Genomic DNA, 57,186 nt, shown 5'->3' with positions numbered 1-57,186 from the left:
GCCGGTCGATTCCGAGCTGCTTTTCCCGCCGTGCGTCCATCTCCCGGCAAACGGGTACCACGACCTCCTCGATCGCACGACCAAACTCGAGACAATCTGCTGGGGTATAGTCGAATCGCTCCGCGCGGGCAAAAGCGTAGCCCCGGTAGTCCGAAAGGCCCGCAGCAGCAGCAATCTCGCTCCGAAGGGCAAGAAGGCGATCAAAAATCTCCTCCAGTACTTCCGCGTCTTGCCCTCTGCGCTCGGCCATCTGCTCCCACGCTCTCCGCCTCCTCTCCCGATCCGGCTCCTCGAGCACCCTTCCCACCTGGGCGAGAGTCTGCTCCTTCCCATCGAAGCAGACGGTCATCGCCCCGACGATCTTCTGATATTGCTGAGAAAGCCGCGCCTCCTCCGTCTCCCGGGCAATATTCTCCTCACGAAAAAGGCGGACTTGCATTTCCACGCTTCGCCGCAGAACCCCATAGGACTCGGGAAGCGAGTCGACGCATCGATGCTGGCAAAACGCACGCAGGATTCCGATCTGCCGTGCTTTCCTCCACGGATCGACAACGGTCAGAATTTCCAAGTAGGCTTTTTCGCGCTCCGGATCGTCCGTCTGGCAGGTCATCGCGATGTAGCGCCTGGCCCGCACCTCGTCCATCACTGCCTGGACCTCATCGTAATGACCGAGCCAAGTCGCCAAAGCCGCTCCCGATCCGGCATCCCGAAGCTCCCGCTCGAGCCTCCCAAAATACTCCTCGAGTTCCGGAAGCGAGCAGAGGTCGACCACCGCAGGAAGAAAGGTTCGAGCCGCAAAGGCACCGACAGGGGCAAGCGTCTTCATTTGGAGGTTTAAGCCTGCATGTCTCACAAGCATTCTCCTGCGGCTTGCGAAATGGACCTGTCTGCTTCGTTGGGTCTTGGTTTTCCCTCCTTGCAGTATATCGTCATACAGCTCCGGGGGAAAACCTGCGCCCCGCCTTGCATCCAGGCCCATCGGCCCTCGCCTCGGGTACGAACTTTGTGAGACATGCAGGCTAACCCTTGCCATCGGAAGCAGAGGAGAGCAAGCTCCAATGAGGCTAGGTGAGAGACCCAACCGACTCCCAAAACCGAGTAAAGGCCTGCTCCCAATTCCAAGCTCGCCGAACCGCTTCCGCAGCTCTCTCCCGTTCCGCGAGAGATGGCGGGGAAACCAACAAGAGAGAAATCGCAGCGGCCCATTCTTCCCGAGAGCTGGCACGGCACGCATGACCGATCCCGAATTGGCGCAAGAGTTCCGGCGGCCCTCCCACGTCGGACACGACCACGGGCAGACCGGATGCCATGGCTTCCAGCACTGCGTTGCCGAACGTATCGGTCGTGCTCGGAAAGACAAAAATATCTGCCGAAGCATAGGCCTCGCTCAGTTCCCTGCCGGTCAGAACGCCGGCAAAGAGAGCGTCGGGCAGGAGCCGGGTCAACTCCCGGCGATAGGGGCCCTCCCCAACGAAGGCTAGAGTGAATTTCAATCCTCGGCTGCGCAAGGTTTCGGAGACCGCGGGTAAAAACCCCAGTTCCTTCTCCTTGGAAATCCGACCAACGTAGAGGAGTACGGATCCCGTCGCTCCCCTACGCTTCCAGAAATCGGCTTGCCGAAACGAGGGGTGGAAGGCCTGTACGTCAATGCCTCGCGGGAGGATCGCCAACTTTTCCTTGGGAAGTCCGCGCTTTCTCCAGGAATGAAGATAGGCGGACGAATTCACATAGGTCTTCGCCATTTGGCCGTAAAACCAGTCCATGTAACTCCACACCAGACCTTCCATCCGGGGATCTTGGCTGAGAAAGCGAGCGTACTGAGGGAAGTCTGTGTGGTAGATCCCCACCGTCCGCAGGCCAAGGATCTTCCCGATCGCCAACGCGCACAGCCCCATCGGACCCGGTGTACTGATGATCAGTTCGGTAAATCGCTCCTTGTGCACAAATTCCAAAAGGTCGAAAAAGGGAGGGAACGCGAGCTTCTGAAGCTCGTATTCGGGGATCGCGAACTCTCCGACCGGGGGAAAGTTCCGGAATGGGATTCCGTCAACTTTCGGATTGGCGCGCGAAGTCACGACGGTCAAGTCGGCCCCGGCTTGGGTAGCCGCCCAGGCCATCGCCTGAATCGTTCTTGTCACTCCGTTGACCTCGTCGAGCGTATCGGTGAACCATGCCCGCTTGCACGAGGCGATTTCCGCAGGCGGGGCGGAGAGATACCGGCGACAGAGGTCCCGTAGAAAGCGCCGATCAATCCATTGACGCTCAAAGGCGAGAAGATGGGGAGCCGCTGCCGCCATCACGGGCAGCAGCCCGGCGAGGGATTGGAATGCCTCGAGAATGCTTCCTCGTCCGAGCTGAGCGACGGCGCCGCCGACGAGACGATAAGCCAACTGATTCACCAGATAAGAGGCAACGCGAAACGATGCGTCCGCTGGCGTCGCAGCCCGCCCGATGATGCGATCGATCTCCCTACGAACCTCATCATTGGTGAAGAACACGGCAAAGGCCCGCACCAGCGTGCCTTCGCCCGGCTTGAGCAGTTCGAAAACCTGCCCGCTGCGCACCGCTTCGGCCAGATGGCCAATTCGTTCCCCAAAGGAAAACGCCGTCGGATTTTTCCCGGAGACGAAACGCTCTGCGATCTTTTGCACGAGCGCCGCCGCCAACGGCGCCGATTGCCGAAGCCGTTCCTGGGCATATTGGAACCCTAGATTGTAAAAGGCGATGGAGACGCGCGCCGGGTCTCCCGGCTCTCCACCGCCCGTTCTGCCGTTCCCGGCAAACAGCGCGCCAAAATAACCCTCTAGGGTCCCATCGTCGTCGACTTCCGTCCATAAGGTGCCGAGGGCAAGCCCGCCGTGATCATTCGATCCCCCCACGAAACTTTTTCGATGGCAATCCTCGTCTAGAGGGGCAATCCCTTGTCGTTCCGACATCTCGACGATTCGCTCGGGTGTGAGGGAAAGCAGACAGAGACGGGCGATCTCCTGCGGCAATCCGGGCCGGCTGCCATCCGCCGTCTCAAAAGCACGAAAAAGCAAAATCAGCTTCTCGAAGTGATCCGGCAAAAGCTTCCCGTTGAGGTTTTCCAAAGGGTGAGCTACCGCATGAGGGATCTTGTTTGCATGGAGAAAGGAGGCCAACTCTTCGATATTGGGGGCGAGCTGCTGGATGCGGGCGTGGTCAGGCTCGTCAATGTTCCAAACCAGCAGGTGAATCTCGCATCCGTCGGAAAAGAATGTCGTGACCTCCTCGCTCAGAAAGACGTCGGGATGTCGTTCCCTCATCTCCAAGCAACCGTCGATCCGATCATGATCCGTGATCGTCTTCCACGTCATGCCCGCGGCAGCAAGCCTCCGATAGAGCACCTCCGGATCGGTGTAGCTCTGCCGGCAGCCCACCCTCCGCAAGATCCATTCCGACGGCCGGTCGGAATAACGAGAATGAAGATGGAGATCAACTCGAGACATAACGAAGATAGGTCAACGGCCGACACTGCCGATCCAGAGCCTGCTTGATGACCCATTCAATCTGGGTACGAATCGGACGATAGGTAAAATCCGACGGGTGCAAGCTCACCCGGACCACGCTCCGGGAGGCACGCAGGGAAAGCAGGCGATTCCAGGCGAGTGAGGTGGCCCTGCGCCAACCCGCCCGGGTGCTCCAGCAGTACGTCCGTGCGTCAGTCCAGCGCTCTTCCGGACGCAAGCTCAAGATCCCGTTGATCCGCGTCGTGTACCGGAACCCTTCCCTAGCCAGAAGCTGCGGCAGGCAGGGATCCAACAGCCAGCCCGGGGCCACAAATCCTTCGGTCGCCCATCCCTGTCCCGCAAAAAGCTCGCGGGCTGACCGGAGGCGCTCCCTTGCGATATCCTGCGGCAAGTCGAAAAACTCGGCTTCTCGCCGGGTGTAGATCTCTGTCCAGAATCGGTTCCTCCACCCCTTTGCCCTTTGGTCGCGAGAGTGGAAGTAGCCGTGAACGACCGTTTCGTCCCCTTCCTTCCTTTGGAGGTCGATCCAACGACAGAACTCCAAATTCTCGTCAAAGGCCGGTCCCTGGTGATAGGCGGGAATGATGAGCAGGCTCGCCTCCTTCACTCCCCATTGGCGCAACTCCTCCCGCTGGCGGGCGACAAGAGCAAGAGACCCCGGATGGAGATCGTGGAGGGAGACGATCAGAGATGGCCACTCCTTCTCTTTCATTCCCGTGAGGGCCGATGGAGAGCGTAGAGCCGAGGACTTTCCCGAAGGTCCTTGATCACCGTGCAGAGATAAACCGATCCCGGGAAGCGGCCGGCATACTTGGTCACCTTTACTCGATCGACGACTCGAAACCCGTAGTGCTCAAACATCTTTTCCCCCCGGCGATGGTCGAAGACAACCACTTGGCCGTACACGGCTTTCTCTCCTTTTTGAACGAGATAGTCCAAGAAAGAATCGACCAGATGTCGGGTGCGTGAAACGCTCCGCCACGGGGCCAGCATATTAAAATGGAAATGGGGGATCCCCGGAAAACTGCGGGGCGCTTCCCTTCGGCCCCTCCAAAGCAGCCAGCGGAGATACCGACGGCTGGTGGGACCATAGGACGGATAGCGCACCAGCATCCGCAGGGACAACTGCACATTGTGAAGCGCGTGGTACCAAAACTTGGCAGATGACTTCCGGCAGCCCATGAGGTATCCGACGATGGTCCCCCCCGCCTCGCAAACCAAGGTCGATTCGGGCTCTTTGTCCGTATAGTAGGATGTCAGGTAGTCGGTAAAGAGCTCGCGATCTTCGAAGATCGCATCAATGGGAGAACCCAAGAATCCGGTCTCCGCGCAGACCTTGCGAACCCCCTCCCGATCGCTCGCCCGATAAAAACGGATCGTAACGGATTCCGTGGCCGTGCCTTTTCCCTCCGCGTCCGCGCTCATCTCCCCTCCTTCGTTCCGGAACGCCGGCTATCCCGCCTTCCCTCTTCCCAGCGAGAGAACCACACTCTCATCGGTCGGGTTTGTCCCTCGGATCGCCGAACGGTAGTAGCGCCAAATCTCGACGAATACGTGGGGCCAATGGTAGATCTCCCTAGTCCGCTTCGAAGCGCAAAGGCCGATGTACCGCAGGTCTGCGTCGGCAGAGTTCTCGATCGCCCTCGCCAGTTCTTCGGCAGAGTTTCGCTTCGCCCACAAGTCGAGACCTGCATGGATATGATCGTCCATGTTGGTCCCCCGTATGCCGATGACAGGACAACCACAAGCTTGGCTTTCGACGGCAACCAGCCCGAACGTTTCGACCACTCCGGGATGAACAAAAAGATCCGCCGCTCGGTAGCATCTTCGCAATTCGATCTTCTTTTCGATATACGGCCGCCAGATCACCGCATCGGTGTCCGCCTGGAGCTGCAGCACATGTTTCCTCAGTGGCCCTTCTCCGACCACCAGGAGCCGGTAGTCTCGGCGGCACGAGGCGCGAAGAGATCGGAAAGTATCCAGTAGGATCGAAATATTTTTTTCTCGAGCGAGCCGTCCTACGTAGAGCAGCAAGAAAGCCTGATCGGGGATCGCGAGCTCTTCCCGCCATGCCCGATCGACGGGACCGGGGCAAAACGTTTCCGCATCGACTCCAAGCCGAATCGGGATCGTGTTGGTCAGTCCCCAGGCATTCAAAAGCTTCTGCAACGTAGGCGATGGCACAAACGTATAGCGGAAACGAGAATAAAGATTAACGATATATCGCCGGGCCGAGGCGAGGACGATCTTCTCAATGATGCGGCCGCCGAAGCGGCAGACGGTCCGCAAATAGGCATCGGGAAAGTGCGAGTGATAGAAGCTAACGGCGGGAACTCCTAACTCGCCGGCGGCTCGCAGGGTCGCCCACGCCAAATGGTAGGGATCTCCGGATTCGATCACATCGGGCCGAATCTCCCGGAGAACGGAGCGCACCAAGGAAACGTTGCAAAGGATGCGATAGCGGGAAGTCCGGTCGACTTTCGGGGAGGCAATCGTAAAGACATGCGTCCTTCCCTCGCTCTGGTGCAACGTCCGCTCTCCGGGAACGATCAGATAATGCTCATCCTCCGTGTGCGCGCGAACATACTCCTGCTTTTCGCCGAGATAGCGCTTCACCCCGCCACTCCGCGGCGAATAAAATTGCGTTACGTCACAGATCTTCATAGACGCGCCATTCCTTCCCTTAGCGTGCTGAGCGCTAACTAGCTATTCATTAGCTTTTGCTTCGATTGCTGCGCTGGAACGCTGGATTTTTTCCAAAATGGCCCGCCCCTCAGCCTTCCAAACGTATCGCTTGGGCGAAAGGTCGTGGTCCTGCAAATAGGCCTCTATTGAAGCGACCAATTCCTTGGTGCTTGTAAAGCTGCCGTCCCGGATGCAGTCCACCGTCAAATCCCGGAAAAAGCGTTCCACCAGATTCATCCACGAATTGGACGTTGGCGTGAAGTGAAGGTGGATTCTGTGGGTTCCCCGCATGCGCTCCTGACGCTTGTTGCGCGCGTGGATCCACTCCATGACGAGCGGTTGCTTGTGCGTGGCATAGTTATCGACGACCAGGTGGAGCGACAAAGAGGAAGGGATTTCCCTATCGAGTTTCTTTAGGAAGGCGAGCCACTCTTTATGAGTGTGTTGAGGAGCCGTCTGGCGGAATATCTTTCCGTCCAAATANCTCAAGGCCGCGAAAAGCGTGATCGTTCCGTGCCGGACATAGTCATGGGTGCCGGTGCGAACCCTTCGAGGCCCAAGAGGCAAAGCGATTTGTGTGCGCTCCAGGGCCTGGCATTGGCTTTTCTCATCACAGCAGAGGACCAGCGCCCGTTTTGGCGGATTAAGATAAAGACCGATCACATCCCAAAACTTCTCTTCAAATCGGGGATCATTCGATACCTTGAAGGTGCGGTTGAGGTGGGGTTTTAAGTCATTGGCCCTCCAAAGTCTCTGCACCGTGTTGGCCGAGACCCCTTTGGCCTTCGCCATCTTACGCGAGGACCATTGGGTAAATCCTTTGGGAGGCCGCGTGACCTCCGTAATAATCTCCTCCTTGATCCGATCGCTGATGCTTGGCTTGCGTCCGGATCTCCTGGCTTCGCGCAAGCCTTCAATTCCCTGCTCCCGGAAGCGCCTCTCCCATTGAACAACTACCGGGCGGTTGACCCCTTCGGTGCGCGCCGTCTGCTCTTGGGTGAGCCCATTGATGCGGTGGAGAATGATTCTCGCTCGCCGCGCCTCACGTTGCGGTGTCATGGGACGATTGATCATGCTTTGGAGTTCGTGTTTCTGCTTGTCGCTCGCTGGAAGAATGCGGATAGGTCTGCCCATTTATCCAAATTATCAGAACAAGATCCTTGTGTCTAGCTATTTCTCGCTCAGCACATTAGCAGAACAAGACAAGTCCATCCACTGCGTCGCCGCTCATTGAATACTTTTTTCTAGCCGAAACAAGGAAAGGATGGAGAAGGTTTTCTACCATGGCCTGCCTGTCTCACAAGCGTTCTCCTGCGGCTTGCGAAATGGGCCCGGCTGCTTCGTTGGGACTTGGGTTTTTGGCCCTCCTCGCAGTATGTCGTCGTACAACTCCGGGGGAAAGCCGGCTCCCCGCCTTGCATCCAGGCCCAGTCGCCGCGGCTCGGGTACGAAATTTGTGAGAAATGCAGGCCAGCGGTGGCGGCTCAGGAAGAAGTGGATCACATTTGCCTTGAGGGCGAGGGCCGCGGATGGAGTTCCTCTCCTAGCCACCATTTCTCACAAGCGTTCTCCTGCGGCTTGCGAAATGGCGGCTAGGCAATAAGGGGTGGACAAGCAACCGCATTCTCTTCCCGCCATCTTCCGGGACCTCCCCGTTGGCGCTCGGGCGAAGTACTGCCGCTGCCCATCGTTCCCGCTCCCCATTCTCGTCTTTGCCGCTCTTGCCTGGATCGGGCTCGCTTCCGCCCTTCCCACCCAGGCACAGTCCTCCCTCCCGCTCCTCTCCGCACCTCCCGCCGCGTCCCAGGCGGCTGAGCTGCAGAAAGCCCTGGAGGAAGGGGGGATCGCCGTGCAGTCCGCCCCCCCCGGTCTTCGGCTGAGTGGTTACCTCGACAGCTCCTACCTCGACAATTTCCTTCCCCCCAATGCCCGAATCCCGACGCGAATGGCCGATGACGGGATCGCCGGAGGAGGATTCAACCTCAATGCCGTGAGGCTGCTTTTGGAAAAACCGCTCGATGACCAGAATCGCTGGGAAACTGGCTTTCGGGCGGATCTTTTCGTCGGACAGGATGCCGCCTCCATGGGCGGACCCGACAACCTGGCCGGACTGGGAGTCCCGACGGAGGCCGGAAACGCGCGGAACAGCGCAAGCTTCCTGCTGGCCGAAGCCTATGTCACCTTTCGCATCCCCGTCGGCAACGCGATCGACGTAAAGGTAGGCAAGTTCGTTCCCCCGTTGGGATTCGAGGTCATGGAACGGCCCGCCAACCTCAACTTCACTTACGGGAATCTCTACACCAACTTGATCCCGGAGATGGTAACGGGCATCGAAACGGTCTATCGACCACTCGATTGGGTGGAAACCACCCTCGGGATTCTCGACGGCTCCTTCAACGCGGCGCGGGCAGGCTTCCCCTTTTTTGGACAGAGCAACAATACCCTTGGAAATGGGGCCGCCTATCTCTTCCTCGCCTCCGCCGGAATCGACGCGTCGGCGCGAAACGCCCGCCTGATGGCCAGCGCCCTCTACGGACCCAACGGGGCAAATCCTCCCGGCTTTGGACTCTTCCCGGCTACTCCGGGAACCGGAGTCTTTGTCGAGAGCCCGCTCAACCGGGCTGCCCCCTTTTTCTTAGGAGATGTCTGGGGCGAGTGGATTCCCAAGGCGACACGCGACCGGCTGCTTCTTGCCTGGGAGACGACGGGCGGATTCTACGAAGGCATCGGCACCCTGGGAAGCGGAGCAGAGCAATCGGCGAGTTGGCTCGGGGCAAGCCTCTGGGCAAAGTATCAGGCCAACAGCCTCACGAGCCTTGCCCTCCGCACCGACTGGATTCACGGAAGCGCCAACGAGATCCTTGCCGGCCATGTAGGGCCTGCAGACATCTGGAGTGTCACGGCAACGCTCGGTTTCGACCTCTGGGAGAATCTGATGCTGCGAACCGAGTTTCGTATGGACTGGGGCGCTGCCGTCTACGGGACTCCCTTTTCCCCCATGGGAGCCCTTCTTTTCCCGATCTCGAGCGGCCCCGCGTTCCTGTGGGCGGTGGAAACCGTCTACTCCTTTTGAAGGCTTCACCCGATATCCTCCTCCCATCGATTGGCGATCGAGCCAGCGCGCGATCGTCCGGCCCGGGATCACAAGGCCAACTCCCTCCACCGAGAGGCCGGCCACCTTCGCAAAGCAGAGTCCGACCAGCTTTCCCTCCAGATCCACGACCGGCGCTCCGCTATCCCCTTGGTTCACTGCGGCATCCACCTGCAGTAGGGAAAGTCCTGCCCCTTCTTGAACCTCCACCCTCCTCGGATAGGAACTCAGGATGCCTCGCGACACCGTGTTCCGATAGCCCATGCCGGACCCCAGCACCAGCACGGTCGTCCCCAGCTGCCCTTCGGAAAGATTCCCATACCGAAAGACGCCGGGCAGCGCCCCGGTCTCCACGCGAAGCAGGGCGAGATCCGCACCCGGATCCGAACAGACCCAGCGAGCAAGCCTCACCCTCCCGTCAAAGAAAGTGACGAGCAGCTCCCTTCGGGCCACCCTCTTCCCAAGAACGTGCGCGCAGGTGACCACGTCACCCTGCTCGGAAACGACTAGGCCGGTTCCCATTCCTTCGATTTTCCGCGTCGGCCCAAAGAAGCCGTAGCCCCTTTTTTCGACCGATACGGAGACCACAGCTGGCAGCGTGCGACGAATGACCTCGACCGTCGCCCGATCACACGCGGCGAGGGCTTCCGCGGAAGCTGGCCAGCCGATCACGGCCAGCGCACCCAGCAAAACGAAAACGCAGAAGAACGCGGACTCTTGCCGCCATCGCCTTTCTCGCCGACGAAACAGCAAGATGGCAACCATGAAGTCACTCTGACGGATGCCGAACGAGATGACAATGCAGCACTCCTCACCAGAGATCCCGACTCGTCTGCATTGGCCCCTAACCTGCACGTCTCACAAAGTTCGTGCCCGAGGCGCGGCGCATGGGCCGGGATGCAAGGCGGGGCGCAGATTTTCCCCGGAGCGGTAGGACGACATCCTGCGAGGAGGGTCAAAAACCCAAGTCCCAACGAAGCAGAGAGGTCCATTTCGCAAGCCGCAGGCGAACGTTTGGGAGACAGGCAGGCTAGCTTTCTCCAGCCGGCAAAGCGCCTCGCGACCGAAAATCATGCTGCGACTTGACAACGATCTGACACCCTCCCCAACCTGACGTCTCGTGCGAATTGCCCAAATTGCTCCGCCGGTAGAGCGGGTTCCTCCAGAAGGCTACGGAGGAACGGAACGAGTCGTTTCCTTTTTGACGGAGGCATTAATCGACCTCGGCCATGAAGTCACTCTCTTCGCGAGCGGGGATTCGGTCACTCGCGCACGGCTTCGATCCGTCTGTCCCCAAAGCCTTCGTAAGATTCCCGCTTGCCGAGATTATCTTCCCTACTTCCTGCTCGAGGTCGATGCCGCGCTCCGGTCGGAAGCCGAGTTCGATCTTCTCCATTTCCACACCGAGCTTCTTCACTTCCCGTTTTTCCGCAGCCGACCCAACCGTTCGGTCACTACCCTCCACCTACGGCTCGACACCCCGGAACTCGCGGTCTTTTTCCACGGCTTTCCGGAAATGCCGGTGGTGGCCATTTCCGAAGCGCAGCGTCAGTATATTCCTCATGCGAATTGGGCCGGAACCGTGCCTCACGGCCTGCCCGAGAATCTGTACTCTCTGGGTAATGGAAGCGGAGGATATCTCCTCTTCCTGGGCCGAATCTCTGTGGAGAAGCGACCCGACTTGGCGATCGAGATCGCCCGGCGAGCGGGACTGGAGCTTCTCATCGCCGCAAAAATGGACCCTCGCCATGACGCCGACTATATCCACGCGCTTCGTCCCCTTCTCTCTCTCCCCCATGTCCACTACCTCGGGGAGGCCAACGAATACCAAAAGCAATCCTTGATCGGAGACGCGGTGGCGATGCTTCTCCCGATCCAATGGCCGGAACCCTTCGGACTCTCCGCGATCGAGGCCCTGGCCTGCGGGACGCCGGTGATTGGTTTCCCCTACGGCGCGATCCCGGAAATCCTCGAACCTGGAACCACCGGCTTCCTCGCTCAGAACGTGGAGGAAGCGGCCCAAGCGGTGCCGCTTGCGGCGCAACTCTCCCGAAAGCAGATTCGCCTCGCCTTCGAAAAGCGGTTTACCGCGGAACGAATGGCTCGAGACTATTTGGCCATCTATGATAGTCTTTTGGGACGAGGCATGGCCGGCTAAAGCCCCGAATCTCCTCCGCTCCTTTTCCCGCCGAAGGCGAAGTCGAAAAGCGCCACCGCGTCCGCCCACTTATTGGGGCTATCGAGAAGGATCAGGGCCACCTTGCGTTCTCCTCGCTGGCACAAGGCGGCATAGGTATGCCGCGCCTCCTGCGTCCATCCGGTCTTGGCGGGGCCCATTCCCGGATAGGGACCCAGCAGTCGATTCGTATTCATCAAATACTGTATGGGCTTCCCTTCGGCGGAGCGGAGCGAATAGCTCTCGCTGGCGCAGATGCGGCGTAAGGGTTCCACAGCAAGCACGGCTTCGAAAATGCGCAAGAGGTCGCTGGCGCAGCTCAGATGCCCGGGCTCCGTCTGCCCGCTCGGATTGACGAAGTGAGTCTTCTCGCAACCCAGCCCTTTTGCTCGCGCATTCATCTCGGCAACGAACGCAACGACCGAACCGGATGTCTGACGGGCAAGCGCAAGCGCGGCCTCGTTGCTCGAGCTGATGAGAAGAGCTCGGACGAGATCAGTCACCAGGAGTCGATCTCCCGGCAGCAGGCGGACGGTCGATACCTCGCCGGAGCTCGGGAGATCCTCGTGAGATACGACAACCTCTCCCGCAAGCCGGGTCTTTTCGTAGACGAGCAGGGCCGTCATCAACTTGGTCGTGCTCGCCGGAGGATGGGGTGCATCCATTTGCCGCCGGAAAAGCGCGCTCTTGGAGCCCTCGTCCCAAAGGAGCACCGAGCCGGCTTGCACCCGCGAATCGAGCGCATTTTCCGCTTGGATCGACGCCGCGCAGCCAAGGAAGAGGACGCAGGGCACAACGAAGAGCCAACCGTGCGCCAACCTCTGATCCTTCACGAATCGCATAGGTTGCCAACCATCAATCCCTGAGTTTCCCCGACGTCTGAGAAGCTGCCCACGGTGGGATTCGAACCCACACGGGAGTCTCCCCCCACGGGATTTTAAGTCCCGTGTGTCTGCCGTTCCACCACGTGGGCCTTCGCCAACAGTTCTTGCCACCACTTTATCCGCCGCAGGCAACTCTGGGCGAGCCGCCATTTCTCATAACCTTTCTCCTGCGGCTTGCAAAATAGACTCAGACTCGTCTGCTTTGTTGGGCTTGGTTTTCCATCCTTGCAGTATGTCCTCATACAGCTCCGGTGGAAAACCGGCGCCGCAGCTCACATCCAAGCCTATTTGCGGCGCCTCGACACGACATTTGTCAGAAATGGCGGCGATCCCATTACGGCAAAAGATCTACCGCCCGCCAGGAAAAGCCGCAACGATGGAGAATGCAGTTGTCCTCGGGAGTGCTGGGGGAAAAGCGGCCGGTCACTGTCCAGCGGGACCGACGATGACCCACCAGTAGCGAAATTCGCTAAAACGGAGCGTCCCCGCTTGACGACCGACCCAAGCGGGCACATAGGGCTCCTCTTCGCGTCCCACCAAGAGAATGCCGTCGCCACCGTTTTTCGCCGCGATCCGCGCCGCATGCTTCCGCTGCCGGTTCGTCTCCAGAACGCCGATGCGCTGAAAGGGTCGGCTGGGAGCGGAACTCCAGACCGCAACCTTCCTCTTCGCTCCATCCACAGTGACGGTAATATAGTCATCGGGCGAGAGTTGTCCCGCTTTCCGACTGGTGGAAGAGAGGACCTTCTTCAGCGGATAATAATTAGTTTTGGCCCAAGCGGATGAGCTGATGGCGCCCGCGACGAGAATGGCAAAAAAAAAGCTGAACCCACGCAATCTTCTTGATCCTTGCATGGGAATTTCCGCATAGGGCATTCTCTGTTTGACGTCAACTTTGTTTTTCTCCGTTGGTTCTCCAAAAAGACAGAGATCGATTCTTTCGTTCGACAGGAGGCCGATCCCATGGGATGGATCATCGCTTTGCTCTCCCTCTCCGGCGTAGCTCTGGCCGAACTGGCAGGGAAAGAGCTGGGAGCCATGGCCGGCACTCTGGGGCTCGCTCTCGGTTGTGGAGCACTTTCCTGGACGTTGCTCAGTCATTCGGCTCTCCTCTGGAATCGGGGCTTCGCGCCCAGAGCCAGGCGCCACCCGCTCTGCGCTCTCGCTGCCCTCGCGACCCTGTTCGCCGTACCGTTGTCCGTGGGGGCGGCCCACACCCGCCCCGTCGTCCATCGTGCGATCGCCAACTGGGCCCGGGAGGTCTTGGCCAGCCCCTCTTGGCAAGATCGCTCGTTCGATCGGGCGTGGGAAATCATCCGCCTCGGAGGGCTGGAGCCCTTTCTCCCACCTCGGGAAGCGCACTTTTTGCCGTTGACGACGTCAACGGCTCGAGAGGCTGCGGCGACCGCCTATGCCGACGCGGCCATCGCAAGCTTCGCCGCCGCCTACCTGCCAATGGCCGCGCTCCTCGGTTTTTCCCTGGCGGAGCCGACAAAAGCGCTCCTGGCGGACATGAAGGACTTCTTTGACTCCTCGGTAGGGGTCTATCCGGCGGGGCGAATCGAACGGGTTCTTGCCGACTCCTTAGCCCAAGCGGCCAACCAGCCCTGGGGAGATACCGTGAGACGGATGCAAATCTTGCTCCTGTTCCTTCTCCTGCTCCTCCACCTGGCCGCGTTCGGACTCCTCGGGTGGACGGGCTATCGCGAAATTCACACGGGCCACAGCGAAACGAAACGATAGGAAGAAGGAGCCCCCCATGCCTACCGCGCAGTCGCTTGGAATGGGAACCATCGTCTTCTTTTGCCTTGGAAGTTGCCTTTTTTCGGCACAGGCGCGTCCTCTGTCGGCCTGGCTCGTTACTGACAACGTCTATGCTCAACTCGTTCCCGGGAAACCAACCTTGCCCTCCACTGCCACTCCTCCCTCGCGGCTCCGTCCCCGCGTGCTCTACCGGGAAGAGGTCGTCCTGCAGAACAACGGCCAAAGAGCGAAACTTCGCTTCTACTCGGACGAGGATCCCCTGAATCCGCCGCTCTGGTTTCGCGCGTGGGAGGAGCAAAAGCCGATCCATGCCTTTCGGGACGAGGCCCCGGAAGAGCTCGCTCTCCTGGGGGAAAGGGGTGGCCATCCGGTGCTCCATGCCTGGGTGATTCCGATGGTTTTCGAAGCCCGGGAAACCAAGCGGATCCGGATCCAGGCCGAGTATCCGGTCCTTCCCCTTCCCAGCCACTGGAAGTCCGACCGTTTCGAAACCTACTTTTCCACTGGGGCTGGCAACCGTCGAACCCCGAACTGCTCTTTTGCTTCGACATTGGACTTATGATCTCCACGATTCCTTGCCTCGGCCGACCACCGACTCCGGCGCTGCTTCCCTGGCTCCTTTCCTCCTGGTTTATCGTTCAGCCCGCAGGTTACCAGACGCGCGGCTTTACCGTCGGGTGGCGTTTCCGGGCGGCAGGAGAGCCGGAACGCTGCGAGAAGATCTGCGTGGAATGGTACGCTTGGTACCGGTAAACGCCGGAAAATGTTACCCTTCCCGGCGCAGCCGGAGAATCGCTTGAGCCCGTTCGTCGATCTCCCGCGCTTCCGCAATCGAAGAAGCGAGAACGGCATAATGCCCCATCTTGCGCTTCGCGAGCGGCCGACCTTTCCCATAGAGATGGAGGCGCAAGCCCGGCAAAGAGAGAAGGGTCCCCCAATCCGGCTCGCCCTGTGCCCAGAGATCGCCCAGCAGATTGCGCAGCAGGAGGGGGCCTCGGGAAGAGACATCGCCCAGAGGCAGTCCGGCAATAGCCCGCAGCTGCTGTTCAAACTGACTCGTGATACAGCCGTCCAGAGTGAAGTGTCCGGAGTTGTGCGGCCGCGGAGCGAGTTCGTTGACCAGCAGCCGTCCCCCTTCGGTAAGAAAAAACTCAACGGCAAGGACGCCAACCAGTCCAAGGGCGGAAGCAATCTCCACGGCTATCTCCCCTGCCGCTCTTTCGACACGCTCTCCCAATCCGGATGGAACCAGTGAGCAATCAAAAATACCATCCTGATGGCAGTTCCTGGGGATGGGGAAGACCGTGACGGCTCCCGTTGCGGACCTCCCCACAATGACGGAGAGCTCCGCCTCCAGCGACATCTTCTTTTCCAGGATGGCCGGGAACCCTCCCAGTCGCCGCCATGCGGGCTCCAAATCCGATTGGGCAAGCACCTCCGCCTGCCCCTTTCCATCGTATCCGAGCCGCGCCGTCTTCAACACGGCCGGGATCCCCACGATCTGGAGGGCTTTTGCCAGATCGCCTGCGCTCTCAACGGGACAGAAGGCGGGTACCGGGCAGTTCTGCCGAACCAGAAAGCCCTTCTCTAGGATGCGATCCTGGCAGATTCGAAGAATTTCAGGCGAAGGCAAAACGGAGACCTTCGAATCGAGGAAGAACAAACTCTCCGCTGGGATATTCTCGAACTCGTAGGTGATGACGTCGGCAGCGTTCGCAAACTCCTCCAACGCCCTTCGATCGGAAAAGTTGCAGCACCAATGGCGGTCCGCCAGCGCGGCTGCAGGACTCTCCGGATCGGGATCGAAAACTGCGACCCGGTAGCCCATCCTTCTCGCTTCTCCAGCGAGCATGCGTCCGAGTTGGCCTCCCCCTATGATGCCAATCGACGCTCCGGGAAACTTTGGACTCATAACTCATATCTTCTGGTCGAGAACGCGCTGCGTTTGCGCACTGCGAAACTGGCGCAAGAGCTCGGCGAGTTCCGGATTCTCCAAGGCAAGGATCGAAACCGCGAGCAAGGCGGCATTTCGCGCACCGGCCTCCCCAATCGCAAGGCACCCCACCGGAATCCCATACGGCATCTGCACGATCGATAATAGCGAATCCACCCCTCGCAATGCCTGCGTCTCGACAGGGACGCCGAGAACCGGAAGCGGAGTGTAAGCCGCGAGCATTCCCGGCAAATGCGCTGCCCCTCCGGCGCCTGCAATCAGGACTTTGATCCCGCGTTCGGTTGCCGATGAAGCATAGTGACGCAGCTTATCGGGGGTACGGTGGGCCGATACGATCGCCTTCTCATGAGGCACTGAAAACTCCTGCAATACCGCAGATGCCCCCTGGAGGACGGGCCAATCGGATTGGCTCCCCATCAGGATCGCAACGACTGGCCTGGCCTCCATCTGCAAACGATCGCTCATGCTTGATCCCCCGCCTTTTCCCGGTCGGCTCCCCGAAAGAGTTCCCTACGCCTTGCCAGACAGTCCGATTCCGCAGGCGGGATCGCCCGTTCGGCGAGAGAACTGACATTCGACCCGACGCTTCAGGCGTCGAGCTCAGCCAGCCGCCCCCTCTCTCCTCGCCGCGAGAGCCTCTTCCTATTTCTTCTTCGAAGCCGGGGCCTTCTTGCTATTCTTTTCCGTTTTCCTGGACGCCGTCTTCTTCGCGGGCTTCTTTTTTTCTGCCATTTCGTTCACCTCCTTGCTCTTGTCCTCCTCCCTGGGCAAAGGGAATGGTCTTTGCCCGAACGGGGCAAGCTCTTTCCTTCTCCCTTTTGAGGAGTGGAGGAGATGAGCTGCCGCAGGTACAAGCTCTTGGACTTTGGCATAGAGCTCATCCACGGGCCAAAGTCGTCCGGGACCCTCGACGCCGCAAGAGAGGAGTCCGGTCCCCGGACCAACAACCCTCACGCCCCGTCTTTCCAGCAGAGCAACATTGTCGCGAACCGCAGGATGGCTCCACATCCGGGTATTCATTGCGGGAGCCAGGAGGATGGGCGCCGCGGTCGCGAGGAGGATCGAGGTCAGCAAATCCGGCGCCAGGCCGCATGCATACCGGCCGATCAGGTCCGCGCTGGCAGGCGCTACGAGCACGATTTCGGCTCGCTCCGCCAACTCGATGTGAATGGCCCGACCCCCTAGGATCCCAGGGCTTTCGTCGGTATAAGCGCATCGATGCGTCACGGCTTCGAACGAAAGAGGACGAACGAAGCGGAGAGCTCCCGCCGTCAAGACGACATCAAGGAGATAGCCCCCTTTGGCTAGTTGGCTAGCCAGGTCGATCGCGCGAGAGACCGCGACCGAACCGCTAACACCGAGAAGAACGGTGTGCGTCCTATTCTTCATGCAGAGTCAGCCTCCGGCTCAGATATCGCTCGGCGCGCATGATGGCGCGGAACTTCGTTAGATCCTCCTCCATGGAACCCGAGAGAATCGTGTATTTGAATTCCTTCCACGCCTTCATCTCTTCCCGGCCGCGTTCCAACCTCCGCTCGATCTCTTTTTCGTTTTCGGTTCCACGTTTCCGCAGCCTCCTCTCCAGTTCGGCAAAGGTCGGAGGCATGATGAAAACATCTACGAGGGCCGCTTTCAGCCGAGGGTCCTCCTGATTGCGAATGTTGTTTGCGCCCTGAATGTCGATGTCCAGCAAGACATCCGTCCCTTCGGAGAGAGCTTCGATCGCCGTCTGCCGCAAGGTTCCGTACCAGCAGCCATGGACCTTCGCATACTCGAGAAACTCCCCTGCGGTGACCTTTGCGGAAAACTGTCGTTCGTCCAAAAACAAGTAATCTTCCCCATTCACTTCCCCGGGGCGGGGCCGCCGGGTCGTGCAGGAGATCGAAAAGATGAAATCCGGCGTCCGACGCAAATTTTCGCAAAGCGTACTCTTCCCTGTCCCGGAAGGGGCGGAAATCACGAAGAGAATCCCTTCTCTACGAAATGCTGTTACTTCCTCTCTCTTCATCGGTTGCGTCATCGATTCCGCATGCTCCGCTCCATTTGGACGCCTCTAGGAAAGGATTACCCCCCCTTCGCGTGACCGGGAAAATCAGAGAGGAGGGGAATCCTTTGGTGGGAAGTCGCCTCCGCCGGTTCCCCCCTGCCGCTGCATCCGTACGACTTGTTCGACATCTTTGTCCCCACGGCCAGAGAGATTGACCAGAAGCACTGCCTCGGGAGAAAGTTCCTTCGCTAACCGGATGGCGTGCGCGATCGCGTGGGCGCTCTCCAGTGCGGGAACAATGCCTTCCATACGGGCCAGCAGATAGAACGCATCCAAAGCTTCCCGGTCGCTAGCGGCCGTGTATTCGGCCCTTCCGACGTCCCGAAGATAGGCATGTTCAGGGCCGACCGCAGCATAATCCAACCCCGCCGAGATCGAGTGGGTCAAGGCAATCTGACCGTCGGCATCCTGTAACAGGTAGGTGCGAGTTCCCTGCAGAACGCCAACACCACCGGCCGCAAAGCGGGCGGCATGGTCTCCCAACCGATCGCCCCGCCCACCGGCCTCGACCCCAACCAGACGCACCTCTGGATCGTCCAAGAATCCATGAAAGATGCCGATCGCATTGCTTCCTCCTCCGACACAAGCGACGACGGCACGGGGCAATGCTCCCGCGCTCTCCAGGATTTGACCTCGCGCCTCCCGACCGATCACCGCCTGAAAGTCCCGAACCAGCATCGGATAGGGATGCGGACCCAGTGCCGAGCCAAGGATGTAATGAGTCGAGCGCACGGTTACCGCCCAATCCCGCATCGCGGCATTGACGGCTTCCTTGAGCGTGCGCTGCCCGGCACGCACAGGCACGACCTGCGCGCCAAGAATCTCCATGCGCGCAACGTTCAGCGCCTGACGCTCCATGTCCACTTCGCCCATGTAAATCGTGCACGCGAGTCCAAATCGGGCGCAAACGGTCGCGGTGGCTACCCCGTGCTGACCGGCGCCGGTCTCGGCAATGACTCGCTTCTTGTTCATCCGCACGGCGAGAAGAGCTTGGCCCAGCGTGTTATTGATCTTGTGCGCGCCGGTATGAAGAAGATCCTCCCGCTTGAGGTAAATCTGCGCGCCGCCCAAAGCTTCCGTCAGGCGGGCGGCGTAGGTAACCGGAGTCGGCCTCCCCGCATACGCCCGGAGCAGCTGCTCCAACTCCTTTCGAAAGTCGGGATCGTCTTTCGCAACCCGGTAGGCTTCTTCGAGCTCCGCCAGGGCCGCCATGAGCGATTCGGGCGCAAACTTCCCTCCATAATGCCCGAAATGGCCGCCGGCATCCGGCAAGCTGACTAAGCGCCCTTGCATCTTCGTACAAACTCCCATACACGCTTTGGATCCTTTTTTCCAGGAGCAAGCTCCACCCCGCTTGCCACGTCGACTCCGAACGGATGGGTCTGCTCGATTGCCTCCGAGGCGTTCTCGGGGGTCAATCCTCCAGACAGGATAAAGGGCTGCCGCAGTCTCTCGGCGAACTTGCGCACAAGCGGCCAATCGAGCGTCTTCCCGGTCCCACCCCAAGAAGACGACGGACTGTCCAAAAGCAGGGCCGCGGAAGGAAAGGAGAATTCCGCCGCGTTCGGCCACGGAGGGCGAATGGCCTTGATCACCTTTCGAGGGCGAAGCGAGACACAGAAGGCTGCGCTTTCGCCGCCGTGCAACTGCCAAGCGCTGAAGCCCGCCAGCGATTCGATCCGTTCGATTTCACCGTCGGTGGGGTTGACAAGAACGGCTACGCGCTCCACCAAAGGCGGAATCGCCTCAAGGATCTCCGCTGCGGAAGATGGGGGCACGTAGCGTGGGCTCCCAGGATAGAGAATAAATCCGAGAGCGTCCGCTCCCGCGTCAATCGCGATCCGCGCGTCGCCGAGCGAGGTAATCCCGCAAATCTTGACTCGAACCGGCATGCGAAGAAGGCTTGGGCTATCCGCCCGGCGGCCGCCATCCCCCCTTCCCCCCGCCTCCTCTCTGGAACTCGGCCACCTTTGCCTTTGGATTGTCAGAGCGCATCAGAGCTTCCCCGACAAGAATTGCATCCACGCCCACCGACCGGAGATGGGCCGCTTGTCTTCCGGAAACGATCCCGCTTTCGCTCACGGCCACGCGTCCTTCCGGTAGGAAGCCGATCAACTGCTCGGTAGTCGCCAGATCGATCGAAAAGGTGCGAAGATCGCGATTGTTCATCCCGATCAGCTTCGCGTCGATCGCCATGGCTCGCTCGAGTTCTGCTCGGTTATGCACTTCGACAAGAGGCTCCAGATCCAGGTCGATTGCGAGCGAATGCAAGTCGCGAAGCTCCGCCTCCGACAGGGCTGCCACGATCAAGAGCACGGCATCCGCTCCGAAGATTACGCTCTGATAAAGCTGCGCTTCCGATAGGAGGAAGTCCTTGCGCAAGAGCGGGAGATCGACCGCCTCCCGCACTTGGCGCAGGTCTTCCAATGATCCAGAGAAAAAAGGACCATCGGTCAGCACGCTGATCCCATCCGCTCCCGCATCGGCGTAGAGGAGCGCCTGTCTTGCCGGATCGCAGCCGGGGGCAATGGACCCCGCCGAAGGGGATGCCCGCTTGACCTCGGCAATGAGGCCCACCCGTTCCTGCTTCTTTAGCGCGAGGGCCAAGGAACGAGAGCGGCGGTTCCGAGCGCGCGCTTCCTGCCTCAACCGGGCAAGGTTGCCATTGAGCCCCAGAACCTCGGCCCTTTTCCGTTGGAGAATCTCCTCCAATCGATCCTGCATGCTTCTCGCTCCTCAGGCTCCCGGGCCTACCATCCCGCTCTTGGCGCCTCCGGTTCCGCCAGGGCAATATGACTGCCGGCCGGATTCTGGGCAAGACGATCCTGACCTGCCTGTCTCCCAAAGTTCATATCCGAGGCGTAGCGGGTCCGAGCCGGATCGCCCCACGATAAGTCGCGTGCAAACAATGTCTTAAGAAAGCTTATTGACTTTTTACGCGCCCGAAAGACAAAATCCTGCCCCGATGCGCCTCTCTTTTCGAGGTGGCCTAGCCTGCCTCCTTTTGGTGGTCGCCCAACCCGCCCACGCGGCCTATCCGCCACAAGACCAGTTCCTACAGGCCTACCTAGCCCTGCAAGAAGCGGAACAGATGGAAAAGAAGGGGGATGAAGCTGCCGCCCACCAAAAATACCTGGACGTCGAAAGAAAACTCGAACTTCTCAAAAGCAACAACCCGGATTGGGAGCCATCGATCGTCGCGTTCCGCCTCCGTTATGTCCGAGGCAAGATCGCCCTGTCCGAGGAGGCCCGGAAGAAGGGCTTATCCTCACCCGAGGCTACACAGCCGGACAAGCACGAGGTAGCCTCCTCTCCGGCCCCTGACGATGGGTCGAGGAATCATCCGCGCGAGAGCCATTCCTTGCCCGCGACCCGCGGCAGCGCCGAATCAACTGAAGGCACTAGCAATCGACAGGTCGTCCTCCTGCGCAGCCGCATCTCCCAACTCGAAGGCGAGTTGACCTCGACCAAATCCAAACTGCAAGCAGCCGTCTCGGAGGCAGGCTCCCTCCGTGAGCGGCTCCAGAGCGCGCGCAAGGAGCTGGCCATTGCGCAGTCGTCCAACGTCGAGGAGAGGATTGCGGCTGTCCTCCAGGAAAACAATGCGCTCAAGGCGCAGCTTGCGCAGACCGAAGGGAAGATACGCGCTCTTCAGAGCGGAAATGACGAAGGAGCGGTGGTCGGCATCCGGGATCAGCTGAAGGGAGTACAGGAACAACTGGCCATCCTCGAGCGGGAAAATCAGATTTTCCGAACGACGGCAAGCTCCTTGAAGTCCCAACTCGAAGCCGCTCAGCAACGCTTGGCCGAGTCGGCGCGACAATTCTTCGCCTCCTCAGGGAGCGAGCAGCTCAAAAAGGAAAACGAGGTTCTGCGGGGGATCGTCAACCGGCAGATTCAAGAGCAGGCTCGTCGCGAGATGGCCAAGAAACTCCTCACCGAAGAGCTTCAATCCCTCAAGGTCGACTCCCAGTTCGTGCAAAGGCAGCTAGAAATTCTCTCCTCTCCGCTCGTATCGCTTTCTCCGGAAGAGCTCGCTCTTTTGAAGGGCCCGACCGTCGCTCCCCAAGAGCATTTGGACAAGCAGGCGTTCGCTGCCGTCTTGAAGCAAAAAGCCCAACAGATGGGCCTCTTCTCACAAGGCTCTGACCCGGAACGGGCCCGCGCGCCTGAATCTGCCCAGGCAAGCCCATCGAAGGTCGACGCACCCTCCCCGGCTTCGGCGATGACAGGGTCGCCCTCCACCGCCGCCGCCTCGGACTCTCCTCCGACTTCGCGGTCCGACTCGCCGATCTCGGGATTGGCGATGCTCACTTCCGGCGGGACAAGTCCAGAATCCGCTTCGGTCCCCCGCCAGAACGCCGCTCCTCCCGCAGCCGACAATGGCGGCGAGGGCAACAACGCCTCCTCCCTTACGCCCGAACTCCGTCAACTCGCGGAACAAGCAGCAGGCTACTTCAATGAACAGCGGCATGACGAGGCGGCCAAGGTCTACGAGCAAATTCTTCAAAAGGATCCGGGGAACGTCTTTGCGTGGGCGAACCTAGGGGTGGTTCGCTACCAGCAGGCTCGCTACGAGGATTCGGAGAAGGCTCTGCAGCAAGCCATCAAGCTGAATCCCAACGATGCTTTCTCTCACTCCGTTCTCGGGATCGTCTACTATCAGCAGGGGCGCTACGATAATGCCATCTCGATGCTCACTCGCTCCATCGTCCTCGACCCGAACGATCCGCGCACCCGCAACTACCTTGGGATCGCCTGCTCGAAAAAGGGATGGCAAGAGGCTGCGGAAAAAGAACTCCGCCGTGCGATCGAGCTCAACCCCAACTACGCCGATGCCCATTTCAACCTAGCCGTGATTTACGCCTCGCAAAAACCTCCGGCCAAGGAGTTGGCCAAGCGCCACTACCAAGATGCTCTCAACCTTGGACTCCCCAAGGACGCCGGCCTCGAAAAGTTTTTTGAGTAGCGCTTGACATAACAGCCTCTTCTTGGTTAATGCCATGATTGCGATTCACGCAAAGAGAGCGCACCGTTATGGTCCGACCGGATTCCCCGACGACCGTCTTCGTGGCTCTGACGTTCGTTTTCTGGGCGCTTGTTCTTCCGGCGAGAGCCGAGGTCGCGAGCTACGACCCTAATCCGCCTTTCCGTCTCGACCAGTTGGAGCCCGTCGAGATCCAGGATGAGGTCACGCACCTCACCTTCAAGGCACACCAGCCGAAAAATCCCTACAATATCCTCATCAACTACGAGCTAGGGATGCACTGCGTGGGATTCGACATCTCCTACTGCTGTGTCATCCCGCCATACAATTCCTTCCAAGCGCAGGCCGTCCAGTCTGGCAGGAATGGCAACCGGCCGAGGCTCCTGTCTCCGGCCGATCAGATCAAGCTCTACTATTTCTTGCGGGATAACACCTATTCCGAAGGGAATAAGATGAAGTACTGGTCTGTCCTCAAGGACGTGAACGGCAACGGCACCATGTCCGATCCCGGAGACAACATGGCGAACTACGTCTGGGAGCATCTTTTCATCTACAAGGATCTCGAAGGCACGATTCCCAAGGACTGGTCGATCGAGAAGAGGATCCACATTGGCAAAGACCTAGAGCTCCCCGTGGATGCTGGCCCATCGGGGAAGCCGCTCGCGGGGGGATATCTCGATTATGCCGGAGACCAAGGCGGAGACATTGTCTTCACCGATTCGCTGATCCCGGAAGTAAAGAATGTTCGGCTGACGTTAACGGCGGCGAATGTCTGGGATGCGCTAGGCCTTCCCTTGACCGCGTTCTACGATTCCAGGAGGAAGGGAACGATCCGCACGATCACAAACAAGGACTTCCAGCCCTACCAATACTCGACCGTGCAGCTGCATGACAAAGAGGACAAGCTGGTCCTCGTAGACGGGAAGCCCGTCCAGTTCATCGGCACGAATCCTGTCGATATTCCGAATTGCGTGATCTGCCATTCCGCCGACGGCAAGGGGGCCAGGTTCGCCAAGCAAGCTGGCATGACCCTTTTCGAGAAGGAATACGACTACTGGAAAAAGAACTATCCCGATGAATCCGACTACATGGCGAGGCTTTCGTCCTCTTCCATCAACCTCCTCGAGATCCACGACAGAATGTTCCAGACGCACTTTCTCAAAGAGTACAACCCGAACGCCTCCTCCAACCGGCTAGGCAGCGTCGGGTCGGTCAACTGTGCCGACTGCCATGGCGACAACGTCTCCGGCAATCTGCAAGAACCGAGGCCGGGGGCAACGGGATATCCCACTACGAAGGCAAAGCCGCTTGCGCCGTCGATCCATGCCGCTCATGCAACCTTTCTGGCCGACATGAACGACAAGGCCGGCAGAACGGTCTCCTGCCAAGCATGCCATCCCACTCACTGGCAGAATCCCAAGATGAACGATTTCGAGACCAACCCGTTTCAAATCACCGACTCCTACGGAAACAATAAATTTGCGAATTCCGATCAAAGAATTGCCGGAGGCGGCTGCTACCTGAGAAGAGATGCCCATACCAACCCGGATGTTCAGCCTCCCTTTTTCCTCAATTCTCTGGGCAAGTGGTACCTGCAGAACGTGAGCATGCGGGATGAAAACGGCAAGCCCATCCCGCAGATGAGGGGCCTGACCTGCACCAACTGCCACAATCAGCTTTCGATCGAACTCTACAATTGGGATGATCTCGACGATGCGGTCTCTCAAAAGGGCAAAACCTTAAGAGACAAGGGCGTTGAGGAGATCCGGAAGGCGCTCGCCAGCGGGGAGATCCAGCGTTTTCTGGAAATGGCCGATCCGACAATCAAGGGCGGGAGCAACCCTGTCTACACCTATTACGCCGAACACAAGGGCGCCACGCTCGTCCGAGCGACGAAAGATAACGAAGGCAAACTCAGGTTGTTACCGTGGAATGCGGGCGAAGGGAGCCCCGTTTCCTACGACAGCGCTTCCGGGGGAAGCGATTGGTGGCTTTCCGCCGCCGAGCCCAAGTGTGCTACCTGCCATGCCGCTCCATTCGTAGAAAGCGGAGGTGGCAAATATTTTCCCATCGACCAGCCCCGCAAATACGCGCTCTACCGCTACTCGAAAGCTCATGGCGCGCTCTCCTGCCAGTCCTGCCATGAATCGATTCACGGTCTCTACCCAGTCCGCTACGAAGGAGAAGCCAAAACGGTGGATTTGACCACCCATCAGGCTGCTTTGCAGTATTCTCCGGACGGCCGCTATGCGGGGCCGGTCAGCTGCGCCGCTTGTCATACGGTCAACCACAAAGGAGTTCCCACCTTGTTAGCCGGGACCGGCTATGCCAATGATTACTGGGCCTCGGTCGTTCTCCTGCATTACATGCGGGAAGGGGACGAAAAGCTGCCGGTGAAAGAGCTTCTTCGAAAATACCCGTACCAGGATTCCCGCAAAGTCGTCCTCCAAAGTTGGAAGTAACGGGGGGCGCTTGGCACGGCAGAGCTTTTCTGGGCACGTCCCCGATCTCCAGCATGGTATGGTATCCTTTGCCTCATGGTGAGCTGGCTCAAAGTCCGCCGTCCACGCCCGATCCCCGGCAAGACCTCGTACCGCTTGGAAGGAGATTCACCTTCTCCACCGAGCAACTCCGTCAGTTCACCGCCGGCAGGGAACTGGGAGCGCCTTGCCTGGAGCTGCTTTGACATTGGCAGCTCCTCCTTCACGACCGTCATCGTCGACCTGGTTTTCGCCCTCTATTTCGTTCGTGTCATCTGCGCCCACCGAGTCGACGGTACCTGGCTGTGGACTTTGGTTCTCTTCGTCTCCCAATTGTTTGTCGCCTTCTCTTCCCCGATGATCGGCGCGATGGCCGATGTCCTGGGCCGCAAAAAGCGAATGCTCTTCTCTGCCTATGCCGTCTGCATCCTCTCGGCCCTCAGCCTGGCGCACATGGGTGAAGGAGACGTCTGGCCGAGCATGATCGCCTTTGCCGTCACGAATATTTCGTTCTCGTTTGCAGACAATCTCATGGCCGGCTTCTTGCCGGAGATCACCAGCTTCGATTCTCTCGGCCGCCTCTCCGGCTGGGCTCGTTCTTTGGGCAACCTGGGAAGCTTGGTCAACTTGCTGTTGGTTTCTCCGCTGCTTGCCTCGGGGTTCACGGTATCCAACGCAAGCCGCATCCAGCTCGCCTTGGCCCTGACGATCGCTATCTACGCTCTGGCGGGACTTCCCGCTCTTTTTCTCTTGCGTGAACGTACCGAAGCCCTCACCGGCAATCTTTGGCTGGCTCTTCGACAAGCCACTCGACGCTTGGGAGACTCGGTGCCGGATGTGGTGCGCCCCGGAGCATTAAGAACCTTTTTTGCCTCTTCGCTCCTCTGCGGGGCCGGCGCAACGGTCGTGATGGTCGTCGTTGCGATCTACGCGCAGATGGCAATTGGGATGGCGGATGCCGAACAGGTCTTGGTCTTGCTGGCTGTCCAGGGAGGAGCGTGCGTCGGAGCTCTCTTTCTCGGCAAAATCAAAGACTGGCTTGGCTCTGCCCGCGCCCTGCAACTGGTCGTCCTCGTATGGACGATCTCCTCGATCGCTCTGGTGTGCGTTCACTCTAAACCGCTCTTCTGGGCAACGGCCTTCCTCGTAGGATTTGGCAACGGCTCCCTTTTCTCCGTCAGCCGCGCTGTTATGGGGCTCCTTTCTCCTCTCGAGGCACGGGCTCAATACTACGGACTCTGGTTCGTCACCGGAAGAGTCGCGGCCGCGATCGGTCCTCTGCTCTTCGGGGAGTTCTTCCAAGCAACCCACTCCTTTCGCATTCCCATGACCATCCCCTTAATCTGCTTCGCGCTGGGCTTTTTCTTCCTGCTCGCGCTGCCGCCAGACCGTGGGCCAGCAGCCGCTTCCGGTCAACCCGCGATGCCTTGACAGGGTCTCCGGTTCTCGGTTAGCTCCAAGCAAGCCGCCTCTCCGAAGGAAGCGCCCAGGCACATTCATCCATGGCGAACCCGCCCTTTCCGGATCGTCCCTTTATCCTGGAATCTCCGTCTTCCCGCCGCATTCCAGAGATCGAAGCGCCCCTTCCCCGCGGCATCGGAGGACTGCTAGCCGCCATTTCTCACAAATTTCGTAGCCGAGGCGCCGCCAATGGGCTTGGATGCGAGGCGGGGCGCCGGTTTTCCCCCGGAGCTGTATGAGGACGTACTACAAGGATGGAAAACCAAGCCAAACGAAGCAGACGAGCCTATTTCGCAAGCCGCAGCAGAAAGCTTGGAAGAAATGGCGGCTAGGCAAGACCGCCCTCACCATCGGGCCATTTTCTCGACGAGCGCTTCGTTCCCATCGGGAAACGGCTGCCAACGGCTGTCGGGTGGGTAGCTCCTTTGCTTGAATCGCCTCTTCCCATGCACCTTTTCGAGAAGATCCTTTCTCCCCAGCCACGCCCGACGCCACCCTCCAAACCGGAAAAGATCGCCTGGGCGTTCTTCGATTTCGCCAATACCGCCTTCAACACGCTGATCGTCGACCTTGTGTTCGGCACCTATTTCCTTCGCGTCGTTTGTGCGCACCGGACAGACGCGACATGGCTCTTCGGTTGGTCCCTGTTTTTCTGCCAAACCCTGGTCGGGGTTCTTTCTCCGCTTCTCGGAGCTCTCGTCGACGTTACCGGAAGCAAGAAACGGGTGCTCTCGATCTCGTATGCGGTCTGCATCGTGGCCACCGCTAGCCTTGCTGCGATGGGCGAAGGGGATGTTTGGGCGAGCTTGGCTGCGTTCATGGCAGCATCGATCGGTTACGCGCTTGCCGAGAATCTCACCGCTAGCTTTCTTCCCGAACTCGCTTCGTCGCAGGAGATCGGGAGGCTCTCGGGACTTGCGCGGGCACTCGGTAATGTGGGGGGGTTCCTCAGCGTTGCTGCCGTCTATCCGCTGATGAGTCCCGGATTCACGCTAGCCAACTCCGGCGCCATTCGGCTGATTTTTCTCTTGACGGCCGTCATTTACGGCACGGCCGGTCTTCCCACTCTCCTTTTCGTACAAGAACGTGCCTGCCCTCTCCAGCAGGCAGGCAAAGGCGCCATGGAAGCGTCCCTGGTTCGTCTGTCCCGGACCTTTCCCAAGCTATGCCGCGAGGCCCGACTGCGCCTCTTCTTCAGCGCATTCTTTCTTTACTCCACCGGAGCGTCGATGGTCCTGGCCATGGGGGCACTTTACGGGCAAATGCAGATCGGCTTGGCCGGCGAGGAGCCAGTATTCCTTCTTCTGGCCATTCAGAGCGGAGGTGGCTTGGGAGCGATTCTCTTCGGCTTCCTCGAAGACTGGCTCGGATCCAAGAAGACCTTGCAGCTGATTGTTTGGATCTGGTTCTTGGCGATGGGCGGCTTTTACTTCGTGCAGGACAAGCTCGCCTTTTATGTAGTTTGCGCAATCCTGGGAATGGGAGCCGGCTCCCTTCAGGCAGTCAGCCGCGCCGTGGTGGGGATTCTGGCTCCCAAGAACGAGCATGCCGAATACTTCGGCTTGTGGGGACTGTTCGGCCGGCTGGCCGCGGGGACGGGCCCTCTTGTATTTGGTCTTCTTTCGCAGCGCCTCCATTCGTTCCATACACCGATGCTTGCCTCCTTCGTCTGCTTTGCGGTCAGTCTCGGTTTGCTTTCCGCCTTGCCTAAATTGCAATCGCAACGGATAGAGTAAGCAGCGTCCGATCGGCTCCATTCCCTGGCGCGTGGCTTGAGGACTCCTCGGCCAGTTGCGCCGTCCGTCGGAAGGCGCACAGGGAATGCAGCGGGAAAGATTCCGATGATCGATACGATGATGGCCTGGCTCGGCCGAGGGCTTTTCTGGATCATGGTTTCCTGGGTCTTCCCGATTGAACTGATGACTTGCCGAGGACTCGGCGAGCGATACGCCAGTAGCCGGCGGGCCCTCTTTTCCCTCATCCTGCTCCTTGCCCTGGCCTTCGGAACGGCTCTCCGCCAATCGTGGCGGGAGGCATTCCCTGTCTTCTTGTTTTCCGGTTTGGCGGGAGTCACCTACGCACTCCACCAGACCCAGACCAGAAGCCGGAAGCGCCAAGAGCTCCCCCAAAACCCATGGAGTTTGGGCATCCCGCCCTGGCCGTTCCGAAATTCTCCGCGGTTGTTCTGGCTCGTGGTCCAACCCTCCTTGGCTCTGACTTTTGGCCTGGCCAGCTTCCTTATCTCCCGGACCCTCTGCCTCTACTTCGTCCTTGCTGCCCCGTTGCTCTGGATCTTCCGGAGACTCTCAGAGCCCCTTTTCTCGCTGCAGGCTCAGCCGCCCCGATCCGTCGCCGCGGATGCTTCGCAACCGGACGCCGAAGAAATGGCGAAGCCCCCCTCACCGCTTCCTCTTTGGCCGAGGGAAGACCGAAAGCTCCCGCAGCCATCGTCGATCCAAGGGCCCACTGCCCTTCCCCTCGAAGAAAGCGGTCGATTCCAGGCGGCCCGTCGCTCCCGTTTCGGGCCAATCGAAATCCTGCTCCTTCTTGCCGCGGCGGGGACAGGACTCGTCGCCAGCGTCTTCGGCCTCAGATATGCGGCGGGCTTTCTCGACGGCCAGTCCAAGGAGGTCTTTCCCTCCTGCGTTCGTCCCGAGCAGGAGCGCTTGGCCAAGCTCATCCCGAACGGCTGGCGCCTCCAACTCCTCAACGGAGCGAAAGAGGCAGCCTTCTCCGAGGAAACTCTTCGCAGCCTGAGCAAGCAAAACGACTCAGTCCTTCTTCAAGCAATGATACGATCTTGGACGGGAGAAACTGTCTACTTGGTCTCGGGCGATTTCATTCCCCGTGCAGCCGTCGCCGTGCGGTTCCCTGCCCCGGGGATCGTGGTAGAATGGACTTCCTGGCCATCCCAAGGTACGGGCCGCTCGCGCACGGTGCTCTGCCTTTACGTTCAGACCAGGCCGGAAGCGGCGGAGGAGCTTCAGCAAGTTTTGGAGCAGACGCGGAAGATGCGTCCCTTCCGTTTTGAAAAGGAATCCCGGATCGTTCCTTTCGACGTCATCCGCGCAGGAAAGCGGATCATCCTTCATTGCCTAAGCCCTCGCTCCTTCGCCTTCCGGATCGGCGATTTTGAACTCTCTCAAGAGCTTACGAAGCCAGCAGAGCCTCGCATGAAAAACGCCTTCAAGCCGAAGGCGCAACTCCGCGGGATCGGCTCTGGAAGCATTGCGGCCGGCGTCGCGACCTTCCGGCAGGTCTGGATGACGGAGGCAGAGAGACCGGAAGATGCGGACAGGGTGGGATTTGAACCCACGGTGGAGTTTCCCCCACGCTCGATTTCGAGTCGAGTGCCTTAAACCGCTCAGCCACCTGTCCGAAGAGCCTGCCTTTGTTTACACTTTCTGATCTTCGGCGGCAATCACCGAGACAAAGTCGGCGGTGTCCTTCGCGCGAAGAAGCCTCGATCGGGAAGGTGCCTCGTGAACGATGCGAGCCAGAGCTCCCACGGTGATCAGATATTCGGTCTGAAACAGCTTCGGCACGCCGATGACAAAAACGAACTTCACCGGAGGCTGCCCCTCCTGGATCACGACTCCCTCCGTACTTCTCCCCGTCGCAAGGACGAGATTTCTTACGTGAACACTCCGCACATGAGGAAACCCAACTTCACTATCGAACCAGAGCTGTCCGCTACCCTGGCCAGCAAGCAGTTCTTCGAGAAAAGCGGAAAAGTCGTCGATCTCCGGTGCCTCTCGCAAAAGCTCGGCAACCTCCCGGATGGCCTCGATCCAGGTTCGAGCGCGGAGATTCAAAGAGACCCTTTCCGGCTTGATCCATTCGTCCAGCTTCACACCCGTCCTCCCTCCGTTTCGATCCGCTTCTCCGAAGCCGGCAAGCTTGCCCCGCTCCAACGAAGCTTCTGCCTCAGAATTTGAAAGAAGTCTCGGCTCGCCAGAAAAGCCAACGTCACCGGGTGAGGGGCGGTGCGGATCTCGACCCAGTCTCCGCAGTGCAAAACCCCGCTCGACTGACCATCGAACTCCAATCGGACAGGAGCGGCTCGTTCCGGCACCGTCATCCGGACCTGGGAGTCCGCGGAAAACACGAGGCTGCGGTTCGTCAGACTATGAGGGCAGAGGGGTGTGAGCGCAAAGACTTGGGCCTCGGGCACGACGATGGGCCCGCCCGCCGAAAGAGCGTAGGCCGTTGACCCCGTAGGCGTTGCGACCACCACGCCGTCGGCCTGAAACTCCGTTACGAGGAGGTCTCCCGCGTGAACATCGATCCGAGCCATCCGGGAGGAGCTTCCCCGAAAGAGAACGACGTCGTTGAAGACGCAAGGAATTTGTAGTTTCTTACCTCGAAGAGACCCTCGCACTTTCAGCGCCAGGCGTTGACTCAGGCGCAAGAGGCCCGAAGCCAGATCCGGCAGTGCTTGGAGAATTTCTTCCCGAGTCACCGCCGTAAGAAATCCCAGGCCGCCAATGTTCACGCCGAGGATCGGCACTGGATTCGGATAGACCGCATGCACGACGCGCAGCAAGGAGCCGTCCCCTCCCGCAACGATCAGGAGATCGACTCCGCCAATCAAGCCGGCCAGGTCCCTGCCCTCCGTCCCGAGCAACTTTGCGGTCTGCTCTTCCCAAAGAAAAGGGAAGCCATGTCTTTCGGAAAAGAGCTGCATCTCCCGGACCAGGGTCCGAGCGCCCGGTTTCCTCGTGTTGGCAATTACCCCGATCCGCAGCATCTGCCCTCTACCCGAATCGACTCCTGGATTTCGACGCACAGGTTCTCTTTTGCGCTGAGCGGCCCAGAAGGGCCTTCTTTCCTCGTCGCTGTCTGCCAGCTCTCGTCTAGTTGCAGGAGAACGTTGCGAGCATGGCAGGCCGGCGAAGAGCCGTCGTCCAGCGTTGCCTTTCGCTTCACGACGATCTCATCGCCGGACGTTCGGAGGACAAAAACAGCGCCCTTCCAACGTGCGATCAGACACGATCGCTACCGCAGCGTGACTTCCCGTCTTAAGCCAATCCCGCTATCTAACCGTAAAAGAAAAATCCAAACAATTGCAACCTCGACGGAAGACTGCAGAGAACCTTCCGAGCATTCGGCGGCCCACCCGCGAACTTGACCCTTAACCGCCATTTCTCACAAATTTCGTAGCCGAGGCGACGCAGATGGGCTTGGATGCGAGGCGAGGCGTCGGTTTTTCACCGGAGCAGTATGACGCGACATACTGCAAGGATGGAAAACCAAGCCCAACGAAGCAGACAAGCCCATTGTGCAAGCCGCAGGAGAAAGCTTGGGAGAAATGGCGGTTAAGACATCCGGGAGTCGCTTAAGGGATTCGAACCCTTGACCCACGCTTTACGAAAGGTGCGGTCACTGCGTCGCTACCAGATAGAATCGGATCGAGATGGCGCATGGCGTACGGTTTTTAGCAATCCCCTGACCCGCTTGCGCAAGAAGAAGACGATTCCGCCCCACGTGCGGTCGTTGGCGAAGCCGATCCCGGTCAACCGCCACTCTCCGGACGGCGACGTCTACCGTTACGAGGTATTCTGGCAGATCGAGGGGCGCGAGTACAGGCGGAGATTCCAGGGCAAGCTGAAGGCCGAGATCGACGCCGGAGCCCTCCGCGAGCAGCTTTTTTCTGGCGGCAGCGGTGCTCTCGTGCTGCGCCCTGGCGAGGCGGAAGAGTTTGCGGCCGCCCGCGACCTGCTGGCTCCCTATGGCGTTTCCGTGCTCGAAGCGGCCCGTGCTTGGGCAGATCGACAACAGCAAAACGCCACAAGTTTGCCGGTCGAGGAAGCCGTGGAACTCTTCCTCCAAGCGAAAGCCAGCGCCGGAATGCGGCCGAGGGCGCTCAAAAGCTTGCGTAGCGATCTTCGGCGGTACGCCGCTGTGCATCCGGAGCAACTTCTCTCCGCGATGACCGCCGCGAAGGTATCGGCTTGGATCGATTCCCTTCCGCTAGCGCCTCTCTTACCCGGCTTTCCATCCTGCGCCGGGTGGGGACCTTCCTGAACTGGTGCGGCAAGCGCGGCTATTGCGCCAAGGGCATCGTAGCAGACGTGGAGAAACCTCGCGTCCGCCCGCCGGAGACCAAGCTTTTCACGGTTGCCGACGCCAAGACGCCCCTCGATGCGGCCAGCAAAGTCGCCCCCTCGCTGGTCCCTTATCTCGCGCTCGGCCTCTTCTGCGGGTTTCGGACGGCGGAGCTCGACCGGCTCGATTGGCGGCACATCGGAGAGAGCGAAGTCCGCATCGAGGCCGACGTTGCCAAGACCGCCTCCCGCCACGCGTCCCGATCCAATCGAACGCCTCCTTCTGGCTCGTGCCGTACCGCCAGAAGACCGGCCCGGTGCGTCCGAAGAACGCCCGCCGGATGCTCGCAAAGGTTCTCTCCGTCTCCCGGGGGTGACGTGGAAGCCCAACGCGATGCGACATTCATTCGCCAGCTATCGCCTCGCTCAATGCAGCGATGCGCCCCGGGTAAGCTTGGAGCTCGGCCATACCAGCCCCGCCTTGGTCTTCCGGCATTACCGGGAGCTCGTGAGCGAGGCGGAAGCCGAGAGGCATTTCGGCCTTACGCCTTGACCGGAAAATGCGGAAGCACGGGCCTCCTCCCGCCCTTTTCTTGCCCGCCCAAATGGGCCGTGTAGGCAGAACGACAAAATCGTAACGTTCTGCTGCAATCCCTTACGTATCAGCGCAGAGGACGTTCGGCTAACGCCGCGCGAACTTCCTGCTGCTCGGCTCGTCCTCCATTTGGGTTTCCTTTCTATGCTCCTAAACCCCTCTGTCCGCAAAATCGAAGAACCCCAAGTTGCGAGCGACCTCAACTATCCGTCCGAGGGATCAATCCTTGCACTTGTGACATGGAACGACAGATCGGCAAGAATGGAAGCCTCCAGTCCACTCACTTCACCGAGTACATCTCGGCCAGTAGATCGATGTATGCATTGGCCGCCTCCGCAAGCTTATGGGTGTAGACCATTTCGCGGCTCTCTCCCTGCCCTTGCTTATGGAGCTCGGCCATCGCCTTGCTTTCTATGATTCTTTTGAGCAGCGCCTTGGCTTCGCGAATCGCTCCTTTTCCATGCTCAACTGCCAGATCGTCGGTTCCGGGGGCCATCTGCATTTCACCCAGCATCACGAGATTGGAGCCTTCGGCCGCCATCTCGACCGCGTGGTTGATGATGGCATGCATGTGATGGAGTTGCATCGAGATGTCAGCGTGGTGCTGCTGGGAATAGAGAGGGGTCGAGGCCGATCCGATTCCGAACAGCACCATTGAAGCCAAGAGCAGAGTTAGCTTTTTCATCCTTTCCTTTCCTTTTTGCTAGCTGGTTTAATCTTTTCCGCTTGGAAATGAATGCTTTCCTTCCGGCAGCAGCCTATCGTGGACGCCTATGAAACTCCAAGCATTCCGATCGCCAGGCGGCATGGGGGACAACCCGAGCCCGACGCGGAGAAGGGGAACGCTTCACGCGATCCGACGGCTGGCCGTCAAGGCCCACGCCGGTAGCGGCTATTTAGCACTCCCGACCGAGATCGCCGCCCCGACTGGGCGCAAGGCGCCGGAGCGGACGTCGTAGAGGAATCCGAGGATGGGAATCCAAGGGGGGACCAGCGGATGCCGACGGAGACGCTGGATATCCTCCGCGATGGTTTCCTCTTGGTGTCGAATCGTCAACCAGTCGATATACTGGGCTTCCGACGTGCCCGAGCCGGATCCTCGATCGTGCCACCCGTTACTTTCCAGAACGGCGTGATCGAGGCTCTTTGCCAACAATCCACGCATGATTTCGTCGGAAAAGGTCTCCATCCCGCAATCGGTATGGTGGATGACGAACCATTCCCGGGTTCCCAGAAGCTTGTAGGAGATCACAAGCGAGCGGATCGCGTCTTCGCTTGCCCTTCCTCCCGCATTGCGAACCACATGTGCGTCCCCCTCGTCCAAGCCTGCAAACTTTGCGGGGTCGAGCCGCGCGTCCATGCACGTCAGGATGGCGAAACGACGTGACGGCGGCATCGCCAGATTACGCTTTTCCCCAAAGTCTTGCGCATATCGCTGATTGGCATCCAGGATTGATTCAAGAATCGAAGCCATGCGGAAAATTACCCCGAAGGTGTCGTCTCAAAAAGCACAAAAATCGTACGCTAAAACTTTGACATGCGCACGGAAGTCCCGCCGAGCTTCGGTTGCTGGTCGCTGTGTCCATTTGGAGCATACATCAGCCTGGCAGCGTGTAACCGGTTCGGTGCTCACTCCACCCGTGCCACCGATTTCACTTGCGCCCACAATTCTTGCCCCACGCTCACGCCAACTGCGCCTTCTGCCTTCCCGGGTCAAGTTCCCGAAAGGAGGACGGTCGATTCCTCTCGGGAGGTTTGCGCCGGAAGTCACGCACTGCCTAGGCAATACGCTTACAGCGGCAAGGCACATCCACTTACCTCTCCCGAGGATCTGCTCCTTAATAAAATCCATTTGCAGTTTCTTCGAAACGGCGTCGCAAAATGCGACGCTCGCTGTTTTGGCTTATCGCAAATAAAGCCCCAGTTCCTTCGTGTTGATGGCGTTATGCCTCCCGGCGCGTGGGCTCGTGTCTCCGCCGGAAAGCGAGCCGGTAAAGCGCTTCTTCGCGTGGGAATATGGACTCCCTTGCTTTCCGCAATCATCCTATGCACTCCACGAGAAGATTGCTGCGTGCGGCTGCGCCGGCCGGCAAAAAAGACCGTCCATCCTTCCCGCCTGAAAGGCTTTCACCTCGCATCGGACGGGTGCTCCTTACGCTCGAGCGGGTGCTGCTGGGCCAGCGCTTGTGGGAGCCGCCGCGCTCGATTCCGCTGACGAACCTAACTCCGGACGAAAAGGAGTCGCTGTTGAGGATTCTCGGAGAGGACGCGGCGATTATAGAGGTCACAGGAGAGATGCAACAGACCGCAGTGAGGACCATGCTGAGCGGAGTCTGGTTCGCGGAGGAGAAAGCGGGAGAGGATCATTTCACCCACATGATCGAGGTGGGAGTGCTGTCCTCTTTTGCCTTGGACCGGTTGGCGGATCTTCCCTCGATGATAGTTCCTCTGACGCCGCTCGCATCGGAGTCCGTCGCCATTTCCGCCGTCCGCCAAGAACTCCTGGAAAAAGAAAGAAAGTGGGACCGGGAGGGCGTGGCTGGGAATGTCAACTCGCATCTTCATCCCTTCGTCCCGCTCGATTACGAGCGGCTCGCCTCCTTTCTCGGTCCGCCGTCCCTCATCGGTTGGCGGAAGGAGGGCCGCTACCGCTGGTGGCTCCTTGGCACACAATGGAAAGATCTCTGGCGCGTCGAAGTGCGCACCCAGAAAGGCCGAGAAGTGGCTTCATTTCTGGAAATCCGTCGCTACCCCGCCGCCTTGACGTTTCCGCCCTCCGCCTTCGCGGTGAGCGCCCGCCGCGTGCAGCGCCTCCTCCAGCCTTACAGGGATAGGTTGCAGGAATAGGGGCTTGCACAAAGCGGCTGTGCCGCAGCCATCCACCAGCCCTTATCCAGCCAAAAGTGCTATGCCACCTTCCTCTGTCAGGTCACCAAGGGAGGCTGTGTAGCTTGTTTTGGTGGAAGTCAGACACGGGCTACCTGGAAGGGGCAGTCCAGATGCTGCGCGACACAGGCAAGAAGATCGACGAGCGGCTACTACCACATGTTTTCGCCGCTGGGCTGGGAGCACGTCAATCTGACCAGCGATTACCTCTGGCGCAGCAGCGCCAAGATTGACGCTGGCAAGTTCAGACCGCTACGACCACTGCAAACGATTTAACGTGCTTTATTTTCCATTTTCTGAATCGACCGCCTCTGGAGATAGGGCGGGGCGGTTGCCCGGAGCCGCTTTCTGGCGTAAATTTAATAAAAGGACTCAATATGCCAATCAATGAAGGAAAGACAGAGCGCATTCTTCGCGTCAGCGCAGGTTTCTTACTCCTCATCCTATTGCCCCTGACGCTCCCCGGCGCGGCCAAGTGGTGGGGACTCGTGGGCTTGCTTCCGCTCGTCACCGGTCTTACCGGCTACTGTCCGGCCTGGACCCTCTTGAAGATCAACACATGCGCGACCAAGCAGAAGGATAAGGCGTTGTCCCATCAAGGGTAGAGGGAGGGAGCGCTTCACGCGATCCGGTGGCTGGCTGTCAAGACCCGCGCCGGTAGTGGCTATTTAGCCATGCCGACCGAATCCGCCACCGGTACCGGGTGCAAGGCATCGGAGTGGACCTCGTAGAGGAATCCGAGGATGGGAATCCAAGGGGGGACCAGCGGATGCCGACGGAGACGCTGGATATCCTCCGCGATGGTTTCCTCTTGGTGTTGAATCGTCAACCAGTCGATATACTGGGCTTCCGACGTGCCCGAGCCGGATCCCCGATCGTGCCACCCGTCGCTTTCCAGAACGGCGTGATCGAGGCTCTTTGCCAGCAATCCCCGCATTATTTCGTCGGAAAAGGTCTCCATGCCGCAATCGGTATGGTGGATGACGAACCATTCCCGGCCTCTTCGCTGTCTCACGTGGCCAAGGCGGGAACATCCAACGTCAGCTTTCCGGCTTTGAGGAAAGCGGCGATCCGCAAGTACCGGAAGCTTCGCAAACCACTCGCCATCTTATTGGTGAGCTGGATGAGGCCGTTGATCGCCTCGATGAGACCATTGATCACTCGGCTCTGGAGGACAGCAAGGACGCCGTCCCAATGGTCTTTGATCTTCTGCTCCCCGCTTCTCGTCCATTCGTTGCCTCGCAATGCCCAGAGACTTCCCTTCGGCAGCAGCCCCTGGCGCACGCACTCCTTGCGTATCTGGTCGACCACCTCCCCCGCCATCTGCATGAAGTGGGAACGGTCAAAGACGATCTGTGCCCTGGGGAACTGCTCCTTGGCTCCAGAGATGTAGGAGAGGCTCATGTCCATGCAGATCCGCTCGGTCTGCTCGGAACCCTTCCCTTTGCCCTCCGCCAGGAAGAGGAGCCTCCGGCTGTCCGCGTCGGTAACGGCGGTCCCGTAGCGGTGACCCCGCTTGCTGCCGGTCTCGTCCACCAAGATCCGCCTGATCCCCCGCTCCAATCCTCCTTCCGGTAGACCTTTTCCCCATAGTGCTCCAAGAGGCGCCGGAGCCGGGTGTCCTGCTCCTTCAACATCTCGGCCACCTGGGAAACCGCCATCTCCTTGGCAAGCGTCAAGATCACCGCCTCCATCCTGTCAACGCCGATTTAAAATCGACCCATATTTTTCGAAAATCGGCGATCGCAAATTGACCTACTTGCATTTTGAAGATCGAGAAATGAGCTCCATAGAACGGGAGCGGGCTCAACCCATGGAGGATGCGCATTGTTCTGGCGGCGGCAGTCAGGGCGGCGAGACCTGCTCCCTGAGGTGCTCCCAGTACGTCCTACCAATGGAAGCGGTTTTTAGACTAATTTTTGAGCGTCTCTTCCTTCCCTATTTTGAATCGAGAGGGGCTGGAAGCAACGAGCCGTTGCCAGTCCCCTTCCGGTTCGTTCTTGGGGTTTCTTCCAATACCTCTAAGGGCGTCCGGTAATCAAGCCCCTGATGCAGCCGCTCCCTGTTGTAGAACCGGAAGTAGTCGTCCAGGCCCGCCCGGGCCTCAGGCAGGTTGCCGTAGTCCCGACCATTTCGGCGGAACGCGGGGAGAATGCCCTACTCCGCTACGCTGCGCAGGGCATTCTCCCCGCGCAACAACAGGGCAGCGCTGTTCCGCTGCGACTGAAGTAATACATGCAGCTTAAATTCGGAGGAAATCTGTCTTGCCATCGGGGTTCACTCAACGCCCCCTCTGGTCATGCGTACGATTTGCGTACGGATTTAAGCAGTGTTTGGGGGTAAATTCCGGGCATTGGCGGCATGCATGGTCATCTAGGAGCAAGATAACGTACGCTCTATCTACCAAAGGGAATGACTTCCGTATGTCGTTCTGAATCTGGGAGCCGCTTAAGGGATTCGAACCCTTGACCCACGCTTTACGAAAGCGTTGCTCTACCTCTGAGCTAAAGCGGCAACGCCCGATGGAGGCAGGAGATCGAACTATGCGGCAGAGAAGCCGTCTTTCGCAACTCGAATGTCTTATCGGGCCAGCGGCGGCCAGCGGGAAACTTCGCGCTTGTCAGGCGGAGGCCGCCGGCGCTTCATAGGCATCGCCATGCCAAATGAGCGCCTTCCCGTTTCGCCGATGGACCATGCCAGCCGAGGGAGTGCCCTGCCCATTGTCGCCCTTCTTCTCCTGGTAGCGGCCATTGCTGCCGCGATCGGAGCCTACGCTTGGCAGAAACATGCAAAGCGGTTGCGCTGGGAGGAAGTAGCCTCGACCTACGCCAGAACCTCGAACACCTCCGAGCGTCTGACGTTGATTGAACGCCACCGCGAAGTGCCGCAGAGCGCCCTTTGGCTACTTCAAATTGCTTCCGGGCAGTTTCAGGAGGGAGCTTACGGCGAGGCGACGAAAAGTTTTCTGCGTTTCACCGACTACTTCCCGAAACATCCGCTTCGGCCGGCCGCTCTTTTGGGAGCGGCAGCAGGTTCGGAAGCGCAAGGGAAGCGAGAAGAAGCCGTCCGCTCCTACCGCGCAGTCCTCGAGGAGCAATCGGCCGATCCCTATCGACTCGTGGCAGAAATTAGTCTCGCCCGGTTGGAAATCGAGCAAAAGCAGTACGCTTCTGCAAAAAACCTCTTGGAAGCCATCCGTCGGCGCAGACCCGTCAACCGCTTTGAGGGAGAAGTTCAAGAGCTCCGCGACCGACTGCCGCCGTAATCAAATAGAGTTCTCGGAAATTTTCGATCCCCCGCCCCGAACGCTCAACCGAGCTTTCTCACCTCCGATGAGGTCCCCCCTGCCAAGCCAAAGGCTTCGTGCACCGCGCGAACCGCTTTTTCCGACGATTCCTCGTCGATTACGACCGAAATCTTGATCTCGCTGGTAGAGATCATCTGGACGTTCACTCCTGCGTCGGCTAGCGCCTGAAAGAGGAGTGCCGCGACTCCGCTATGGGATCGCATGCCGATTCCGACGACGGAAAGCTTGGCGACTCCCTCCTGGGCTCGAGGTCGAGCCGCCCTCAGTTCCTGCGCTGCCGGCTCGATGATGCGCAGGGCTCGAGAAAGGCTGTCTCGGTTCACCGTGAAGGTAATATCCGTCAGACCTCGGTCCGAAACGTTCTGTACAATCATGTCGACCGAGACGCCATGATTGGCGACGGACGAAAAGATCTTGGCGGCTACCCCCGGATGGTCCGGTACCGCCGGAATGGTGAGTTTTGCTTGATTCCGTTCCAGGCTGATCCCTCGAACGACGACATCTTCCATCGATTTTGTTTCTGCCTTCACAAGGGTTCCCTGGGCGTCGGAAAAACTCGATCGCACTTCGAAGACGACTCGAAACTTCTTCGCGAATTCGACCGAGCGACTCTGCATGACCTTTGATCCCGATGCCGCCATTTCCAGCATCTCGTCATAGCTGATCTCGTCCAGCTTCGCGGCATTCGGAACCATGCGGGGATCCGCCGTGTAGACGCCGTTGACATCGGTATAGATCTCGCAGAGATCGGCCTTCAGAACGGCTGCCAAAGCGATCGCCGTCAAGTCGGACCCTCCCCGTCCCAGAGTCGTAATACTCCCCTGAAGATCCTGCCCTTGGAAACCCGCCACGACGACAACGGCTCCCTCGTCCAAAAAGCCATGGATCCTTTTAGGACCGATATTGAGAATACGGGCGCGAGTGTGCGACCCGTCCGTGACAATCCCCGCTTGCGCTCCGGTCAAGGGCACGGCGCGGATCTTCTTCGCATGGAGGGCCATTGCCAGAAGAGCGGTCGTCGTCTGCTCCCCCGTGGCCAGGAGGAGATCGAGCTCGCGCCCCATCGGATCGGGATGGACTTGGCGCGCCAACCGCAAAAGGGAATCCGTCACTCCGGACATGGCCGAGACGACGACCACCAGCCTGTCTCCCTGCTCATGGCGTCGGGCAATCCGTCCAGCCACGCGATCAATGCATTGGACGTCTCCGACCGACGTCCCGCCATACTTCTGGACCACGAGTGCCATATTGGCGCGTCAGCGCGCTTGCCGGGTCCGGCAAGCCGAAGGAGAACATTTGTAGGTCACACCGATCGCGACTCTTCCCTTTGCAACAAGGAAGGATACGCGGAATCCGGCAGATAGGCAATGTGAAGGAAAGCTCGCCCGCAAGGGCGTACGATTAAAAAAAAAAAAGCGGCGCGGTTTGAGCCGCGCCGCTCTTTCGGGAATCGTTAGAGGAGGAAAACGATTCGTTCGAGGTTTCTGGATATTGAGACGCACGAGAACCCATTTCCGTTCAAATTGACCGCCTTTCTCCTTTTTCTTGGCTCAGTACGAGTAGACCACGTCGAGCGCGAAGAACCAGAAAGGGCCACTGCTCAACGCGGCGACTCCATTTCCGCTCGATGGCACCACGCCCTCCGCCGGGCTGTAGTAGGTGAGAAACCCTTTGCCGTAGTCCATCCGATTTTCAACGCGGATCATGAAGTTGTCGGCGAGGTCGAACCGCCAGTCGACCGTCACATCCCAGATGTCCGCCGGGAAGAGGAAGTTAGAAAAGATCTGATTGGAGTTGGTGTGGTCGAACTGCTCCCGCCATGCCATGCTGAAGAGCTTGTTAAACTTGTAGATCTGGTAGATCGACACCCCAAAGAAGCTCGTGGAGCCGTTGTACCCACCGGGAGGAAGCCCCGCGATCGGGAAGACATTGTTGGCGCTAAGCGTGGAAGCGCCCATCTGGGGCAATCCGGCCGGAAGCACGGCCGCGTTGGAAAAACCGCCGACGAGCTCGTAGGCAAACTCGAGCTTCTGGTCCTTGACCCACTTCGGGATCCAGGTCCCGAAATCGTTGAACTCCATGAAGAGACCGTTGTCATTATAAGGAGAGGGTTCGATGTCCCCACCATAATTATAGGCACCCGCGTAGTTGCCGAAAGGCCGGGTGCCGAATCCCGGGGGATTCACGCCGTCCGGTGCGAATGCATAGCCGAAGGTGTTGAGGAAGAGCTTGTCCTTCGAGACATAGTCGATCATTTGCCAGAGGACAACCGCGTTGCTGCTGTTGATCATGTTGTTCACCATCCCGTAATAGGGATAACCGGCGCGCGATACGTTCCACCCCCCGTTGGTGAGGCCGACTCGTGTCGTCCAGCAGTCGTCGATCTTGTAGATCGCCTCGCCCCCGACCATCGTGAATGGCTCGAAGTTGTTGAAGAGAATCCCATAGCTGAAGTTAAAGTTGGCCGGACGCTCCATGACTTCCAACCCGATCGGAGAGGCATACTGACCAATATGGAACTCGATGCTCTTGTCCCCGACCGGCATTTTGAACTGCACGTAGGCCTGTTCAAGGAAGATGCCGCTGGAATTAAACCCAACGCCGGTATTGTCGAAGGTCCCGTTGCCCTCTACCGCATCGGGCTCGCCGAGAGCCGCATCCTGTCCGAAAATCGCATCGACCCGAAAGCCCGCTTGCCATTTATTTTCGTCGGTGAGCGCTTTCTCGAGAGCCACCTTGAGCTGGTTCAGGTTGAATGAGCCTCCCGGAATCCCGTCGGTGGTGAACCGAAGCGGCATGCTGGGATACGCGGGAAGTGGTGTTCCCCTCGGCACCCCGGAGATCGCCGGGTTTGCCGCGATGACCGGGACTTGATTGAAGGATGGGGCGTTGACCAAGTTGTAGGTGTAGCTCGCCTCCACGTAGCCGGTCAGCTTGATTCCCGGATTCTGCGCTTGCGCGGCCGCGATCCCCTGCTCTTCGAGCACCTTCTGAAGTCGATCCAGCTCTTCGGGGCTCCCCTGAAGAGAGCCTGCGTCCGCAGCGCCGGCCGAGAGCTCCGACGCGCTTCCTCCCGAGGGAGCCTCGTCCGCCGCCCAAAGTGGGCCCAGTGGCAGAAGAAGGAGCCCGAAACCCCACACGACCCCCTTCCCGCACAGTCTTCTTTTCATCCTCCTCCTCCTTTCTGCGCGTGGACTTAGTAGCTGTAGACGAATTCGAGGGCGCCGAGGAAGATGGGGCCATTGGCGGAGGAGAGGAGGGCGCTTGGGGAGGTGGTTCCCTGGAAGGGATAGCCGTAGTAAGCCATGACCCCGAGGCCCCAATCGACTCTTCCTTCGAGGCGGATCATGAAGTTATCGGCGAGGTCGAAGGCCAGAGTAGCGGTATATTCCCAGATATCGGTGGGGGCGTCATGGCCGGCCAGGATGCTGTTCCAGCCCGCCTGCATCCATTCGGCCCGCTGGGAGAGGCTGATGATCGAGTTGAACTGGTACTTCGCGTGGATGGCGGCGCCATACCAGTTGGAGGGACCGCTATAGAGGCCGACGGGCAGCCCGCTGACCGCGGGGGAGACGTAGCTGACGTCATTGTTGTAGAAGCCTCCGGTGAACTCGAAGCCCAGGAGCAGCTTGTCGTGGGCAAACTTGGGAGCCCAGGAGCCCCAGACATCGCCCAGGAAGAAGGCGTTGTTCTGGTTGAAGGTCCCCTCGCCGCGAATCCCCTGCGCGATCCCGTAGGGCTGGGCCATCCCGTCGATCGGAGAGGCTCCGAAGCCCGGAGGGTTGACCCCGTTGAAGCCGTACATGGCCGTCGCGCTCAAGATGGCGTTCTTGCCCTTGGACTCCCACTGCCCATTCCAAAAGAGAAGATAGGCCGCGTTGCTATCGATCGTGTTGTTGAGGTATCCGTTGTAGTTGTAGCCTCCGCGGGAGACGTCGAAGCCCCCGTCAGCCACCCCAAACCTCGTCGACCACTGGTCGTCGAAATGGTAGATCGCCTGCATCCCTGTCAGCGTCGTCGGCAAGAGGTTGCTGAAGAGAAGCCCATAACTGAAATCGAGGTTCACCGGCCGCTCCACCACCTCGTAGCCCGCCGGATCGACGAACTTCCCAACCCGAATGTCGAGCCCGTTGCCCACCGGCACCCGGAAAACCACGTAGGCCTGCTCCAACCAGAAGCTCGAGGTGTTGAAGAGAGCCAGCGAACTGTAGTTGGTCCCCAAGCCCCCGATCGTGTCCGGAGCCCCGATCGAGGCATCCTGCCCCACGATCAGATCGGCCCGAAAACCGGCCTGCCACCGGTTCTCCTCGGTCAACGGCTTCTCCAAGGCCAGCTTGAAGGCGTTCATGTTGAAGCCCCCGCCAGGAATCCCATCCACCGGCTCCCGTCCAGGAATCGCCGGATACCCTAAGGCCCTCCCCGCCGCATTGGTCGGCCCTGTATAGCCCGCCGGCGGCGTAAAACCAGGCACTTGGTTAAACGAAGGAGCGTTGATCGCGTTGTAGGTGTAGCTGGCATCCACATACCCCGAGAGCACGATCCCCTTGGTGTTCGCCTGGACCGGAATCCCCTGGTCCTCCAACCGCTTGATCAACTCCGCTACCTGCGAATTCTGGCTCGACGAACTCTGGGTCGAGGAACTCTGGCCTGCGCTGGTCGCCGTCCCAGAGGAATCGGCGCTCGCCGATTCCTCGGCAGCCAACGCCGCAGCGGCCATCCAAGCCCCCAGAACCCAGAAAAACCCAAAAACCAGTTCTTTCCCGTGCCGGGTCCGTTTCATCCTCCCCCTTTCTCTGCTCGCAGCAACCCGATCGGATCCGTGATCCATCAGGATGTGCCAGATCCGATCGGTGATGGAGAAAGCAGAATGCGTGCCATTGTTTCTCTGGAATGGCTGATTGGCACTAAAAGGTGTAAACGGCCTCCAGTCCTGAGAAAAAGAAGGGACCGCTCGAAGTTCCGACGAGTCCATTGCCGGCGAGACCGACGTCGGCTGGAGGGATGCCGTTTGCGGGGGCGTAATAGTTCATCATGTTGTTGCCCCAATCCATGCGACCTTCCATCCGCACCATGAAGTTATCCGCCAGATCGAAGCGGAGGGTGATCGTCGCGCTATAGATGTTCGTCGGGGCGATCATCCCCTCGAGGTAGCTGTTCCAAGCGGCTTGCAACCACTGCTCCCGCAGCGCCAAGCTGACCAGCGGATTGAATCGATAAATCTGGTAGAGCCCGGCACCCATCCAATTGGTAGGACCGCCGTAACCGGAGGAATAGGGAAAGAGAGGGAAGATCCCCAGGGCGGTTTCCGTGGCGGGGCTCAAGCCGGTGATTCCCGCTGGTGCTACAGCGTTGTTGTAAAAGCCACCGATGAGCTCGTAGGCAAGCTGCAGCCGGCGGCGATAGACGAAAGGGGGAGTCCAGATTCCATAGTCGTTGAACTCCATGTAGGTTCCGGGAGAGTTGTAGGGTCCCGGAACGATGTCTCCAGCCGCGTAGGCCCCAGGATAGACGGCGCCGTTCACCGTTCCGGGCGAAGTGCCGAAACCAGGGGGATTCGTTCCGTGTGGTCCGTAGAGCATCCCATAGGTTGTGACGAAGCTCTTATCGGGAGAGGTATAATCGACGTTGAAGGTCAGAAGAAAGGCCGAGAGGCCGCTAATCGAGTTGTTCACCATTCCAAAAAAAGGGTACCCACCTCGGCCCACGTTGAACCCTCCGTCGGTCACTCCTCCTCGGACCGTCCAGCGATCATCCACGCGGAAGAGAAACTGCGTTCCAACCAGCACAAAAGGCTCGACATTGTTGAAGAAAAGGCCGTAGGTCATGTTGAAGTTCGCCGGTCGCTCGAGAACCTCGAGGCCGATCGGGGCCGCGAACTTCCCGACATGAACCTCGAGCTTCCGATCCCCGATCGGAATTTGGAACTGGACGTAAGCCTGCTCCAGGAAGACTTCGCTGGTGTTGAATCCCATGCCCGTCGAGGTGGACGATCCGGCTCCGGAAAGGAAGTCGGGCACTCCCAAGGCAGCATCCTGACCCAGCATGAGGTCCATGCGAAAGCCGGCATCCCACCGATTTTCCGCCGTCAGTCCTCTTTCTGACCAGAGCTTCACCTGGTTGAGGTTGAAGCCGCCTCCCGGAATGCCGTCGTCCGCCAAGCGCATAGGAAGGAGGGGATAGCCCCGGGCCAGCCGACTTCCTCCCGCCGCAGTCGGCGCAACGAAGCGCGGCACTTGGTTAAAGGAGGGAGCATTCACAAAATTGGCCTCGAAGGCGCTGTCGACATAGCCTCCCAGTCGCACTCCCGGCGATGGCGAGCTCACGGACATTCCCTGCTCTTCCAAAATCTGTTGCAGACGCATCATCTCTCCTTCGCCGTCCGTTCCCTGGGGCGCCGTCAGATCGACATCGCTCCGATCGCTGGGAGAACCGAACAGGGGAAGCAGGGCCGTGCTCGCAAGCAGCAGGAAAGATAAGACAGTCGAGACGAAGGCTGGGCGCACAGTCTGCCGGGTGCTGCGTTCTCCTTTTGCATAGACCACTCTACCCTGGGGCGGGACGGGGTCGGGAATCAAAAGAGAGTCTCCCCACATTAACAGCCGATCAAAGCCGTTGTCGGTCTCCTTCGCTAGCTTTTTGCCGGGCTGCCCGTCGTCACGAGATCAACCTGGCTGTCTCACAAGCGTTCTCCTGCGGCTTGCGAAATGGACCCGGCTGCTTCGTTGAGGTTTGGTTTTCCCTCCTCGCAGTATGTCGTACTACCGCTCCGGGGAAAACCTGCGCCGCGCCTCGGGTACGAACTTTGTGAGACAGGCAGGTCAAGGAACGCGATCGTTCCGTTCCGTCTCGGCGATCTTCCGGAGGAGAGTCTTTCGGCTGATACCCAGCCTCCGAGCGGCTTCGCTGCGATTCCCTCGGCAGGAATGGAGCGCCTGAAGAATCCACTGTTTTTCCGCCTCCCGCAGGGTCATCGCTGTGGACGCCAGGTCGTGCAGAGGGCGAAGAATGGATGGAATGCGAATTCTTTCCGGAAGATCCTCCGGCGTGATCCGAGGGCCTTGCGCCATGATGACCCCATGCTCCAGGGCCATGCGCAGCTCCCGGACGTTGCCCGGCCACTGATAATGGGAGAGAAGCCTTTCCGCCTCTTTCGTCAGGCCGATGACCCGCTTCCCGTTTTCCTGCGCGAACTCGCTGATAAATGCTTGGCAGAGAAGGAGGAGATCCTCCTTTCGTTCCCGCAGGGGCGGCAGGACGATGCGAACCACATTGAGGCGAAAAAAAAGATCTTCGCGAAAGGACCCTTCCGCGGCCATCTGCTCCAAATTGCGATTGGTCGCAGCGATGACTCGAACGTCGATGGGAATCGCCTTGTTGCTCCCCACCCGCTGAATGATCCGCTCCCCGAGAACCCGCAAAAGCTTTATCTGCGTCGTCGCGTCGATCTCTCCAATCTCGTCGAGAAAGATGGTGCCGCGCTGTGCCTCCTCGAAGCGTCCGATCCTCTTCTCCAAGGCTCCGGTAAAGGCTCCTCGCTCATGACCAAAAAGCTCGCTTTCCAGTAATTGGGGCGAGAGGGCGGCGCAATGAACGGCAACGAAGGGGAAGGTTCGGCGCGGACTCGACAGGTGAAGGGCGTGGGCGGCAAGCTCTTTACCGGTTCCGCTCTCGCCTTCCAAGAGCACTGTGGCGCGACTTCCCGCGACCTGTCGGATCTTTTCCACTACCGGGGCCATCGCCTCGGATCTCGCGATCACCCGATCCAAGCCGAACTTCCGTCCGAGCTGCTGCCGCAAATTTTGATTCTCGGTCTCCACCTGCCGGGAACGGACCGCTCTTCTCAGAACGATTTCGAGCTTTCCCAAATCCAGCGGCTTGGTGACATAGTCGTAGGCACCTCTCTTGATCGCTTCCACGGCATTATCCACCGACCCGTAGGCCGTCATGATCACGCATACGGGGGAAGCCAGCAGGCTCTTGCTAAAATCCAGCAGATCCAACCCCGACTCTTTCCCAAGCCGAAGGTCAAGCAAGACGACATCGATCGTCTCGTCTTCCAAGACTCTCTTCGCAACCTCCACGCTCTCAGCCGTATAGGTTTCGAACTCCTCCGAAAAAGCACGTCGGAGGCCCTCGCGGGCGTTGCGTTCATCGTCGACAATCAGCAGTCCAGGAAGATCGTGCATCGATTGAGTCAGGACTTCTCCTCGCCTTTTGTATCCTCGTCTCCCTGCTCGCATCCCATCGGTAAGAGACGGACTCGCCGCTCGCTCCGTGGCAGAAGGATGCGCACGGTCGTTCCTTTCCCTTCCCGGCTTTCCAACTGGATCTCCCCGCCATGCTCCCGCACGATACGACGCACCACCAAGAGACCCAACCCCGTACCGGATTGCTTGCTCGTATAGTATGGTTCGAAAGCCCGGCTCATTTCCGTGGCCGACATCCCGGATCCATTGTCCTGGAAGCGGACCAGAAAATGACTGTCTGAGAGCTCCGTCCGAATGATCAGGATCCCACCGCGATCCATCGCCTCCAGCGAGTTTTTCATGACGTTGAAAAACGCCTGCCTCAGTTGATCCCGATCGGCTCGGACCAATGGCATGTTCCTAGCCAGCTCCATCTCGACCAGGACATCATGATTTTCCAATTGCGGCGCCAGGAAGGAGACCGCGTCTCGCACGACCTCATTCAAGGCAATCGACGCCAGCTTGGGCGGAGCAGGCCGGATCGCCCGAAGGAATTGATTGACGATCACGTCGAGTCGACACAACTCGGACCGCATCGCCGTGAGGGATTCGACGACTGACCGCCGCGTCTTCCTGCCCGCAAGCTCTCTCTGGAGCAGCTCTGTATGGATCTGGAGGGAGTTGAGCGGATTCCCGAGTTCGTGCGCCACACCCGCCGCAAGCAGGGTGAGGGCGTTCAGCTTTTCGGATTCGATCATCTCGAGAGTCTTCTCCCGACTAGCGGTCATGTCATAGATGATCACGACGAAAGCGTCTCTGCCATCTGGTCCTTTTTCGAGCGGGACAGCCGAGCAGTTCAGATAGCGCACCTCCGGATAGGTGATTTGCAGATCTCGGCTGAAAATTTGACCGGAAGCGACCAAGGCCGGCCAATCGACGTCGGGAAGATAGCGGCCGATCGATTTTCCCAGAGGCCCTTCCCAATCGATGCCCAGGAGCCGCTCTGCGCTCTGGTTCCCGTACAAGACTTTCCCCCGGGCATCCACGACCAAGATCCCTTCCTGGAGCGCATTAAAGATCGTCTCCAGAAACCCCTTCTCCTGGGCCAGTCGCCGAAGATAATTTTGAATCTCTGTCGGACCAAGCCGTTCAACCCGTCCAAGGAGCTTGTTTAAGAACGAATCCCGCAAGCTCATGCCCAACGCCATACCTTTCCCGCTCGAGGGCAATCTAGTCGAGAAACCAGCACCGGTCGAGCCTGGCCTGCCTGTCTCACGAGCGTCCTCCTACGGCTTGCAAAATGGACCCGGCTGCTTCGTTGGGACTTGGGTTTCTGGCCCTCCTCGCCGAATGTCGTCCTACCGCTCGGGGGGGAAATCTGTGCCCCGCCTTGCACCTAGGAGGCTAGATCAGAGGAGTAAGCAGCCGCTTGTGGCTCTACTCGAGATCCGTTCCCCGCTTCGTCGAGGCAGTGCGGGATGCGGAAGCTCGCAGATTGGTCGCTTGGAAGAAGCGGCCGAGGCCCCGAGCGACGGCCTCAGCGAGTCGCTGTCGATACTCCGGTTGATCGATCCAGGACGAATCAACCGGGTCGGACAAAAAACCCCCTTCCACCAGGATCCCCGGCAGCGGATTATCCCGCAGCACCACGAATCGCGCGCGCCGGAAACCCCGGTCCATCTCCGGATCGTCCGGACGGAGGCGGACAAGCTCCAAGTGGATTTCATGAGCCAGGAGCGTGTTGAGAAGGTCGTTGCTGTTTCCCTGGAGAGGCAGATAGTCGACCCGCCGCACCCAACTTCCATTGTTGCTCGATGGGGCTCCCCGAGGCGCCAGACAATAGGTCTCGACTCCATGCCCGCTCGGCTCGGACTGGTTGTAATGGAGACTCACAAACACGTAGTCCGGGTAGGTCCGCGCGATCCTCACTCGCTCTTCCAGGGGAACGAAGACGTCGCTGGTTCGGGTAAAGGCGATGGGAAGCCCGTGGGAGCGCAGAATCGTCCCGAGCCGTCGAGCCGTGTCCAGGGCGTAATCCTTCTCATAGCGGCCGTTGCGGCTTCTCGCCCCCTTATCCTCGCCTCCGTGCCCAGGATCGATCACGACGCCCCGGAACGAAAACCGAACGGGAATGCGGGAAGGACGAAAAATGGGATCGAACAAGCAGGAAAGGTCGGTACGAGAGACGTACCATTGTCGATCTCGTTCGAGCAGAGGAAAGGAGAGTGCGTGTCGGACGCCGTCGACGAAGACATACGGGCTTCCCTGCTTCCCATCCACTGTCCCCGCATTCCCTGACAGATGGATTTCCCCTGGCAACGGCTCTGCGGCGGAGAGTCGATAAAAGCGGCAAAACTCTTCGATCGGGACATACTCGGTGGCACCGATGGTCAGAGGATGCCATCCGCCATCCCCTTCCGCCTGCGCAACGTCCAGCATCATCAAAAGAACGTTCCCGGCAAGAAGCACCGCATGAATTAGGCTCCGCATGGAAAGTTGTCGATCAACCGAACTCCATCGATCCAAATTGCTCCGCACAAGCGCCCGTCCGCCTCTTCGAGGTAATCGACGCGAACGCCCGGCATCCTGCTCAACTCGACCGCTGCCCAGCCGCAACCATCCGGACGACGGGCCGCTTCTTCGAGGATGCGAGGAAATTCGACCGCCCGCGTCCGCTGCTCCGTCGAAAGATAACGGTTCCTCGAACTCGACGCCAGCCCGTCATGATCCCGTTGAATTTCCACCGGGACGATCCGGACAGGGAAATCGAGATCGCGAACCACCCGACGGACGACGGAAAGTTGCTGTGCATCCTTCCATCCGAAAACCGCCACAGCCGCTTGGGTTAGGTTCAAGAGCTTTGCCACCACGGTCGCGACTCCTCGAAAGTGGCCGGGTCGGCTTCTGCCGCAACGGCCGGAGGAGAGAGCTTCTTCCATCACATAGGTCGAATGGTCGGCCGCGTAGAGAGTGCGGGGAGCAAAGAGAACATCCACGCCCGCTGCTTCGCAGGACTGTCGGTCTGCCTCCATCGTCCGTGGATACGCAGCAAGGTCTTCTCCTGGGCCAAACTGCAAGGGATTGACGTAGACGCTGACGATCACAGGCGCCCCCTCTTCTCTCGCTCTCTGGATAAGGGCGAGATGACCGGAATGGAGCGCCCCCATGGTCGGCACCAATGCGGGGGAAGCGCCCATTTTCCGCAGACGGAGCCCAACCGCCTGCATCTCTTTTGGCTCTACGATGAATTGCATCCTTATCCCCCTACTGGCCGCACCACTTTTTCCTTGAGCCGATCGAGCCGTCGCTCCAAAAGAAGCCGGCTCTTCCGGCTCTCATGAGTTCTTTCTTGTTTGCCTTCTTCGGCCTCTTCGTCTTGCTTGCGCTACTGGACGCGGGCTTGCCCAGTCGCTTTGGAAACGGATCCCTCCGCCGGTCTATCGCGCTGAGCCTTCTTTGGCTGACGTTTTCCATCGGCTGCGGCGGCTACCTCTGGAAGGCGCGAGGGCTCTCTGCCGCTCTCGACTTTGGAGCGGTGTATGGTCTCGAATATCTCCTGAGCATCGACAACCTCTTCGCCTTTTACGGGACATTCCGTCTCTTCCGCATTCGGGGTGCCGCCCAATCGCAACTGCTTACCTTTGGCGTCCTCCTGGCTATCCTGCTGCGGGCTCTGCTGATCTGGGTGGGCTTGAGTCTGCTCGGAAAGCACGAAGCCATCTTTCCCCTCTTCGGGATTCTGCTCGTTGCGGCGGCAGTGCGGTTTTCCCAAGCGCGGGAGTCGGAGCCCGTGGTCCCGGGAGCGCGAAAGCTTGGGGCCCTGATTCCCGAGAACGACGGAGAGACGAGCCGCTGGTTCATGCGCCGCGGTGGCCGGATCCTGCCGTCTTCTCGCTTGCTCGCCCTCCTCTCCATCGAGCTAGCCGACCTGATTTTTGCCTTGGATTCCATTCCGGCAGCATTTGCCATCACTCTGGATCCTACCGTGGTGTTTCCGGCCAATCTTTGCGCGGTCATGGGACTCCGCTCTCTCTACCCGCTCGTGCAGCATGCGGCGGATGAGCTACAATGGCTGAACCGGGCAATCCCCTGGGTCCTGGCGCTCATGGGTGGAGAACTCTGCCTCAAGCCATGGTTCTCTGTCCCGACGCTCTACACGGTCGCGCTCCTCGCGTCTTTGTTCGTCGGCGCATTCCTCGCAGCGGCCAAGCGCAAGGCTTTACGCAGACGGGCCTGACCGCGATCTATTTGACCTCACCACCGAAGAGCGGTTCGTCGGGCGGCTCTTGCTGTTTGCGTTGAGCCTCGCGCATCTTTTCCAGCAGCTCGCCCATGTCCTCCACCTCGTCCCAGACTTCGCGGGAGACCAGAATCGGACGCTTGGCTTGCAAGGCGAGAGTCAGACAATCGCTAGGTCGGGCATCAATTTCGATCATCTTCTTATGCACCTCGCTTTCCGCATGAAGAAGAAGCCGGGCGAAATAGGTGTTGTTGCGCAAATCGTTGATTATGACTCGGTCGATAGCGATCGCAAACCCCTCGAAAATCAATCCGACCAGTTCGTGAGTCAGCGGTCGTTCGTTACGCTCGCCGCGCAGCGCCATCATAATCGCCCGGCCGACATAGCTATCCACGTTGATCACAAACACTTTCTCCTCATTCCCAAGGAAAACAGCAAAGCCCTGGGGTCCGGTCGGAAGGATGCCCACGACCTCGACGGGGACCAGATCATTCTTCACATTCCCTTCGTACCATAATCCCGCTCCTTCGCAAGCCGCCGCGCATCCCTCGATTTCGAAACGAAACATTTCCCTTTCGCCGAGGTTGCGAAGAACCGAGGGCGCTTTTTATATAGGGGGACCGATGAGCGCGAAAATCCCCTGGAATATTCATCAAGCCCTGCAGACCTATCAAATTCCCAGATGGGGAGCAGGATACTTCTCCGCCAATGAAGCGGGTCATATGACCGTTCGCCCGCTGCAGGACGGCGGCCCGGAGATCGACCTGCTCGAAGTGATTGAAATGGCGAGAGAACGCAAGCTTCAATTCCCGCTCCTTCTTCGCTTCCAAGACCTCCTTCGCCATCGGGTCGAAAGCTTGAACCGAGCCTTTGCCGAAGCGATCGAGGAGGCGGGCTACCGCGAACGGTTCCGCGGCGTTTTCCCCATCAAGGTCAACCAACTCCAGGAAGTCGTCGAGGAGGTCCTCGACGCAGGCTCCCCTTATCATCACGGCTTGGAAGTCGGGAGCAAGCCGGAGCTTTTTGCCGCTCTGGCCCTCCACCGGGACCCAGAAAGCTTGATCATCTGCAACGGCTTCAAGGACAGCCTCTTCGTCGAAACGGCGCTTTTGGGCCGCAAGCTCAACAAGAAGATCTTTCTGGTCATGGAAAAGCCTACGGAGCTCGAGGTCGCACTTGCGGCCGCGCGCAAGTTGGAGGTGGACCCCCTCCTGGGCGTCCGAATCCGCCTTTCGGCAAAAGGAAGGGGGCGATGGGCTCTTTCCAGCGGGGAAAGCGCAAAGTTCGGCCTGTCGACCCCGGAACTGCTCGATGTAGCCGATCGCCTGCGGCAATCCGGAATGGAACGCTGTCTGCAACTCGTCCATTTCCACATTGGCTCTCAAATACCCGACATCATTACCATCAAGCGCGCCGTGCGTGAGGCCTCCCGCTACTACGCCCGCCTCCTCCAATTGGGATTCCCGGTCGCCTACCTCGATGTTGGCGGCGGCCTAGGGATCGACTACGACGGGAGCCGTTCGACCGACTCCAGCATCAACTACACCCTGCAGGAGTATGCGCGCGACGTGGTCTACAACGTGGCGGAAATCTGCGACGAAGAGAAGGTTCCACATCCCTGCCTGATTACCGAGAGCGGACGCGCCGTCGCCGCACACCATTCCGTGCTCGTCGTCGACGCCTTTGGATCCATCGAAAAGGAGAGGACTCCTGCCACTCCTCCGAAGCAGGCGGAGCCTCACAAGCTCGTCCGGGAGCTGCTCCATGTCAAAAAGCAGCTTTCGCACCGGAAGAATCGCCTGGAGCATTATCATGATGCGCTTCAGATCAAGGAGGACGCGCTTGCCATGTTTGACCTGGGCCTTCTCGATCTCCACACCAAGGCGCACGTAGAATCTCTCTACTGGGAGATCAGCAAGGAAGTTCTCTCCCTCTATGAAGGGACAAAGCAGATTCCGGAGGAAATTCGCAAACTCGGCAATTCGCTCTGTGATCAATTTCTTTGTAACTTTTCCGTATTCCAATCCTTGATCGACTATTGGGGACTCGGGCAGGTTTTCCCCATCGTCCCGATCCACGAGCTCCAGCGGCCGCCGACCCGTCGAGCCATTTTGGCCGATATTACCTGCGATTCCGATGGCAAAATCTCGACGTTTATCGACGGCGATGAAGCTGTCCAGAGCACTCTGCCCCTTCATGATTTTACGGGGAAGCTCTACCTGGTCGGCATTTTTCTCATCGGTGCCTACCAAGACATCATGGGCGATCTGCACAATCTGCTGGGACGGGTCAACGAAGCCCATGTCTTCCTTGACGCCGACGAACCACAGGGCTTCTACATCGAAGAAACCATCCCGGCCCTTACGATCGCAGAGGCCCTGGCCTCGGTTCAATACGAGACGCACGCTCTTCAGCGAGCCTTCAAGGGGCAGATCGATGCCGCAATCAAAGCGGACCTGTTGAAACCAAACGAAGGCATGCGCCTCTTGGACTTCTACGAAGCCGGGCTACGACATCCGACCTATCTCGAATTCGCCTATCCGGCCAGTCTCGCCCTGCCTCCGGCCCCGCTGCCTTCTCTGGTTGCTGGTTAATTGGCTTGCCGCAGCCCCGCCGACGCAGGCTCGTTGGGAAACGAGCGCATCAAAACGATCATCCTCCACCCGCGCTCACCGCCGCAACATATTGCGCTCTTTCGAACGTTTCCGGATCGGCGCAGTTCTTCTGGCTCAAGAGGCCGCGCCACTGCTCGATCGACTCGTAGCCATGGCGTTCCATCCAGTGAGCCACGCCCGCGCACAGAAGCCGGACATGTTCGGTACCCCGCTCCAGGAGCGCGGAGCACAACATCGCGACGTTAGCCCCGGCAAGAATGACCTTGAGCGCATCGGCCGCCTCCAAGATACCTCCGGTGGCCGCCAGGTCGATGGCCAGACGGCCGTAGAGGATTCCAATCCAGGTGAGCGGGATTCGAGTATCTCGGGAGGAACCGGGCAAAAGGCCGCTTCGCAGAGTCAAATGTTCTTCGTCGATATCGGGTTGATAGAATCGATTGAAAAGCACTGCTCCGTTGGCTCCCGCTGCATGCAAGCGTTTCGCCATGTGCGCGAAGCTCGTGTAAAACGGGCTCAGCTTGACAGCGAGAGGAATCCGGATTTGGGCGCGGACCAAGCGCACAATATCCAGCGTTTCCATTTCGATCTCCGATCCGGCTCTATCGGGATCGGTCGGCACCGAATAGAGGTTGAGTTCCAAGGCGTCGGCTCCCGCTTCCTCGATGATCTTCGCGTAACGGGTCCACCATCCGGGGGAAGCCCCGTTCAAGCTGGCGATAATCGGAACCCCGATCGAGGACTTGAGCGCCCGAATGTGATCGAGGTAGGCCCTCGCGCTAAAGCGAAACTCTTCCAGCTTGGGAAACGCCTCGAGCGCCCCGCCATAATCCTCGTAGGAATGCTCTGCCACTTCCTCCTTGAGAAGCTGTTCCTCGAAGAGCGAAGGGAGCACTACCGCTCCAATGCCGGCGGCCTCCAGATCCACGACCTTGGTGAGCGAGGCGGTCAAGGGAGAGGAGGAAGCAATCAAAGGAGAGCGAAGCGTCAAGCCAAGATAGTGTGTTTTTAAATTCGCCATGGATCCTCCCTTTGTCCTCTTTTCCTGTGCTCTCTCTTGCGCGATGGCAAGCTCACGAACCTCTCCGCCAGGAGAAGCGACCGCCACCCGTGCGCGGCGCTGACGCAGGAACTTTCGCCCTCCGCGACCGGCCTCGCCGCAGGATCGGTAACCCCTATTCGCCCACAGCCTTCGCCGGCGCGGAATCGCCTGGCCCCTCCGCCGGCTCATCCTGCAAAGTCTCAAGAAATCGCTTCACCGCGGGCGAAAGGACTCTGCCCGCCTTGTAAAGCAGGGAAATTGGCCGGTAGCAGGGCTCGCCGGCGATCTCCACTGCCGCGAGCGATCCATTGAGAAGCTCTTGTGCTACGGTCGCGGCGGGAACGATCGACACCCCGATGTCGATCTCCACCGCCCGTTTCACCGTTTCGATGTTGTCGAACTCCATCACCGGTCGAATTTCGAGTTTGCGATCCCGGAAGAGCTGATCGATCCCCTTGCGGGTCGGCATATCCGAGGTAAAACCGACGAACCCCTGCCGGGCTACTTCTTCCAGTCCTACCTCCTTCCTCTTAGCCAGAGGATGCTGGGAATGGCAAATGAAAACCAGGCGGTCCTTTTGGAACGATATGGCCTTCATGCCTTTACGCACAACGGCAAACGCAACGATTCCCACATCGCAGCTTCCGTCGGCAACGTCTTCATAGACCTGCTGCGAGTGACGATACTCCACACGAACATTGACTTCGGGATATTCGCGGAGAAAGTTCTTGAGATAGGGAGGCAGTTCGTAGAGTCCCACGCTATAAATCGTCGACACCCGAATCGTGCCGGAAATCCGATTTCGTACCTCCGCGATCCGGTTCTGCAGCGCTTCGTAGAGAGCGACGATCTCCTTCGCCGTCTGGTATACAAGCCCCCCCTCGGGGGTGAGGCCGATGCGCCTCCCGCCGCCCCGCTCCAACAGCGGTAGCCGAAAGCGCTCCTCCAATCCGCGGATTTGTTGGCTGACGGCCGATTGCGAAATGGAATTCGATTGCGCAGCTTTGCTGAAGCTGCGGGAATCGACAAGATCTCGAAAGACCTTTAGGGTCTCCAATTGCATTGATGGAGTCTTAAACAAAACTAATACCCTGTCAATTTCATGAACCTACTTGTGGAGTCGAGGAGTGGCGCGGTGCGACGTAGGAGAGCCATAGCGGGAGCTGCCCCTTTCGGTATGACAGTGCCTGAGTATCTCTCCCTATCGGCCGTTTCCACTCCCCGCTCATCAAACCGAACAGGCGGATTTCC

Annotated in this window: 49 protein-coding genes, 3 tRNA genes and 2 pseudogenes (1 of these 54 running past the window's edge); 16 read left to right on the top strand and 38 right to left on the bottom strand. The window is 59.3% G+C overall.

Annotated features, from left to right (window positions below; translation table 11 throughout):
• From A37A_RS0107570 to A37A_RS0107545, 6 genes are all read right to left on the bottom strand, one after another.
• A protein-coding gene (locus A37A_RS0107570) for a M3 family oligoendopeptidase (RefSeq protein ID WP_231363822.1) crosses the window boundary here: on the bottom strand, positions 1-853 show its 5' end (the start). 917 nt of this gene lie to the left of the window's left edge; 853 of the gene's 1,770 nt are visible here — the first part of the coding sequence; the start codon lies at positions 851-853; its stop codon lies off the left edge, out of view.
• Positions 854-1,064: 211 nt separating this feature from the next.
• Positions 1,065-3,470 carry a glycosyltransferase gene (locus A37A_RS0107565; protein WP_018290915.1) on the bottom strand — a complete coding sequence of 802 codons (2,406 nt, stop codon included), beginning with the start codon at positions 3,468-3,470 and terminating at the stop codon, positions 1,065-1,067.
• Complete coding sequence (locus A37A_RS18290; RefSeq protein WP_018290914.1) at positions 3,457-4,203, bottom strand: DUF2334 domain-containing protein; 747 nt, start codon at positions 4,201-4,203, stop codon at positions 3,457-3,459. Before A37A_RS18290 ends, A37A_RS0107565 begins: the two co-directional genes overlap by 14 nt.
• The gene (locus A37A_RS0107555) at positions 4,200-4,916 is read right to left on the bottom strand and encodes a hypothetical protein (RefSeq protein WP_018290913.1); all 717 of its coding nucleotides are present in this window, start codon (positions 4,914-4,916) and stop codon (positions 4,200-4,202) included. Before A37A_RS0107555 ends, A37A_RS18290 begins: the two co-directional genes overlap by 4 nt.
• Positions 4,917-4,943: 27 nt before the next feature.
• Entirely contained in the window at positions 4,944-6,155 is a 1,212-nt protein-coding gene (locus A37A_RS0107550) for a glycosyltransferase (protein WP_020494160.1), read from the bottom strand.
• A 42-nt stretch (positions 6,156-6,197) separates the two neighbouring features.
• Complete coding sequence (locus A37A_RS0107545) at positions 6,198-7,235, bottom strand: IS630 family transposase (protein WP_231363820.1); 1,038 nt, start codon at positions 7,233-7,235, stop codon at positions 6,198-6,200.
• Positions 7,236-7,782: 547 nt separating this feature from the next.
• Between A37A_RS0107545 and A37A_RS0107540 the strand changes: the two genes are divergently transcribed.
• Positions 7,783-9,249, top strand: a complete 1,467-nt coding sequence (locus tag A37A_RS0107540; RefSeq protein WP_018290910.1) for an outer membrane beta-barrel protein — start codon at positions 7,783-7,785, stop codon at positions 9,247-9,249.
• Positions 9,250-9,357: 108 nt separating this feature from the next.
• Here the strand turns inward: A37A_RS0107540 and A37A_RS22140 are convergent.
• Positions 9,358-9,789, bottom strand: a pseudogene (locus tag A37A_RS22140) (S1C family serine protease); the annotation flags it as partial.
• A gap of 598 nt (positions 9,790-10,387) precedes the next feature.
• On the opposite strand from A37A_RS22140, the gene A37A_RS16385 reads away from it, so the two are divergent.
• On the top strand, positions 10,388-11,425 hold the full coding sequence (locus A37A_RS16385; protein WP_018290908.1) for a glycosyltransferase family 4 protein: 1,038 nt from the start codon (positions 10,388-10,390) through the stop codon (positions 11,423-11,425).
• On the opposite strand, the gene A37A_RS0107520 is transcribed toward A37A_RS16385, so the two are convergent.
• The 3 genes from A37A_RS0107520 to A37A_RS0107510 form a co-directional block, all read right to left on the bottom strand.
• Complete coding sequence (locus A37A_RS0107520; protein ID WP_018290907.1) at positions 11,422-12,285, bottom strand: D-alanyl-D-alanine carboxypeptidase family protein; 864 nt, start codon at positions 12,283-12,285, stop codon at positions 11,422-11,424. The genes A37A_RS16385 and A37A_RS0107520 overlap by 4 nt on opposite strands.
• Positions 12,286-12,331: 46 nt before the next feature.
• Positions 12,332-12,416: transfer RNA gene (locus A37A_RS0107515), tRNA-Leu, on the bottom strand.
• Between the two features lie 334 nt (positions 12,417-12,750).
• Positions 12,751-13,203 (bottom strand): hypothetical protein, encoded by a 453-nt coding sequence (locus A37A_RS0107510; RefSeq protein ID WP_020494158.1) that lies wholly within the window; start codon positions 13,201-13,203, stop codon positions 12,751-12,753.
• A gap of 87 nt (positions 13,204-13,290) precedes the next feature.
• On the opposite strand from A37A_RS0107510, the gene A37A_RS18285 reads away from it, so the two are divergent.
• Genes A37A_RS18285 through A37A_RS0107495 form a run of 3 tightly spaced genes read left to right on the top strand, consistent with a single transcriptional unit; the run spans position 13,291 to position 14,844 of the window.
• Positions 13,291-14,070 carry a hypothetical protein gene (locus A37A_RS18285; protein WP_155996518.1) on the top strand — a complete coding sequence of 260 codons (780 nt, stop codon included), beginning with the start codon at positions 13,291-13,293 and terminating at the stop codon, positions 14,068-14,070.
• Positions 14,071-14,086: 16 nt separating this feature from the next.
• Complete coding sequence (locus tag A37A_RS0107500) at positions 14,087-14,653, top strand: hypothetical protein (protein WP_020494157.1); 567 nt, start codon at positions 14,087-14,089, stop codon at positions 14,651-14,653.
• On the top strand, positions 14,650-14,844 hold the full coding sequence (locus tag A37A_RS0107495) for a hypothetical protein (RefSeq protein ID WP_018290902.1): 195 nt from the start codon (positions 14,650-14,652) through the stop codon (positions 14,842-14,844). Before A37A_RS0107500 ends, A37A_RS0107495 begins: the two co-directional genes overlap by 4 nt.
• 13 nt (positions 14,845-14,857) lie before the next feature.
• Here A37A_RS0107495 and A37A_RS0107490 read toward each other — a convergent pair whose 3' ends face one another.
• The 7 genes from A37A_RS0107490 to trpC all read right to left on the bottom strand — a co-directional run bounded on the left by A37A_RS0107490 (position 14,858) and on the right by trpC (position 20,816).
• Positions 14,858-16,003: a 5-(carboxyamino)imidazole ribonucleotide synthase gene (locus A37A_RS0107490; protein WP_020494156.1), complete on the bottom strand. Its 1,146-nt coding sequence runs from the start codon at positions 16,001-16,003 to the stop codon at positions 14,858-14,860.
• 3 nt (positions 16,004-16,006) lie between these two features.
• Complete coding sequence (gene purE, locus A37A_RS0107485; RefSeq protein WP_018290900.1) at positions 16,007-16,510, bottom strand: 5-(carboxyamino)imidazole ribonucleotide mutase; 504 nt, start codon at positions 16,508-16,510, stop codon at positions 16,007-16,009.
• Between the two features lie 177 nt (positions 16,511-16,687).
• Positions 16,688-17,434: a flavoprotein gene (locus tag A37A_RS16370; RefSeq protein WP_018290899.1), complete on the bottom strand. Its 747-nt coding sequence runs from the start codon at positions 17,432-17,434 to the stop codon at positions 16,688-16,690.
• On the bottom strand, positions 17,424-18,053 hold the full coding sequence (gene gmk / locus A37A_RS0107475; RefSeq protein WP_018290898.1) for a guanylate kinase: 630 nt from the start codon (positions 18,051-18,053) through the stop codon (positions 17,424-17,426). The genes A37A_RS16370 and gmk overlap by 11 nt, the downstream gene beginning before the upstream one ends.
• Before the next feature lie 84 nt (positions 18,054-18,137).
• A complete protein-coding gene (gene trpB, locus A37A_RS16365; protein WP_231363818.1) occupies positions 18,138-19,403 on the bottom strand; it encodes a tryptophan synthase subunit beta in 1,266 nt (421 codons plus the stop codon).
• Positions 19,370-19,984 (bottom strand): phosphoribosylanthranilate isomerase, encoded by a 615-nt coding sequence (locus A37A_RS0107465; RefSeq protein ID WP_018290896.1) that lies wholly within the window; start codon positions 19,982-19,984, stop codon positions 19,370-19,372. Before A37A_RS0107465 ends, trpB begins: the two co-directional genes overlap by 34 nt.
• Positions 19,985-20,000: 16 nt before the next feature.
• Entirely contained in the window at positions 20,001-20,816 is an 816-nt protein-coding gene (gene trpC, locus A37A_RS0107460) for an indole-3-glycerol phosphate synthase TrpC (RefSeq protein ID WP_018290895.1), read from the bottom strand.
• 241 nt (positions 20,817-21,057) lie between these two features.
• Between trpC and A37A_RS0107455 the strand changes: the two genes are divergently transcribed.
• The 4 genes from A37A_RS0107455 (at position 21,058) to A37A_RS0107430 (ending at position 28,756) form a co-directional block, all read left to right on the top strand.
• A complete protein-coding gene (locus A37A_RS0107455) occupies positions 21,058-23,061 on the top strand; it encodes a tetratricopeptide repeat protein (RefSeq protein ID WP_018290894.1) in 2,004 nt (667 codons plus the stop codon).
• Positions 23,062-23,129: 68 nt separating this feature from the next.
• Complete coding sequence (locus tag A37A_RS0107450) at positions 23,130-25,541, top strand: hypothetical protein (protein WP_018290893.1); 2,412 nt, start codon at positions 23,130-23,132, stop codon at positions 25,539-25,541.
• Between the two features lie 75 nt (positions 25,542-25,616).
• Positions 25,617-26,990 carry an MFS transporter gene (locus A37A_RS0107445; RefSeq protein ID WP_018290892.1) on the top strand — a complete coding sequence of 458 codons (1,374 nt, stop codon included), beginning with the start codon at positions 25,617-25,619 and terminating at the stop codon, positions 26,988-26,990.
• A gap of 476 nt (positions 26,991-27,466) precedes the next feature.
• Positions 27,467-28,756 carry an MFS transporter gene (locus A37A_RS0107430; protein ID WP_018290889.1) on the top strand — a complete coding sequence of 430 codons (1,290 nt, stop codon included), beginning with the start codon at positions 27,467-27,469 and terminating at the stop codon, positions 28,754-28,756.
• 663 nt (positions 28,757-29,419) lie between these two features.
• Here the strand turns inward: A37A_RS0107430 and A37A_RS0107425 are convergent.
• The 4 genes from A37A_RS0107425 to A37A_RS0107400 all read right to left on the bottom strand — a co-directional run bounded on the left by A37A_RS0107425 (position 29,420) and on the right by A37A_RS0107400 (position 31,809).
• Positions 29,420-29,785, bottom strand: coding sequence for a hypothetical protein (locus A37A_RS0107425; RefSeq protein WP_026195712.1), 366 nt, complete (start codon positions 29,783-29,785; stop codon positions 29,420-29,422).
• 526 nt (positions 29,786-30,311) lie between these two features.
• Positions 30,312-30,398: transfer RNA gene (locus tag A37A_RS0107410), tRNA-Ser, on the bottom strand.
• Positions 30,399-30,415: 17 nt separating this feature from the next.
• Positions 30,416-30,874, bottom strand: coding sequence for a PTS sugar transporter subunit IIA (locus A37A_RS0107405; RefSeq protein WP_020494154.1), 459 nt, complete (start codon positions 30,872-30,874; stop codon positions 30,416-30,418).
• Positions 30,871-31,809 carry an NAD(+)/NADH kinase gene (locus A37A_RS0107400; protein ID WP_196799538.1) on the bottom strand — a complete coding sequence of 313 codons (939 nt, stop codon included), beginning with the start codon at positions 31,807-31,809 and terminating at the stop codon, positions 30,871-30,873. Before A37A_RS0107400 ends, A37A_RS0107405 begins: the two co-directional genes overlap by 4 nt.
• Positions 31,810-32,375: 566 nt before the next feature.
• On the opposite strand from A37A_RS0107400, the gene A37A_RS21340 reads away from it, so the two are divergent.
• Both A37A_RS21340 and A37A_RS21335 read left to right on the top strand, forming a co-directional pair.
• Complete coding sequence (locus A37A_RS21340; RefSeq protein WP_231363816.1) at positions 32,376-33,047, top strand: hypothetical protein; 672 nt, start codon at positions 32,376-32,378, stop codon at positions 33,045-33,047.
• Positions 33,048-33,461: 414 nt separating this feature from the next.
• The gene (locus A37A_RS21335) at positions 33,462-33,620 is read left to right on the top strand and encodes a hypothetical protein (protein WP_231363815.1); all 159 of its coding nucleotides are present in this window, start codon (positions 33,462-33,464) and stop codon (positions 33,618-33,620) included.
• Between the two features lie 322 nt (positions 33,621-33,942).
• On the opposite strand, the gene A37A_RS0107385 is transcribed toward A37A_RS21335, so the two are convergent.
• Both A37A_RS0107385 and A37A_RS0107380 read right to left on the bottom strand, forming a co-directional pair.
• Entirely contained in the window at positions 33,943-34,347 is a 405-nt protein-coding gene (locus tag A37A_RS0107385) for a hypothetical protein (protein WP_020494152.1), read from the bottom strand.
• Between the two features lie 207 nt (positions 34,348-34,554).
• Positions 34,555-35,136 (bottom strand): carbonic anhydrase, encoded by a 582-nt coding sequence (locus A37A_RS0107380; RefSeq protein ID WP_018290881.1) that lies wholly within the window; start codon positions 35,134-35,136, stop codon positions 34,555-34,557.
• Between the two features lie 671 nt (positions 35,137-35,807).
• Between A37A_RS0107380 and A37A_RS0107375 the strand changes: the two genes are divergently transcribed.
• Positions 35,808-36,509 carry a hydrogenase expression/formation C-terminal domain-containing protein gene (locus A37A_RS0107375; protein ID WP_155996516.1) on the top strand — a complete coding sequence of 234 codons (702 nt, stop codon included), beginning with the start codon at positions 35,808-35,810 and terminating at the stop codon, positions 36,507-36,509.
• Positions 36,510-36,925: 416 nt separating this feature from the next.
• Complete coding sequence (locus tag A37A_RS0107370) at positions 36,926-37,153, top strand: DUF2892 domain-containing protein (RefSeq protein ID WP_018290878.1); 228 nt, start codon at positions 36,926-36,928, stop codon at positions 37,151-37,153.
• 59 nt (positions 37,154-37,212) lie between these two features.
• Here the strand turns inward: A37A_RS0107370 and A37A_RS16355 are convergent, their stop codons facing one another.
• From A37A_RS16355 to A37A_RS0107350, 4 genes and pseudogenes are all read right to left on the bottom strand, one after another.
• Complete coding sequence (locus A37A_RS16355) at positions 37,213-37,563, bottom strand: hypothetical protein (RefSeq protein ID WP_018290877.1); 351 nt, start codon at positions 37,561-37,563, stop codon at positions 37,213-37,215.
• A complete protein-coding gene (locus A37A_RS19140; RefSeq protein WP_018290876.1) occupies positions 37,560-38,111 on the bottom strand; it encodes an ISL3 family transposase in 552 nt (183 codons plus the stop codon). Before A37A_RS19140 ends, A37A_RS16355 begins: the two co-directional genes overlap by 4 nt.
• Positions 38,112-38,564: 453 nt before the next feature.
• Positions 38,565-38,669 (bottom strand): annotated as a pseudogene (locus A37A_RS21330) (integrase core domain-containing protein); the annotation flags it as partial.
• A 321-nt stretch (positions 38,670-38,990) separates the two neighbouring features.
• Positions 38,991-39,062 (bottom strand) — tRNA-Thr (locus tag A37A_RS0107350).
• A 172-nt stretch (positions 39,063-39,234) separates the two neighbouring features.
• On the opposite strand from A37A_RS0107350, the gene A37A_RS18275 reads away from it, so the two are divergent.
• Entirely contained in the window at positions 39,235-39,813 is a 579-nt protein-coding gene (locus A37A_RS18275) for a tol-pal system YbgF family protein (protein WP_231363813.1), read from the top strand.
• A 44-nt stretch (positions 39,814-39,857) separates the two neighbouring features.
• On the opposite strand, the gene A37A_RS16340 is transcribed toward A37A_RS18275, so the two are convergent.
• The 8 genes from A37A_RS16340 to panC all read right to left on the bottom strand — a co-directional run bounded on the left by A37A_RS16340 (position 39,858) and on the right by panC (position 51,295).
• On the bottom strand, positions 39,858-41,102 hold the full coding sequence (locus A37A_RS16340) for an aspartate kinase (protein ID WP_018290872.1): 1,245 nt from the start codon (positions 41,100-41,102) through the stop codon (positions 39,858-39,860).
• A 303-nt stretch (positions 41,103-41,405) separates the two neighbouring features.
• Positions 41,406-43,025: an outer membrane beta-barrel protein gene (locus A37A_RS0107330; protein WP_040887665.1), complete on the bottom strand. Its 1,620-nt coding sequence runs from the start codon at positions 43,023-43,025 to the stop codon at positions 41,406-41,408.
• Positions 43,026-43,051: 26 nt separating this feature from the next.
• The gene (locus tag A37A_RS0107325; protein WP_020494149.1) at positions 43,052-44,635 is read right to left on the bottom strand and encodes an outer membrane beta-barrel protein; all 1,584 of its coding nucleotides are present in this window, start codon (positions 44,633-44,635) and stop codon (positions 43,052-43,054) included.
• 124 nt (positions 44,636-44,759) lie between these two features.
• Positions 44,760-46,448, bottom strand: a complete 1,689-nt coding sequence (locus tag A37A_RS0107320) for an outer membrane beta-barrel protein (RefSeq protein WP_020494148.1) — start codon at positions 46,446-46,448, stop codon at positions 44,760-44,762.
• Between the two features lie 225 nt (positions 46,449-46,673).
• Positions 46,674-48,041: a sigma-54 dependent transcriptional regulator gene (locus tag A37A_RS0107315; RefSeq protein WP_018290868.1), complete on the bottom strand. Its 1,368-nt coding sequence runs from the start codon at positions 48,039-48,041 to the stop codon at positions 46,674-46,676.
• An 8-nt stretch (positions 48,042-48,049) separates the two neighbouring features.
• A complete protein-coding gene (locus tag A37A_RS0107310) occupies positions 48,050-49,237 on the bottom strand; it encodes a PAS domain-containing sensor histidine kinase (protein WP_196799535.1) in 1,188 nt (395 codons plus the stop codon).
• 241 nt (positions 49,238-49,478) lie between these two features.
• Positions 49,479-50,531 carry an N-acetylmuramoyl-L-alanine amidase gene (locus A37A_RS0107305; protein WP_018290866.1) on the bottom strand — a complete coding sequence of 351 codons (1,053 nt, stop codon included), beginning with the start codon at positions 50,529-50,531 and terminating at the stop codon, positions 49,479-49,481.
• Entirely contained in the window at positions 50,519-51,295 is a 777-nt protein-coding gene (gene panC / locus A37A_RS0107300; RefSeq protein ID WP_020494147.1) for a pantoate--beta-alanine ligase, read from the bottom strand. Before panC ends, A37A_RS0107305 begins: the two co-directional genes overlap by 13 nt.
• Positions 51,296-51,378: 83 nt before the next feature.
• Here panC and A37A_RS0107295 point away from each other — a divergent pair, with 83 nt between their 5' ends.
• Complete coding sequence (locus A37A_RS0107295; RefSeq protein WP_018290864.1) at positions 51,379-52,278, top strand: hypothetical protein; 900 nt, start codon at positions 51,379-51,381, stop codon at positions 52,276-52,278.
• Positions 52,279-52,285: 7 nt separating this feature from the next.
• Here the strand turns inward: A37A_RS0107295 and A37A_RS0107290 are convergent, their stop codons facing one another.
• On the bottom strand, positions 52,286-52,849 hold the full coding sequence (locus A37A_RS0107290; RefSeq protein WP_018290863.1) for a bifunctional nuclease family protein: 564 nt from the start codon (positions 52,847-52,849) through the stop codon (positions 52,286-52,288).
• A gap of 55 nt (positions 52,850-52,904) precedes the next feature.
• Between A37A_RS0107290 and speA the strand changes: the two genes are divergently transcribed.
• The gene (speA, locus tag A37A_RS0107285; protein WP_018290862.1) at positions 52,905-54,875 is read left to right on the top strand and encodes a biosynthetic arginine decarboxylase; all 1,971 of its coding nucleotides are present in this window, start codon (positions 52,905-52,907) and stop codon (positions 54,873-54,875) included.
• Between the two features lie 58 nt (positions 54,876-54,933).
• Here the strand turns inward: speA and A37A_RS0107280 are convergent, their stop codons facing one another.
• Together A37A_RS0107280 and A37A_RS0107275 are read right to left on the bottom strand one after the other, a co-directional pair.
• Positions 54,934-55,914, bottom strand: a complete 981-nt coding sequence (locus A37A_RS0107280) for a dihydroorotate dehydrogenase-like protein (RefSeq protein WP_040888640.1) — start codon at positions 55,912-55,914, stop codon at positions 54,934-54,936.
• A 154-nt stretch (positions 55,915-56,068) separates the two neighbouring features.
• Positions 56,069-56,998: a LysR family transcriptional regulator gene (locus A37A_RS0107275; RefSeq protein ID WP_018290860.1), complete on the bottom strand. Its 930-nt coding sequence runs from the start codon at positions 56,996-56,998 to the stop codon at positions 56,069-56,071.
• Positions 56,999-57,186: the final 188 nt, after the last annotated feature.

Source organism: Verrucomicrobium sp. 3C, from assembly GCF_000379365.1.
GTDB lineage: Bacteria > Verrucomicrobiota > Verrucomicrobiia > Methylacidiphilales > Methylacidiphilaceae > Methylacidimicrobium.
This window is presented reverse-complemented; position numbering and strand designations above follow the sequence as displayed.

Excerpts from the sequence above, each read along its gene's own strand:
- A37A_RS0107315 (WP_018290868.1), bottom strand. The coding sequence starts at position 48,041 with ATGCACGATCTTCCTGGACTGCTGATTGTCGACGATGAACGCAACGCC.
- A37A_RS0107380 (WP_018290881.1), bottom strand. The coding sequence starts at position 35,136 with ATGGCTTCGATTCTTGAATCAATCCTGGATGCCAATCAGCGATATGCG.
- A37A_RS0107555 (WP_018290913.1), bottom strand. The coding sequence starts at position 4,916 with ATGAGCGCGGACGCGGAGGGAAAAGGCACGGCCACGGAATCCGTTACG.
- trpB (WP_231363818.1), bottom strand. The coding sequence starts at position 19,403 with ATGGGAGTTTGTACGAAGATGCAAGGGCGCTTAGTCAGCTTGCCGGAT.
- A37A_RS0107325 (WP_020494149.1), bottom strand. The coding sequence starts at position 44,635 with ATGAAACGGACCCGGCACGGGAAAGAACTGGTTTTTGGGTTTTTCTGG.
- A37A_RS0107550 (WP_020494160.1), bottom strand. The coding sequence starts at position 6,155 with ATGAAGATCTGTGACGTAACGCAATTTTATTCGCCGCGGAGTGGCGGG.
- A37A_RS0107385 (WP_020494152.1), bottom strand. The coding sequence starts at position 34,347 with ATGAAAAAGCTAACTCTGCTCTTGGCTTCAATGGTGCTGTTCGGAATC.
- A37A_RS0107320 (WP_020494148.1), bottom strand. The coding sequence starts at position 46,448 with ATGTGGGGAGACTCTCTTTTGATTCCCGACCCCGTCCCGCCCCAGGGT.
- speA (WP_018290862.1), top strand. The coding sequence starts at position 52,905 with ATGAGCGCGAAAATCCCCTGGAATATTCATCAAGCCCTGCAGACCTAT.
- purE (WP_018290900.1), bottom strand. The coding sequence starts at position 16,510 with ATGAGCGATCGTTTGCAGATGGAGGCCAGGCCAGTCGTTGCGATCCTG.
- A37A_RS0107500 (WP_020494157.1), top strand. The coding sequence starts at position 14,087 with ATGCCTACCGCGCAGTCGCTTGGAATGGGAACCATCGTCTTCTTTTGC.
- A37A_RS18285 (WP_155996518.1), top strand. The coding sequence starts at position 13,291 with ATGGGATGGATCATCGCTTTGCTCTCCCTCTCCGGCGTAGCTCTGGCC.
- A37A_RS0107445 (WP_018290892.1), top strand. The coding sequence starts at position 25,617 with ATGGTGAGCTGGCTCAAAGTCCGCCGTCCACGCCCGATCCCCGGCAAG.
- A37A_RS0107455 (WP_018290894.1), top strand. The coding sequence starts at position 21,058 with ATGCGCCTCTCTTTTCGAGGTGGCCTAGCCTGCCTCCTTTTGGTGGTC.
- A37A_RS21335 (WP_231363815.1), top strand. The coding sequence starts at position 33,462 with ATGCGACATTCATTCGCCAGCTATCGCCTCGCTCAATGCAGCGATGCG.
- A37A_RS0107370 (WP_018290878.1), top strand. The coding sequence starts at position 36,926 with ATGCCAATCAATGAAGGAAAGACAGAGCGCATTCTTCGCGTCAGCGCA.
- A37A_RS0107565 (WP_018290915.1), bottom strand. The coding sequence starts at position 3,470 with ATGTCTCGAGTTGATCTCCATCTTCATTCTCGTTATTCCGACCGGCCG.
- A37A_RS18290 (WP_018290914.1), bottom strand. The coding sequence starts at position 4,203 with ATGAAAGAGAAGGAGTGGCCATCTCTGATCGTCTCCCTCCACGATCTC.
- A37A_RS0107510 (WP_020494158.1), bottom strand. The coding sequence starts at position 13,203 with ATGCCCTATGCGGAAATTCCCATGCAAGGATCAAGAAGATTGCGTGGG.
- A37A_RS0107305 (WP_018290866.1), bottom strand. The coding sequence starts at position 50,531 with ATGCGGAGCCTAATTCATGCGGTGCTTCTTGCCGGGAACGTTCTTTTG.
- A37A_RS0107330 (WP_040887665.1), bottom strand. The coding sequence starts at position 43,025 with ATGAAAAGAAGACTGTGCGGGAAGGGGGTCGTGTGGGGTTTCGGGCTC.
- A37A_RS0107430 (WP_018290889.1), top strand. The coding sequence starts at position 27,467 with ATGCACCTTTTCGAGAAGATCCTTTCTCCCCAGCCACGCCCGACGCCA.
- A37A_RS16370 (WP_018290899.1), bottom strand. The coding sequence starts at position 17,434 with ATGAAGAATAGGACGCACACCGTTCTTCTCGGTGTTAGCGGTTCGGTC.
- A37A_RS18275 (WP_231363813.1), top strand. The coding sequence starts at position 39,235 with ATGGACCATGCCAGCCGAGGGAGTGCCCTGCCCATTGTCGCCCTTCTT.
- trpC (WP_018290895.1), bottom strand. The coding sequence starts at position 20,816 with ATGCAGGATCGATTGGAGGAGATTCTCCAACGGAAAAGGGCCGAGGTT.
- A37A_RS16340 (WP_018290872.1), bottom strand. The coding sequence starts at position 41,102 with ATGGCACTCGTGGTCCAGAAGTATGGCGGGACGTCGGTCGGAGACGTC.
- A37A_RS0107450 (WP_018290893.1), top strand. The coding sequence starts at position 23,130 with ATGGTCCGACCGGATTCCCCGACGACCGTCTTCGTGGCTCTGACGTTC.
- A37A_RS0107495 (WP_018290902.1), top strand. The coding sequence starts at position 14,650 with ATGATCTCCACGATTCCTTGCCTCGGCCGACCACCGACTCCGGCGCTG.
- panC (WP_020494147.1), bottom strand. The coding sequence starts at position 51,295 with ATGCAATTCATCGTAGAGCCAAAAGAGATGCAGGCGGTTGGGCTCCGT.
- A37A_RS0107290 (WP_018290863.1), bottom strand. The coding sequence starts at position 52,849 with ATGTTTCGTTTCGAAATCGAGGGATGCGCGGCGGCTTGCGAAGGAGCG.
- gmk (WP_018290898.1), bottom strand. The coding sequence starts at position 18,053 with ATGAAGAGAGAGGAAGTAACAGCATTTCGTAGAGAAGGGATTCTCTTC.
- A37A_RS0107275 (WP_018290860.1), bottom strand. The coding sequence starts at position 56,998 with ATGCAATTGGAGACCCTAAAGGTCTTTCGAGATCTTGTCGATTCCCGC.
- A37A_RS0107490 (WP_020494156.1), bottom strand. The coding sequence starts at position 16,003 with ATGAGTCCAAAGTTTCCCGGAGCGTCGATTGGCATCATAGGGGGAGGC.
- A37A_RS0107295 (WP_018290864.1), top strand. The coding sequence starts at position 51,379 with ATGAGTTCTTTCTTGTTTGCCTTCTTCGGCCTCTTCGTCTTGCTTGCG.
- A37A_RS0107310 (WP_196799535.1), bottom strand. The coding sequence starts at position 49,237 with ATGAGCTTGCGGGATTCGTTCTTAAACAAGCTCCTTGGACGGGTTGAA.
- A37A_RS0107520 (WP_018290907.1), bottom strand. The coding sequence starts at position 12,285 with ATGCGATTCGTGAAGGATCAGAGGTTGGCGCACGGTTGGCTCTTCGTT.
- A37A_RS0107280 (WP_040888640.1), bottom strand. The coding sequence starts at position 55,914 with ATGGCGAATTTAAAAACACACTATCTTGGCTTGACGCTTCGCTCTCCT.
- A37A_RS0107465 (WP_018290896.1), bottom strand. The coding sequence starts at position 19,984 with ATGCCGGTTCGAGTCAAGATTTGCGGGATTACCTCGCTCGGCGACGCG.